This is a genomic window from Candidatus Omnitrophota bacterium (assembly GCA_040755155.1).
GTDB lineage: Bacteria > Hinthialibacterota > Hinthialibacteria > Hinthialibacterales > Hinthialibacteraceae > JBFMBP01.
Genome location: JBFMBP010000136.1, coordinates 1 through 57,671, shown reverse-complemented (window position 1 = coordinate 57,671; position 57,671 = coordinate 1). Strand labels below are relative to the sequence as shown.

Sequence of the window (57,671 nt, the reverse complement as noted above, 5' to 3'; positions counted from 1 at the left end):
ACGTCGGCGCCCGATGAGGTTTTCGTTTTTTCGATCAAACGGGATAAAAGCCGCTGCGCTCCGCCGCGCAGCAGCGGCATGGCCAGGCAAGATCGGCAATCCTCATCGGAAGGGCCATGACAGTGCGACAAATCCCGCTTCAAAAGCTGGCCTCTCTGGCAAAGCAGCCAGTAATCGTGAAGCGTGAATATCCGCACGGCGCCATAGGCCTTGGCTTCTTTGACAAACGATAACGATAAGTTGGTTAAATGATTGAAATGGACGACATCGGGTTGAAATTCGCGCAAAAAATAGCCGAATTTCGCCGCGATGGCGTTATTCAGATAAATATCTTGAAAGGTTCGGGAGTATCGATAAGTATGGTTGATTTTGAAGGTAGGAATTCCATCGTAATTCGAATATTGCAGGGAATATTCATCATCTTTCGCGTCGCTATAACGATAAAAAACGCCGACTTCGCATCTGCGCCGTTGCAGTTCCTTCGCAAGATTGTAGACGTAAATTTCCGAACCGGCGAAACTTTCCGGCGGGAAAGCGTGATTGACGAACAGGATTTTCATAACGGGGAAATCCGGCGATTAATTTCAGCGCAAGTAGAATCGAATACCATTTCCAATCGAGTATATTCATTCACCGAGGAAGAAAAAAGCCCGATGACGCGAATCACCGGGCTATTAAAGTTATATGGAAAATAAAGGAATTTTTTAGAGATTAGCGACTTTTTGCTGATCGTACATCTGCAACTTGCGGTGAAGCGTGGCGCGGTTGATATCGAGAATTTGCGCTGCTTTCACCTTATTGCCTCGCGTAGCGTCCATGACGCGAAGAATATACCGCCGTTCGATTTCATCGATGGTGGGCAATTCGTCTACGGAAGCGCCGATGAAAATGCTGCCGACTTCATCGTGGAATTGCTTGGGCAGATGCTTGGGTTCGATCGGATTGCCGCCGGAGACGAGGGCGGAAAATTCCAAGCAATTCTCCAATTCGCGGATATTGCCGGGCCAATGATATTCCATTAACAGCTTCAGCGCCTCTTCCGTAATCTTCATACCTTCCTCGCCCCTCTCCTGGGACATCGTTAAAAGGATGGTTTTGGTTAAAACGGGGATATCCTCCACCCGGCGGCGCAACGGTGGGATATGCAGCGTAAAGCGATTCAAGCGGAAATAAAGGTCTTCCGAAAATTCGCCTTTGGCTACCGCTTCGTCGAGCGGAACGCTGGTAGAAGCGAAAATGCGAACGTCCGCTTTGCAAACCGTACGCGAATTCACTCGCGTGAACGTGTTGTCTTCCAGAAAACGCTGCAATTTGCCTTGCACATTGGGAGAGATCACGCCGATCTCGTCCAGAAGCAGCGTACCGGATTCGCACATATCCAGAAGCGTTTGTTCTTCTTCCGTTTCCCCGTTAGTTGGTTCGCCCCGTCCGAAAAGTTCAACGGCGAGATCCTCGCTGGAGAAAGAACGGCAATTGATGGAATAAAAGGGACCGTGGCGGCGGGCGCTGTTTTCATGAATCGTTTTCGCCAGCAATTCTTTTCCCGTACCGATCGCGCCGACGAAAAGAATGCTATCCTCGCGCGTGGAGAGGATATTGGCCAAACGAACGACGTCCTTCATTTCCGGCGATTTGACGATGATCGGCCCGAAACGTTCCATAGAAGAATCCGGACTTTCGTACCGAGCCAGACGCTTCTTCAGAAGCTGAGAATCCATAGCCCGTTCCAAAAGGATCGTAATCTCCTCGGCGGATGTTGGCGTAGTAATAAAATACCCGCTGACCTTCTTGGCCCATGCGAAAGCTTCTTCCGATTTTCCTTCGGCCGCGACGATGATGATTTCCGATCCTGCGTTTTCCAACTCCGGGTCGTTATTTGCGAATTTTTGATAATACGCTTCGCAAAACGACAAATCCAGCAACAATGCTTTCGCCGGGGCTTTCGATGTGATCTTCAGTAACTTTTCGAGGTCGTCGGCGCATACGACTTTACATCCTGCTTTCATGAGCGCATCGGTCAAATTATTCGCCGTTTTTCCTTTTGGCGATAATATTGCGATGCACACGCCTTTGAGGTTTTCTTTTGATTGCGTTTTATTCTTCATGCTATTAACTCTCCCAAAAATATTTATACTGCTTTATATCAATGAAAAAATACTTTTTTAGCCGCTAATTTCTTTGGTTATATTCATTATACCAAATACAAATAAATAAGGAAATAGATACGGCTCTTTTTTTCTCATTAATTTTTTCAATAAAGAAAAAAATACTTTCAGATGTTGCTATATATTATTATATTTGAAACCATTTCTTAAACAAACTATTTTTTTTCCATTTAAATTTCGTAAATATTATCAACAATCATCTGTTTATGCGAATTTTAAGCCATAACCCAAATATTTTCAATATCTTAAAAATAATAAAATTTCAAGGCGATTCGATTCGAATTCAAATCATATTGTCTCATTCCATTATATAGTAAAAATTCCATGATTACAAAAAAACACCTTTCTTCTCCTATTTTCCCCCGAAATCATCAAATAAATCCAAAATCTCCAAGTAAAGAATTGTTTTCCCATCTAGCCGCTTGCAGAATGAATCAATACAATTTAATCGGAAATCCTTTTTATTCATTTTCACGATCTTAACATAATATTACTTCGATTTTCTAGGACGATTCAATGAATGTAATAAATAAAGTTTCTTTTTTTAGCGTGGTTATTCCAACTTTAAATGCGGGTGACGATTTTTTTTATTTGCTCCGTCAATTGAGACGACAAGTTAACGGGGATAAGTTGGATATTTTAATTGTCGATTCGGGATCGACGGATCGAACGAAAAACATCGCCGCGCAATTCGGCGTTCGCATAATTGAAATCGATCCCGCTTCCTTTAACCACGGTCTTACGAGAAATTTGGGCATTCAAGAAGCCAAAAGTGATTTTGTTTGTCTTTTGACGCAGGACGCCATTCCTGTGAATGAATTCTTCCTTCCATTATTAGGACAAACGTTGGAAAAGGAGGGGGCCGCCGGCGTATGCGCCCGGCAAATCCCCCGTGATGACGCCTCGCCGTTAGTCCGGCGCGACCTGGAAGAGTGGTTGAATGGTTCGCCGCAAAAACGTTTGGCCGATTTGCGTTCTTGTCCCGATTTTTTCTCTTCTTCCCCTATGAATCGTTTTTTCCTTAGCGTTTTCGATAATGTCGCCAGTCTCATCCGAAAGGAAGTATGGAAAAAAATTCCTTTTCCTGAAGCCGCTTTCGCGGAAGATTTGGAATGGGCTTTTCGCGTAATATGCAATGGTTATTCGATCGTTTACGAACCGGAAGCGATGGTCGTCCATTCGCACGAACGTTCTTCCGATTATTTATACAAGCGAACGTTTCAAGACCATTATCGGTTATACGAGATTTTTGGAGTAAGAACGATCCCAAGCCGAATCAAGGTGATGCGTTCGATTATCCTCTCCACGGCGAAAGATTGGGGATGGCTGATGAAATCCTTCCATCCTCATCCGATTTGGCTAAAAAGGATGTTTAATGTTCCTCGTTTCGCTTGGGCTTCCGCCTGGGGGCAATATCGGGGCGCCAAGACGGCGGCCTCTGGGCTTCCAATCCATCAACTTCGCGATGTATAACATATACATATTATTATATATAAATCTGGGAATGTCGTATCTCGATGACAAAATACCGACTTGATTACCTGCTTGTCCAACGCGAAGCGGCGCGCAGCCGAGAAGAAGCGCAAAGGCTGATCCGAGCCGGAAAAGTGTTAGTGGATGAGACCGTGGCCGATAAGCCCGGCGTCAAATATGCGGAAGATAGCCTTATTCGAGTCGTCGAGCGCGAAAGTTCTTACGCGGGACGAGGCGGATTGAAATTGGAAGGGGCCTTGAAGCGTTTCTCCATCGATCCTTCCCATCGAGTGGCGGCGGATTTGGGCGCTTCAACCGGCGGATTTACCGAATGCCTGCTCCGTTTAGGAGCCAAAAAAGTATTCGCCATCGATGTAGGAAGGGGACAACTGGCTTATCATTTGCAAATCGATCCCCGCGTCGTGGTTCTCGACCGGACCAATTGCCGCTATCTGCAAGAAGAAATTCTAGGGGAAAGGGTGGATATTATTGCGGCGGACCTCTCCTTCATCAGCGTTCGCACCGTTTTTCCGGCGATGGAGCGAATCTTAAAAAAGGAAGGAGAAGCTGTAGTATTAATCAAGCCGCAATTCGAAATCGGCAAGGGGAGAGTGGGGAAAAGAGGAATCGTGCGCAGCCAGACGGATCATCTCGAAGTATTGGAATCCTGCCGCGCCTTTTTCATCGAATCCGGATGGCAAGTAAAAAACGCAGCCCCTTCGCCCATTGCCGGGAAATCGGGTAATATAGAATTTTTCCTGCATCTCGTTCCGGGAAAAGCCGCCGATTCCATCTCCTACGAAGCGATTCGCAAGGCGGTGGAAGAAGCGCATGAAAGGGAAAACCCGTCTCATGCCAGAGAAAAACCATTCCCCAGTGAATTCCATCCTGATTCTTTATAACGCCGCTAAATCCCTTTCGCGGGAAGCGCTGGATATCGCCAAAAAATATCTCTTCGCTTCGGGGATAAAATTTCATATCGCCGAGCACCTGCAAATGAATCATGACGGAACGAAAGACGACGCCCATATCCCGGAATTGACGCAAAATTGCGACGCCGTCCTGGTTCTTGGCGGCGATGGAACCATTCTCGGCGCCGCCCGGCGGATTGTGGATTCGCCCCGCCCTTTGCTGGGAATCAATCTCGGCGGCTTTGGTTTTTTAACCGCCTGCGGCTTCGATGAAATCGGCTGGGGATTGGAATGCCTTCTTTCGGGGAAATACAACCTCGTCAAACGGCATTTGCTCGAAGCGAAAGTCATCCGGCCATCGGCGAAGGATCATCAAGAGCGATTCCGTTCCTATGCGATGAACGAAGCGCTCGTAACTCTTTTGCATCCAGGCCGTCTCCTTGATATTTGGGTGGGAGAAGACGAAAAAAACGCTTTGGCTTACCGGGCCGACGGCTTAATCGTCGCTACGCCAACCGGCTCCACCGGCCATTCTCTTTCCGCCGGAGGGCCAATTTTGGAACCGCATCTCCCCGCGCTAGTGATTACTCCCGTCTCTCCTCATTCGCTTTTCAACCGCCCTCTCGTATTTGATGGCGAACAGGAATTCCGCATCTGGTTCCGTGAAGGCGCGGAGAAAGTGGGTTTAATTCTGGACGGGCAGGTGCAAACGACGCTTCTTTCCACCGACCGCATCCAAATCCGCCGCCTGAAACGCACCATCCCCACCGTATCGCTTCCCGATCGCAGTTTTTCGCAAATTCTGCGCGTCAAATTCAATTTAGGAGAAGGTTCGCAAGGGCATTAATCGGCTGGGAAGCGGAATCGTTCGGAATATTTCCGCAGGAATCCACCGCTCCGGTTCGATCCCGACCCACGCCAATTCATCGGCGCCGGATTCCATAATTCGCTGCATGAGCAGCGTTTTGGAAATATAATCCTCCGAACGAACGGGAATAAGCGCCGCCGATTCGTCCAATAACGCTCTTTGCGAAAGGGCGGCGTTTTCGTTTTTCTCTTCGTAGATCAAGGCGATTTTCTTGGTTGTCCTAATTTTCTTGTTAACGATCCATTCTCTCCAACATTGAACGAAACGGCTTTGTTCTTCCGCCATAAATCGAACCGTCTCTTGAGCGAGAAGGCCATAGGGAGGCTGACAGGCGGAATCGTCGACTTGATATCCCCAAAAAAAGGCGCTGCCTGCGGCTCCGAACCATGATTGCTGGACAATGGTTTTCCAAAATTCTTCTTTGATAGGAGAATGGCATATCCATTCGCAGCGCGGCGAGAGAAAGAGGCGGCGAAGGTCGCTGGTGCGGCAGGCGGCGTGAAGCATGGCGGGCGATTCTTCCAACACGACAATATGACCGCTTTGATAACATTCCAGCGTTTCCCAGGCGGCAATCAGGCGATAGCCCAGACCGATTCCTAAAAGAAAAAACAAGTCTGCCCCCTTTTGTACGGCTTTTTGAATTTCGTTGCGGAAAGCATATAAATCTTCGGCGACGGCTTCGCTGCGCGATAGATGATAATAGCCGTTTCCATATTGGCGGCGCGCGTAGAAATACCCATCGCTGCGAGGGAATAGTTCCGCCTCGTCCCCGCTCTCTTTTATGCAATCCGCCAATGCCGTATGGTGATGGCGGAGAGCGGCGAGGTTGGCTTCGTATAAATCGCGATGGATTTCAGGCATGATTTTAAAAACGGCGGTTGAGTATTTGTATTCGACGAACCGGGGACTTTTCTCGGATTTTTAGGATTCATAGACCACTTTCCCTTTGGTCCGAATTTCCCGGTAAATCAAACCGGGCTGGTCTTTAAGAAGTTCCCACTGAGATTTGGGTACCACAAGAATATCCATCGGCATAGGGATGCCGCGCAACTCCCGGCGGATGCGTATGCTTTCTTTTCGCGGATTTTGAATATCATCGCAAGTGACAACAAGGAAATCTACGTCGCTATCGATATTCATATTGCCCTGAACATACGAACCGAACAGAATTAAATTCAGCGGCTTGCCGACCTCGATAATTTTTCGAATCGCCGCCGTTACTTTGTCTGGAGTCGCAATCCAGGGTTGGATATCATGAATCGCCGCCATTATTTTTTACCTTAGAGTCCCATCGAAAGATGCGCCTTCATCGTCAGAAAAATGCTGTTCGACATGAGTTCGCCAGTCGCGATTAGTCCCTTGAACGCCGTCTATCGAGAAGAAAAATCCCGATAAGTTTGCAATCAATGGTCATAATATGCTAGCCTTATTTCTACGATAATTCCGGCAATCGCCATATCGCTGTCGCCTGGTTGGCAAGCCATTGTTGACGGGAAGCGATGCGTTCAGGATTCCATTCCAAGTGCTCGTTCGCCACTCGTTGGGTTATATGGAAATTGCATTGTTCGAAGAATGCTCGTTTCTCTTGATAGGATTTATTTCCAATATCGCGGTTCGCTGCGGCTTCCAAAGGCGTCAAGTTTCCGATTCGATAAACATATCGGTCAACTTGCTCATCGGTGAATGATGTCCAATCTTCATCGGGATGTTCCGGCAATATATGTTCGATAGTGTACTTATCGCTTGTATAGTCAAATGCCCGATTCGCAACATGCCGCTCGATTTCGAAGAGAATATAACGAATGACTTGGCGATTGCGGGCGGATGTAGTTCGGACCTGCTTTTCCGAAAAGGCTCCGCGAAATTGTTCATCCGTAGGATAGATTGGTCGTAAGGCTCGGATAATATCGGTTGCGTTCGTCCGTTGTTTCTTCGCGATTCTTTCCGCAATAGAATTGTAGACTCGTTCCTGTTCGTTCGCGGCAAGATTGCCAATGACATTATACCGGAAAGAGATTACGGAACAGGCTCTTAAGACGCGCGTAAATTCCTCATCGTCCAAAACGCGCTTCGCGGCGAGCAATAAGGCGTAAGGTTGCCTGATATTGAACATAACCAACTCGGTTATATGATCCCTTTGTTTGGCATTCCACATAGCGTCATGCGCGTCGCCTAATGCCGCGTAAATATCCGCGTCTCTGTCCATGTCGCGGAGCAATGCAAAGACATCCGCTTTACCTTTTATGCTGCTGCGAATGGTTTTGAACAAGTCAGCATGACGCGTTAGAGGATTCTGGCTGTTCCAGAAAACGCGCAGGAAATCAGGCACGCTTTCACTGCCGAGTTTGCCGATGACTGCTTCCCAACGATCTTCGAGCGAACGAATATCATGTTCATGAGCGCCAGCGCCGTGCACAACTGAGAAAAGAAAATTTTTAAGCAGATCGGTTGAAGAAAGACGAACTCCTCGAGCGTTCAGCGTTTCGAAAACTTTGAAGGCATTCAATTCATCGGTAACCGAAATAACCGTGAAGAAAAGACGATCGGCGACTGCATCGACAAATCTGGCCATCTCCGCCCCGCTGCGCGTCTCGCCTAAGCGCTCGCGCACGCGAGTCTCAAACCATTCGAAGCCTTTCCGCAAAAGGTGTTCCGATGCCTTCAAATTGCGTTTTGGCAACTGCGCAAGCGGTACAAGATAGTTTTGATAAAACTGGTCGTTATGGCGATTCAACGACAATTTCGACCTGGCAATAAGCGTAACGGGATCGAGATAGCCGATGTAGGTTTTGCGCAATTCCTCAGCGCGGCGCGCGTTGTCGTCTGCATCGACCTTAAATTCCACTAAACGATGGAGATTGCGCAATACGGAAAGAACGAGCAAACTCAATGTGGTCATTCGTTGCTGACCGTCAATAATGTCATAGTTACGCTCGTCGCTGGACTGTAAAACTAGATATCCCATATAGTGACCTTGTTCGCCGCCGGGTTCCAGCATCGCTGTAATATCCTGCCAAAGGTCATCCCATTCCTCTTCAGTCCATGAGTAATCTCTCTGAAACATTGGAACGCGGTACACAAGGCCGTTACCCATCAGCTTTCGGAAAGTCTGATTCGATGTATTGAAATTTGATATGGCCATATCATTCTCCTTGCTTTCCGCTATCCATTGTTCCTGGATAAAGAATCTTCAACCACTCGCGCGCCCGGTTGTCAAGCATATGACGAGCTTCCACCCATTCGCAGCCTGTTTCAGCGAGTTGGCGCCGTTCGTCGTCATGAGCAAGATAATACTCCGCTTTTTCCAATAAATCTTCCGCATCTTTGAAAACGCTGCAATGAACGCCATCGCGCAAGAAGCCTTTTTCCATATCTTCCACCCAATCGGTAAGCAGAAAGCCTTTCGCCCGGGGAACGTCGAAATCGCGCGCATTCAGACACGTGGGACATTGCAGGCTGTGCAGGTTGAGGTTGATCCGAGCCGAGGCGTAACAATCCGGCAACCGTTCGCTATCGATCAGGCCATGCAGGCGATGTTTGTATTCATCCCCCAATAAAGGAATCCAATCGTCGGGGCCGAACAGATGCAATCCCAACGGCAAGAGAGCCTTGACGGCGGCCAGGCGGGCGCGATGCGTCGCCAGAACATACAAGAAATAATCCAATGACAATTGTGGGGAAGGGAACTGTTTTTTCATTCTTTCCGCATTGAATGCGCAGGCGCATTGCGTCAATTCGTTCCATGCCGAAGCGTTGGCTTGTCCGTTTATCGGCGGAGCAAAAATCGATGCCGGTTGAGATTTTTTTAAAGATAAAAGGGATTCAAGCAACTTGCGGGCTTTGGCGCTTAACGGCTGGAGATAGATGTCCGTATGGATAATGCTGCCCACATAAACAATAGGAAAAGCGAACTCTTCCTTATACTGGCCGCGCCGCCGAATCGAGGCTGCGACCGGAAGATGAAATAACGAACGCGGCGCGCAGGAAGAAAAACAGGAAAGGAAAGAACGGTCGCATACTGCCGCCTCGTCCCGGGCGCATTCGTGGAGGCGGATGAAACTCTGCGGGAAATAATGGGGATGATCCAAAAACCAGGTTAAGCGTCTGGCGGGGATATGCTGATGGATGGCGGAAGCAATTCCCAGACTTTCGAAAACGCAGGAGGAGGGACCGGAGAGAAAAAGGCATAGATCGGGAGCGAAGCGAATCAATTCCGTCATGGTTTTTTCGCTCGATCCCCACCCCCGGCGGAATTCCGAGCAATAGACTTCGCAGCCTAAATCGGAAAACGCATCGAGTATGGATCGGGTTATATTGCGATAGATGGAGGCGGACGATTCCACGTGCGCCCAAATTCGCGGGAGAGCGGAGGATGGCTTCTTTCCTTCCTGCAAATAAACGCGCTTAGCCTCAGAGAAGCAAGCCTGTTCCCGCAAAATCGTTTCCTTTAACAGGGATTGGACTTCTTGGATCGTTAAAAGCGGATTTTCTTGGGGCGCGGCTGGACAAAACAAAAAGTGAGATGGCGGGAAATGAAATAATCCTTGGCTGCGAATCAAAGAGGCGAAATCCTTGCGCCACTCCTCCCCCAAAATCCAAAAAACTTGCGGGGAGAGAATCGTTTCCCGGCAATCGCGGACAAAAAACGCGCGCCGGATGGCATCCCATTGCGGTTCGAAAAGGATAAACGCCGATTGCGGATCCCCAGCGGCGCGAATATATACGGTGGACAGAGCTCGCAAGCCGAGAACAATCGCCGCCCGCAAGCGCCCGGCGCCTATATTGATGAAGGATGAAATATCGTCAATCGATGCGGAAGATTCCAGAGTGGATTGGAAGGAGGATCCAATCTGATCGGCGTAATGAGGAAAACGATAACGCAGAGCGTTAAGATTGAGTTCAAAGAGATCGTGGCCTGGCTCGATAGCCGTCATAATCGAAGCCGCATAAGGCGAAGTGAATCGTTTTTACGAACGCCATCAACTCAACAGGCGAAACGCCGCCGCACTCGATTTTCGTCAAACCGCGCTTTCGCCTTCCTCGCCGGTGCGGATGCGATACACATCATCCAAGGTCGATACGAAAATTTTCCCGTCGCCGATATTTCCCGTTCTCGCCGAATTCATAATAACGTCGATCACCTGGCGGGCCAGTTCATCTTTGACGACAACTTCGATTTTGACTTTGGGCAAGAGATCGACGACGTATTCGCTGCCCCGAAAGAGTTCCTTATGCCCCTTCTGCCGTCCGAATCCTCGGACTTCCAGAATCGTCATGCCCACGATGCCGATATCGTTCAAGGCGTCTTTGACTTCGTCGAGTTTGAAAGGTTTGATGATGGCTTCGATTTTCTTCATGATGTCTAGTTCGTCCGCCGTTCCCGAAAACCGTTAATTTCCAGGCAACAAATATAGTATTGTACAAGCCTTCGGTAAATCTTCTTGATGGATAATCACTTCGCTGCCGTTAGCGCGGCGAATTCCCTTTTTCCCCACCAAAAACGATTCCGCCGGCTGCATGGGGAAGCCGCATTTTTCGTTTCGGAAGTGCATGGGGATAACGATCTTGGGTTGGAGGCTTTCGATGACCCGATCAGCTTCCTCCGGTCCGATAGTATATGTTCCTCCAATGGGAAGGAAAAGGATATCGACGGCGCCCACTACCTTCGCTTGTTCCGGGGAAAGCGTATGGCCTAGGTCGCCCAAATGGCAAATGCGGATATCGTCCATAACGAAGCAAGTAATGCGGTTCGGCCCTCTTTTTGCGCCGCATTGATCGTCATGCCAGACATTCGCGACATCGAACTCCAAACCCATCGCCCGGCAGGCGGCGCGAACCATGAGAGGCTGGTTGGGAAGGCTTTTCGCATCGAAGTGATCTTCGTGTTCGTGGCTGATTACGGCGATGTCCGCTTCCTCCGATATAGGGCCAAAGGCGATAGCGCCGCCGTAAGCGCCGGGCTTATAAGGATCCGTCAAAACCGAAATTCCCTTATCCGATTTCAAATAAAAGCATGAATGTCCGAGATATTTAATCAGCATTAAAAAACTTTCCAAATACGAAGGACGATTCGTTTCGCCGTCGAAGTGAGAACGAGCCGCGCACGGAAAAGAAAGGCGAAATTACCATCCCGGACGCGGCAATCCTCTTTCCTCTTCGCCAACGATTATACCAAAACCTCTGAATTTTCAGCTTTTTAAAATTCCTCTCCCAAGATTGGGAGAGGTTAGGTGAGGGTTGATATTGCTGGATCGATTAACCCCTCACCCTAACCCTCTCCCAGAGGGCGAGGGAACTTTAAGTGATATTCTTAATGAGGAATGAGTATTATATCCCCAATTCGGCGATGCTCTTCTTATAGATTTCCGCCGAATTGAGCAGGGCTTGTTGTTCGGCGGGATCGAGTTTCAGTTCGACGACGTCCGTCACGCCATTCTTTCCCAGTTTGGCCGGAACGCCGACATAGACGCCGGAGATGCCGTATTGTCCCGTGAGAAACACGGAGCAAGGCAATACGTGATTGGAATCGTTCACGATCGATTCCACCATCTTGACCGTGGCCGCCGCCGGGGCGTAATAGGCGCTGCCGCTGCCCAGCAACTTGACGATTTCGCCGCCGCCCACGCGGGCGCGGTCGCTGATTTCTTTGATCCGGTTGGGCGGAATTAGCTCGGTGATGGGAATGCCCGCCACGGTGCTGAAGCGCGGAAGCGGCACCATCGAGTCGCCGTGGCCGCCCAGGATCATGGCGTTGACTTCCTTGGGCGAAACGCCGAGTTCCATGGAAATGAAAGTGGAGTAGCGTGCGCAATCGAGGATGCCCGCCTGGCCGAAAACACGGTTGCTGGGGAAGCCGGATTTCTTGTAGGTCAAATACACCATCACATCGATGGGATTGGTGACGACGATGATGATGCAATTCGGAGAATGTTGGACGACGTTATCGACGATGCCGCTGACGATATCCGCATTCTTCTTGAGTAAATCCAGGCGATCCATGCCCGGTTTGCGCGCCAATCCGGCGGTGATGAGAACGATGTCCGATTCTTTCGTATCGGCGTAATCGTTCGTCCCCAAGACTTTGCTGTCGAATCCGAGAATAGGACCGGCTTGGAGAATATCCAATCCTTTGCCCTGAGGCACCCCATCCAGGATATCGATCAGGACGACATCGCCTAATTCCTGCTGCGCGAGAAACAGGGCGCAAGTTGCGCCGACATTGCCCGCCCCGACGACGGTGATTTTTTTCTGCATGATTCCCATCTCCTTTTTTCATTCGAGCGGCCAGCGTTTTTCCTTCTTCCACAAGTGGAGCGAAAACCATCCGGCCTTTCCCCATCGTTTTTCATGCGGTTGAACCTTCTCAACCATTCATCTCAATGAATAACCGGCATTGAGCATTCTCGTTAATTGAAATTGAAATACGTCCAAAAGCAATAAATAAGCGAACAAAGGGTAGTTTATTGGGAAATGGCGCATGAAACCATGTCTCCAACATAACGCTTCTCTTTTTAATAAAGCCACTTATGAACCGGCCATCCCATCACGCCATATTTTCCGCAATGGCTTTCCCGAATTCGGAACATTTCAGAATTGCAGCGCCTTCCATTTGCCGTTCGAGATCGTACGTTACTTTCTTTTGTTTGATAGTTTCCTCGATGCCGCGATTCACGAGTTTGGAAGCCTCTCCCCAGCCCAGATGATCGAGCATCATCACGCCGGAAAGGATTATCGAGCCGGGATTGACTTTGTCCATGCCCGCATATTTGGGCGCAGTGCCGTGGGTAGCTTCGAAAATCGCCGTTTCGTCGCCGATGTTGGCTCCAGGCGCCATGCCTAATCCGCCGACCTGAGCGGCGCATGCGTCGGATAGATAATCGCCGTTTAAGTTGGGCGTCGCCAGCACGCTGTATTCGTCGGGGCGCAGCAATACCTGTTGAAACATGGAATCGGCGATGCGGTCTTTTAGCAAAATTTTGCCATTGGGCATAATCCCCGCATGTTTATCCCATAATTCGCTTTCGGTTACGATATCGTCTGCGAACTCTTCCTTGGCTAACTCGTAGCCCCAATCGCGGAACGCTCCTTCAGTAAATTTCATGATATTGCCCTTGTGCACCAGGGTGACAGAAGGAAGTTTTTGAGCGATGGCGTAGCGGATGGCGGCGCGGACCAAACGCTTGCTGCCGAATACGCTGATCGGTTTGATGCCGATGCCGGAATCTTCCCGGATGTTCCGCCCCATCTCTTCGTTGAGGAAGCGGATCACTTTTAGAACATCGGGCGTCCCTTCCTTCCATTCGATCCCCGCGTAAAGGTCTTCCGAATTTTCGCGGTAGATGACAACGTTCAACTTTTGCGGCTCTTTGACGGGACTGGGAACGCCTTCGAAATAACGGACGGGACGCACGCAAGAATACAAATCCAATTTTTGGCGAATGGTTACGTTCAGCGAACGGAAGCCGCCGCCGATCGGCGTCGTCAACGGCCCCTTGATCGCCACATGAAAATCCACAAACGCATCCAACGTTTCCTGGGGCAGATAATCGCCGTAGATTTCGTTGGCCTTCTCCCCCGCAAAAACCTCCATCCATACGATGCGCTTGACGCCATTATAGGCTTTTGCCACCGCCGCATCCAAAACCAATTTCATGGCGCGAGTGATGTCCGGCCCGATGCCGTCGCCTTCGACGAACGGGATAATGGGATTATCCGGGACATTGAGTTTTCCATTGATAATTTCGATTTTTCGGCCATCCGACGGTACAGTAATTTTTTGGTACATATTCCACACTCCTGATTTCGCGAAAAATTGCCAATCTTTGGCTCACTGAGCAACGCATTGGAATCTTGCGATTTTCAGCCAAACCCGGAGAAGAATTCAACCTTGATGAGAATGGTCTGAAAATCAATTTAATTTATCACAAAACTTCTCTAAATTATAAGGGTGAGCGAACGATCCATATCTTCCTTATAAAATCCGGCTTCCGATTTGATTTGCGTTGGGACTAAAATACTCCTTCCTTCTGCCATTCCCAAGATTTCATACTGCATAAAAATGATTCGAATTAATTGCTTTACTTTCATTTCGAAATTCATTACGATAGATTTATCCGCTTTACTCATTTTGATTATGGCAACAGGAGGAAAAATCATGAAAAAAGCGTTGTTCGTAATGATGGTCTTAAGTTTGGCGCCTCTATCTGGTTGGACGCAGTTTTTCACGCCGGGCAATGTGATTTTCGCCGATCCGGTCGACGATCGCGTCGTCGAGTTGAAACTTTCCGGCGGCTTTGCGGAGATCGTGCAGATCGTTACCTGGCCTTTGGGCGATATGTCCCGGCGCCGTCCGTTGGGTTTGGACATTTCTCCGGATGGAACCGTCTGGGTCGCCGTTACCGGCGTTCCGAAATCCGCTACGGAAGCGGTAGAATTCCCGACGGGAAGAGCGGAAGTTTTGCGCATTACGGGCGACGGAAAACAAACGTTTTTTGGCACGCCCGCGAATAAGGGGACTTTTCTTTCCACTTCTAACTCCGGCGAAGTCTTTATCATGAGCAACGCTATCGAAACTACGCCGAGCATTCAATACCGAATCCAAGTTCAAGGCGACGAGATTTCCGAAATCACGGAATTCATCCTTTCTCAAAGTTTGAATTTTTACGGCGAAGCCTTGGAATTGCCCGATGGACGCATCCTCATGGGCAGCAACGGCGAGGACGGCATCCTTGTCTTCAGCCAGGATGGCGGCGCTCCAACGGGGAAATTCGTTCAAACCAATCGCTATCGCTCCCTTACTTATATACCGGAGAATCAAAAGATCATCGCTTTGCGCACGGATCAGAGCACGATCGACCGCTTTGATTTGAATGGGACATTGGAAGATACCATCAACGCCGCCGATTACCTCTATCCCAGTCTTTGGGGAACGGCGCGCATTCCCGGAACCACGAAATTTCTCGTCGGCAGCCATAACGGCCCAGCGGCGACGAAGAATTACATCGGCGTATTCGACGCCGCGAATTTCGACAATCCGCCGGAAGAATACGTAATTACCGGCTTCGAAAAAGTCGGCCTGGCCGCCGATCATCAATTCGGTTCGCTCTTCAATATGGCTTCCGTCGTTCAGTTCACACCTGTTGCATCTTGGGAATTGTATTGATTGAAATATTGCGAGCGGGGATTCTCTTCCGGTGGAGAGTCCCCGCATCGCCTATTCAGCCAACGGAGACCATCGAGCTATGAAAGTGGAAAATTCTGCTTTTACTTTGATTGAACTGCTGATTGTCGTCGCTATCATCGGGATTTTGGCGGCTATCGCCGTCCCCAATTTCATCAACGCTCAAATTCGCGCCAAAGTCGCCACAACGCAAGCCGACGAACGCGCTCTGGCCGTGGCGATCGAAACTTATCGCATGGATAACAACATGTATCCTCCCACGCCCAACACCGCCGGTAATATGCGCTTCGCCCGTCTGGCAAAATTGACCAGCCCAACGCCCTACATGAGTTCCGTGCCGCTGGATCCTTTCCGCGATGGAGTCGATCCCAATAATTCCGGAACCTTATTCCAGCCGGAAGACAGCGCTTACCCGTTATGGGATCCGGAATACGCCGACGCGCAAAAAAACAGCGCGACCTTTAGTCTGCTTAAAGATCAACAGAATCGGAAAGGCGGTTGGCTGTTGCACGGCGCCGCGCCGGATACGGACTACGAAGCCGCCCAAGGAATGCCGCTGCATTATTACGACGCCAGCAATGGAACGCGCAGCAGCGGCGATATTTACCGCTTTGGCCCTTGATCCGGCGGAATCTTAATCCCTTTGCAAAATTTTATTATTCCTCCCCCAAGCTTGGGGGAGGTCAGGAGAGGGTTGTTCTATGTCTAATAAAATCAACCCCCCTCTAACTTCCCCCAAACTTGGGGGGAGAATTTATAGCATACTTTATCCATTTTACAATAGCCTCTCTTGTTATTTCGCATTACCCGCAAACGGCCAATTCAACCAGCGATGAAGGAAAGCGAATGTCCCCACGCCATGAATGGTATGGGGGCCGTTGAAGAATTCGATTTCCGTCCGATCTCCCAATCCCATTTTGTCATAAAAACGGCGCGTTCGGGCGTATTCATAGGCCACCCACTCGTCGATCGATACGCCGTCGTCATGGCCGCGCTCCACCATAAAAGGACGGGGAAATATCAACCAACTCATTTCCGCATAGTTGTAAGTATTTCCCAAGTCGAATTCCGCCATGTCGTATTCGCCGGTGAACAAATAACTGAAGGAATGGCGAGCGGAAACATTTTTCCATATCCACTCGTTATAATCCGCCGAGCAGATCGATATGCAATAGCCGTCCAACAAGGCGGGAATGCGCATGGCGGTTTTGCCGCCGTAACTTAATCCATAAAAGGCGATGCGTTGAGGATCGGCGAACGGCTGCTCTCCCAACCATTGCACAATGCTTTCATGCTGGCGGACGATGAAAGAATAGAGCGTCTTCTTGATCGGCTGTCCCTTGCGCAGCAAAACGCGGAAGCGATCTTCGCCGATATAGGGATTTTGCGGAGCGAAAACCACAAAGCCGCGTTCCGCCAGGCGGCAGGCGTAAGCATGATAGGCGGGATGATCTATGCGGGGATCGGCAAGGTCTTCAGGACGTCCCTCCAATCCATGCTGGCATACGACGACGGGGCGGCGCTCGCCGGGTAGGATATCCTTAGGAACCAGCAGAATGCCGTAAGCGAAAACGCCGGGATAAACGTCGAGCATAACCTGATAGCCTTTATAAAGCGGCTCATCGTAAATTAAACGAGTATGGGGATTAGTGGGAACCGTCGCGGCGGGAAGGCGGCCAATGATTTCGTCCCAAAAATACTCGCGATACTCCTCGCTGCTCTTCTTCCACCCTTCCAAGCTGGAAACATCAGCCCGCGACCAGAATTTTTTCCGCGTAAATTCGCTTTCCCGCATCAGCCATTGCGTATCTTCCAATATCCCGTCAAACTGGCGCTTGAACCGCTCTTCCGCAACCATTGGCTCGCCAACCAGCGTTGGCCGATTCTCGGTAGAGACGAAATTTTTCCCCTCCACCAAATCCTTCATAAAATAAGCGAAAAATTGTCCGGCGCCGGGCGCGGCGTCTTGGGAATGAACCAGCGTAATCGACGCGCCTGGTAGAGCAGGCGTCTGGCCTGCATTCGCTAATAAAGCGCGGGCGCGTTCGACCTCGCGCTCCACTTCGGAAAACGGCGGCGTAGATATAATTCCCGGCGCGCCGCCGCTGCGCTTGGGCGTTTGCGGTGGACCATCTATCTCCGGCATCCGGCAGGCTTCGATAGCCATCGGCCGGGGAGCGATCAATCCCGCGATTTCGGCGTCGCCGAATTCCTGCAGCAGCGACCAGACGTTGCGGTAGATCGGCTCGCTCCATAATTTCTCTCGCGGTTGAAAATAGCCGCTGACCGCCGCTGCCTTAAACCTAGCATCCACAGCGGCGGAATAAAAGGCGATCAATCCGCCCTCTCCGTAACCTATGACGCCCAGCGGAATATCCGCATATTGCCTTTCGAACCAATCGACCGCCGCTAATACTTTTTGGATTTCGTAGCCAATGATATGACGTCCCATCTCATAGGCGGCGCGCCAGAGAAATTCCCGATGCGGCTGGTTGGTCATGCGCACGCCCGGCAGGCCGGAATAATCGTCGCGGCGATTTATCAAAACAGGAACCAGAACGCGGCAGCCGTTTTCCGCCAGGCGGCGGGCGAATTGCGAAGCGGGGGAGAGATCGCCGGATACGCCAATAAACATTTCCGGCGTCCAATCGCAATCGGGCAGCGCGATGACATTGGCGGCGGCTTCGCCCGCCGGTTCCAATAGCAATCCCTCGCCTTCGACGCCGCGAAAAACATTCCAGCGCACGGCATAGACGGCGTAACTCTCTCCTTGAGCAATAAGCGCGGGATGGCGGCTGTCCGGCGGGAACGAGGCTTTCGCGGTAAACTGCATTGCCACGGGATCGCGGGAATCCACTATGCCGAGAATTTTTCGCAAGCGTTCGCGATTCGGTTCTATGGATTTCGCGTAATTCTCAGGAGACGAAAAATCGCGCTTCCAATATTGTTCGCGCCCAGCCGCGGCGTTTTCATTCTCGCGCATAAGATAGGCGTCGATCCCCTCCACCATCATCGCGGCATAATCGCCTTGCAATTGCAGCGGCTGCGTTCCCGGCAGAGGTTCGGCGGCGTAAGAAAAATGATTGGTAAATATTAGAATGAAAAATATTCTTAGTACTTTATTCATGATCTTTTCCATTCGGATGAGAATTTATATCATGACTATTCCACGAAGCCGGTTTTACTTTATCATGGATCGGATTCATGATTCCAGGAGACTATCGAAATGAACAAACTTGAAGAAATCTCCCAAAAGCGCAAAGAAGCCCACGCCAAACTGCTGTCGCTGCGATCGAAGGTTTACGAAGCCTTTTTAGAGATGGAAAAAGCCGCCTTCTGCGACGGCGCTCTGACCAAGAAACAAAAGGAACTGATCGCCGTGGGTATCTCGGTCGCCATCCATTGCGAATCCTGCATGCAATGGCATATCGAACAGGCGGCATTGTCGGGAGCCTCCATGCGGGAAGCGTTGGAAGCCGTGGAAGTGGGCATCGAAATGGGAGGCGGCCCGGCGACGGTTTCCGCCCGTTTCGCGTTGGATGTCATCGAAGACGCATATAGGGAAAAATAGTATTCAAAAAAAAAATTCCATTTCGTTTACAATCCCTATTCTTTTGTGATACACATTCCATCAGGGGATTGCTATGAAGCGAATAGGGATACTTTATCTTTTCATGGCAGGTGTTCTTTTATGCCTATGCCTTTCCTCCGGCCAAGCCGCTGAGGAAACGCAGCCGTTTGCGGAAATCGAGATCATTCCTCTTTCCACTCCTTCGCCTTTTTCCTACCTTCCAGAACCAAAATTTGGCGAAAGAGAAAATCCTACTTCCATCCCTTCGTGGTTTATTGCAAATTCGTATTGGAATTATTTGTATTATCAACAAAAATCCAACAACGCAACGACGCCGACGCCGCGTAGGTTGGATTCCTTTCCAGCGAGCGATCCATTCTCCAATAATCCTTTTTTATCCCCCCCTCCACAAACGCCAAAACCGCCAAAACGATGGCGCGACCGTTTGGCGCCGCCGGATAACGGCGCTATTCGCGAATCGCCCTTGGCGCCTTTCGCGATTCCGGATAGCTGGGTCCCGCCGCCGACGCCGTTTGCTCCCGATGATGCGTGGGCTACTCCGTCTTTTAGATATCTCCCAGGCGGCGGCGTGAGATATATACCGATGTGGATTCCTATTCCGATTTTACCCCCGCCGATGTTCATTCCAACGCCTGCCCCATACAATCTAATGGATCAGCCGCGAATTCCACTTCCTGCGAATCAATACTTACCCAATCCACCGGAACCCGATCCTGTGGATGTATCCCTTGCGCCTCAGCCCGTTTTCCCCAAGAGAGAACCTGCGCCCAAGATGGTGCGCTATGTAGGCGTAAACAAACCTATTATTACCCAACCAATATTCGCTGCAAGGCCCGAATATTTAGATCCTTTAGGCGCCTGTTCCAAGACTCAAGGATTGATTAAAGAATTTAAAAAAAATAGAAGAAAACCCAAGTCTGCCGCCGAAATCGCATTGCATAATCAAGCGTCTATGATTCCCTATCCTACGCCCATTCCCCTCGCCGATCGTCTGCCTAAAGTTAATCCTTATTCCGATCTCCTCCTCAATCCGCCGCCTATGTTTCCGTTAGAAGGCTTCGTTAATTCCACTCCCGAAATGGAAGTGGAAACGCCGACGCCCATCGAGCCGAAGAGCCTGCATCCTTTACGAATACTCGATGGCGTCGCGCCATCATCTACGCCGGTTACGCCGCCGATAGCGCTGCGGAGAGAAGATAGTGTTCCGCTTTCCTATCAAGCCACGCCTACGCCCCCGGCGCCAGCGGCTATGACGCCTTTGGAGATTCTATACAATCAGGGCTTGCAAGCTTTCGCACAGCGCAATTACGCTAAAGCCAATCGTTTATTTCAAAACGCGGCGGCGCTCGATCCTAATTCCAGCCGCATCCAATGCGCTTACGGTTTCACGCTTTTATTCCAAGGAGATTACGGCAAAGCGGCGGCGGCGCTGCTACGCGGCGGCGAACTTGCCCGCAAGGAACAAACGGCTCCGTTGTGGGCGCTGTTCATTTCTTCCAAGGATTTCGCCTATCACCAGTTGAAACTGACGCAATTCCTAAAGCGCAATCCTGACGATCCTGACGCCAAAACGCTTATGCTTCTGCTCGCGGCGGAGAAAACGCCCGCTCCTAATAAACTCCTTATCCCTACACCCGCCCCATTAATGAAGATTCGTTGATTAATATAAAGCATTGTATCGCCAATTCGGCTTGACATCGCTTCTTCCTTTCGGCTTGATAGGAGAAATCCGTCTTTTCTCAAATTATCAAATGGGAGGTTTTTTTATGTTTAACGGCATCTTTCGCGTTCCTGCTCCAGAAAACGAACCGATTCATGAGTACCGGCCCAATTCGCCGGAAAGACAAAAACTGCAAGCTAAACTGGAGGAAATGCTAACCCATCCCGTGGATGTTCCTCTCATTATCGGAGGAAAGGAAGTTAGAAATGGAAAGTTAGTCGAGATGCGCTGCCCCCACGATCATGGGGCCATCTTGGGACATTACCACCAAGGCGACGCCGAGCATACGCACCAGGCTATCGCGGCGGCTAACGCGGCGAAGAAGGAATGGTCGGAAATGCCTTGGGATGCGCGGGCGATCATCCTGCTGAAAGCGTCCGAACTGCTCACTACCAAATACCGCGATACGTTAAACGCGGCAACCATGCTCAACATGAGCAAGACCTGCCACCAGGCGGAGATCGATTCCGCATGCGAATTGATCGACTTTTGGCGCTTCAATCCCCATTTTATGGAAGAAGTTTACGGCGATCAGCCGCGCTCCAATAAAGGAATGCTCAATTATATGGAGCATCGTCCTCTAGAAGGCTTCGTCCTGGCGCTGACGCCATTCAATTTCACCTCCATCGCCGGAAACCTGCCCACGGCGCCGGCCTTGATGGGCAATACCATCGTCTGGAAGCCCGCGTCGAGCGCTGTGCTGCCCGCCTATTACATCATGAAGATTCTGCAAGAAGCGGGAATGCCGGACGGCGTCATCAATATGATCCCCGGCCCCGGCCCTCTTATCGCGCCCCCGGCGCTGGATCACTTGGATCTGGGCGGCATTCACTTCACCGGCAGCACCTACGTTTTCTCTACGATCTGGCTGGCGGTAGGTTCCGATATCCGAAAATACTATTCCTACCCCCGCATCGTCGGAGAAACAGGCGGAAAGGATTTTATCTTCGCACACGCTTCCTGCGATCTCGATGCGCTAACGACGGCGCTGATCCGCGGCGCGTTCGAATATCAGGGACAAAAATGCTCGGCGGCCAGCCGCGCCTATATTCCCGATTCGATCTGGCCCGCTATCAAGGAAAAACTATTGGACGAAGCGGCGCAGATCAAAATGGGGGATATTTGCGATTTTAAAAACTTCATGGGCGCCGTAATCGATAAAAAATCATTTCAAACCATATCGGAATATATTGAATTCGCTAAAAACGACATGACCATGGAAATTCTCTGCGGCGGAGGCTGCGACTCTTCGCAAGGCCATTTCATCGAACCCACTATCGTTTTAAGTAAAGATCCCAAGTCCAAATTGATGATGGAAGAGATATTCGGCCCCGTGCTAACCCTTTACGTCTATCCCGCCAAAGAATACGAAGAGACGCTGCATCTCTGCGATCAGACCAGCCCCTACGCCTTGACGGGATCGATCTTCGCCCAGGACCGCTCGGCGATCGTCAAGGCCAGTTCCATGCTGCGCCACGCCGCCGGGAATTTTTACGTCAACGACAAACCCACGGGCGCCGTAGTGGGACAGCAGCCGTTCGGAGGCAGCCGCGCTTCGGGCACGAACGACAAGGCGGGGTCATGGCTGAATTTGGAACGCTGGGTATCGCCGCGGACGATTAAAGAGACGTTTATCCCGCCGAAAAATTGGCGTTATCCCTATATGGATTGATTTTTGAAACTATTTAGCCGTATGAAGAGAAGAAATACGAATTTATTGTTTCGCCCTTTCAGGGCTTAGGTTTTTTTTGATCCTGTTCCCAGGCCGTTGGCCTGGGCTATCATATTTCGCCCTTTCAGGGCTAAAAAACAAGGATTTCTCTTCAATCGGGTAAACTGTTACGTTTTTTTTTATTGGATGATGGAGACGAAAGGCGCGGAAAACTGCGCCTTTCTCTTTGACATTAATTCTAATTTTTATGACGCGTCTGGGAGCGTGGAGTTACTCCCGCAAAAGCAAAACGGTTCTGAAAGCGTTGAGGTGTGATTATGGCGGGACTTGCTTCGCTCGATCCGCCCTACGATTTTCAAGGCGTTTAAGAAGTGGAACCCAGCGAAAAAGGATATTATCAAACTTCCGGGAGTCTTGTCATCTGAATAGTACGGAACAAAACTATGGTCTCGAAGGATTATTCCGAACATTTAAGCGGTTCATCTACTATTTGAATTATTATTTTTTTAGAAGAATGGGTTTCCATGACGAAAACGGATATACCCACTAACGAATACTCGCCCATGATGCAGCAGTATCTGGCCATGAAGGAACAATGCGGCGACGCCATACTTCTGTTCCGCTGCGGCGACTTTTACGAGATGTTCATGGACGACGCCGTGAAAGCCTCGGAGATGCTGGACATCGCCCTGACCAAGAAGAGCGTGGGCCAAGGCCGCACCGTTCCCCTGGCGGGCGTTCCCTATCACGCCGTGCAGAATTACGTCTACCGCCTTACGCGCAAGGGCTGCCGCGTGGCGGTGTGCGAACAGACGGAATTGCCGCAAAAAGGCAAGAAGATCATCAACCGCGAGCTAATGCGCACCATCTCCCCCGGCGCCATCATCGACGCCGACGTCATCGATCAGAAGGAGAATAATTTTCTCGCCGCGCTCTACGACGGCGGCATGATCGGCTGGGGATTGGCCGTAGTGGACGTTACCACCAGCGAATTCCGCACCACGTGGGAAAGCGGGGCGGCGGGATGGGCGGGAATTCTGGCGGAATTGGGGACGATCAATCCCAGCGAAATTTTGGTAGATGAAGCCTGCGCTTCCAATCCCGAATTGAACAAGCAACTGCGGAGCCAGGCCGATTGCCTGCTCACCGGCGTTCCCGCCAGTTCATTCTCCAGCGAACTTTTCGAACGCTTCGGCGTGAAAGAGACGCTCGAATCCGGCGTCAAACTGCCCGCCGTAGAGCGAGACCTGCCGCTGGCCGCCGCCGCCGCCATACTTTCTTACCTCCAGGAAAACCAGAAAGAGACGCTGGGCTATATCCAATCGTTGGACATATACCGCCGATCCAATTTTCTGGTCATCGATAAAAACACGGAACGCAACCTGGAACTGCTGCAAAGCGCCGGAGAAGGGGGCAAGAAATTTTCGCTGTTGGGCGTCTTGGACTGCACGGCTACGGCGATGGGAGGGCGTCTGTTTAAGCAATGGTTTTTGCGGCCGCTCATCCAGGCGGAGTCCATCCGCGCCCGCCAGGCTATAGTGCGCTGGCTCTTCGATTCGCCCAACCTGCGGTCGGAGTTGCGAAAGATACTGCGATCCGTGCATGATCTGGAACGCCTGTTGGGCCGCGTTACCTTCGGCAACGCCAACGCGCGCGATCTCGTCTCCTTGCGCCTCTCTCTCGAACAATTGCCTGGAATCAACGATCTTTTGCGGAAGGCGGATGAATCCGCTGGAACGCGCCGAGCGTTGCAGCGGGAAGAAAATGGGGATCATCAAGCAGACCATGTACCTCCAGGAAGCGAGCCGATCGATCCGGTAATGGAAGTCCGCGAGTTGCTGGCGGCTGCGTTGGTGGACGAACCGCCGCTTTCCGTGCGCGACGGCGGGATGATCCGCGACGGTTATGAAACGGAATTAGATGAACTGCGCGCCATTCGTAAAGACGGTCGCGGCTATATCGCCCGCTTGCAGGAGCGAGAGCGGGAACAGACGGGCATTCCCTCGTTGCGGGTTTCCTATAATCGCGTCTTCGGCTATTACATCGAAATTACCCACCTGCATAAAGATAAAGTTCCCGAACATTACATCCGTAAACAAACACTCGCCAACGCCGAGCGTTTTATCACTTCCGAGTTGAAAGAATTCGAAGCCAAAGTGCTTCACGCAGAAGACCGCATCCACGAATTGGAATACAACCTTCTGCAAAAACTGCTGGAAGCGGTGAGAGGCTATAGCGGACGCTTGAAATCGGCGGCGCGGGTGATTGCGCGATTGGACGCTTTTCAAAGCCTGGCGGAAAGCGCCTCTCGCCACCATTACGTTTGCCCGGAGATTAACGAAAGCGGTGAAATTACGATCCGCGAGGGACGACATCCCGTCTTGGAACAAGCGCCGGTAGTGGAACAATTCGTTCCCAACGATTGCCTGCTTAATCAAGAGAAAGAACAAATTCTCATCATCACCGGCCCCAACATGGCGGGTAAATCTACCTATATCCGGCAAGTGGCGCTCATTGTTCTCATGGCGCAGATTGGCTCGTTCGTCCCCGCCCAATCCGCCGCCATCGGAATTGTCGATCGCCTCTTCAGCCGCGTGGGCGCGTCCGACGATTTGGCGCGCGGGCGTTCCACCTTCATGGTGGAGATGTGCGAGACGGCCCATATTCTGCGCCATGCCACTCCGCGCAGCCTGGTGATTCTTGACGAAATCGGACGCGGCACCAGCACTTTCGATGGCGTCTCATTGGCGTGGGCTATCGTGGAATATTTGCACGGCTTGCGCGGCAAGGGAGTCAAAACGCTTTTCGCCACCCACTATCACGAACTCGCCGCTTTAGAGGAAACCCATCGCCGCGTGGTGAATTATCACGTTCAGGTCGCCGAAGAGGGCAACACGGTTTCTTTCTTATATCGCATAGGACGGGGCTATACCGATCATTCGTATGGAATTCACGTAGCCGATCTGGCGGGCGTTCCTCCGCGCGTTACCGACCGCGCTCGAAAAATTCTCAAACGTTTGGAAAGAGGCGAACATCTGGCGTTTCAGAATAAGGAAACGCGCTCTGATCCCTATCAGGCAACCCTCTTTTCCATGCTGGAAGAACCCCTGCGCGCCCGGCTCGTCGATTTGGATGTCAATACGCTATCCCCCATCGAAGCGCATCATCTTCTGACGGAATTAGTGGATGAGGCGAAACGAATTTAGAAGAAGAGCGCGTGGCTATTATGTACTCGCGTAAATTCAGAATCATTCCAAGGACAATTCGTAATGAAAATACAGTTTTTATTTTGTTTTCTATCCATAGGAATATTTGGATTCAGCTGCGGCGGCGAGCAAACGCCTCCCGCCTCGGCGCCGTCTTCCCAGACGGAAATCAAGGCGCGTCCGGACGGATACTATGACGACATCCAATCCTCCGGCGTTAAATTCGTCCATACCGACGGCAGCAGCGGGCGCCATTATATCGTCGAAACCGTTACCGCCGGTTTGGGACTTTTCGACTATGACAACGACGGCGACCTGGATATTTATTTCGTTAACGGCGCCGCCTTGCCGGGACAAACTTTCGAGTCGCCGCCTCGCAATGCGCTCTACCGCAACGACGGCGGCAATAAGTTCGCAGACGCGACGGATCAAGCGGGCGTAGGCGACGAGCATTACGGCATGGGCTGCGTCATGGGCGATATCGATAATGACGGCTGGATGGATATTTACGTTTCCAATTACGGTCCCGATGTTCTCTACCATAATAATGGCGATGGAACCTTCACTAACATCACCGCCAAGGCGAAGTTAGGCGATCCCCGGTTGGGGGCGGGCGCCTGCATGGCCGATTACAACGCCGACGGTTGGCTCGATATTTTCGCGGCGAATTACTTGCAGTTTCCCATCGATGTTCCCTCTCCTTGCTCGCGTTTGGGGGTGCCTCTTTATTGCGATCCCAGCACTTTCGATATGTACGAACCGGAACAGGCCAGCTTATATCTCAACAATCACGATGGAACATTCACCGATTATACGGAAGCGTCCGGCATCGCCGCTTTTCGCGGACGCGGCATGGGCGCCGCTTGCACCGATTACGATAACGACGGCGATACGGATATTTACATCGCCAATGACGTCGACCTGAATTTTCTCTACGCCAATAAAGGTAATGGAATATTCGACGAGGTGGGGCTATTTGCGGGAATTGCTTACGATCAGCATGGCCAGGAGCAGGGAAGCATGGGCTGCGATTTCGGCGATTACAACGGTGATGGATGGTACGATTTAATCGTTACCAGCTACCAGCGGCAGCAGAACACGCTCTACCGCAATCGCGGCGATGGAACTTTTGAAGACGTCACCATCCCGGCGGGCTTATTGCCGGGAAGCATGGAATACGTCAGTTGGGCGACATTTTTCTTCGATTATGACAACGATGCGGACAAGGACATCTTCATCGCCAACGGTCACTTGCAGGACAACATCGAAAAACTGGAAGAACACACGAAATATTTGGAGCCGAATCAATTGTTCCGCAATAACGGCGATGGAACGTTTACGGACATTTCGAAAGAGGCGGGACCGGGATTTCAAGTCTTGCAAAGTACGCGCGGCGGCGCTTTCGGCGATCTGGACAATGACGGCGACCTAGATATCGTTCTCTCCAATTCGCGCGCCGAGGCGACGCTGCTCATTAATGAACTGCATAACTCCAATCATTGGATCAATATCAAACTGCAAGGAACGAAAAGCAATCGCAACGGCGTAGGGGCGCAAGTTTTCGTAACGGCGGGAGGCAAGACGCAAAAGAACGAAGTGCGCGCCGGAAGCAGTTACCAGAGCCACTACGATCTGCGGCTGCATTTCGGCTTGGGAAAAGCGAAGAAGATCGACGAAATCAAGGTGCAATGGGTCGGCAGAGGCGAGGACATCTACCGCGGCATCTCCGCCGACCGCTTTATTCTTCTCAAAGAAGGCGCTTCGGATATCGACGATCAGAAGATTTAATATGATATCGCTTAAATCAAATTCTCATCCTCGCCGTTGAAAAACGCCTTCTTTACCGTTGCCATCCTTATTGTTTGTTAATCGTCTCGATAAAGCGATCGCCTTCCTCCTTCGAGTAAGCGCCTTTTATAACCAACCGCTCGCCTGCGATCGGCGCCCAGACGATGGGGATGGAAAGCGCTTTGCCGTCGAGGAGAATAGCCAGCGGCTTATTGAGATTCTTTTGCATCAAGTTAGCGAATCGATCTTTTCCCACTACCGTAAAAACAGCCTCGATTTGCGGAGAGGGGGCGTCAAGCCAGCGGGCGTTTTCCAAGTCCACGTTGGAGAGTTCCACTTTATCGTAAAGATACGCTTTACGATCCGTTCCTGAGATTGTGGTTTCCGTCAGACCAGCGATGGGTTCCAATTCGGCGAGGCGGAATTCGATTTTCGCCACAGGCCGGGGACCAGCGAATTGCAGATTGATTGGTTGGAAACCCAATTTGAGGGCTGGGGAATCCGGTTTCAGCGTGAAATCGCCGGATACGGGATCGGCAAGGAGGGGATCTGCGATTTGGCTGTCCACGTCGTGGCCGCGCGCTTTCCATTGTTCGAACGTTCCGCCGGGAAATTCGATATCGGGCTTGTTTGGATTCCAATAGAGGTTCTTATTCATGAAATATCGATTATTGTCCCAATTCGATCCCAATAGCGGACCTTCGGTGAAATAAACAATATTATTAATGAAATCGAAGGATTTGTGCTCCTCGTTGCGGCTGCGGATGATCTGTCCGATTTGCGCGAGGGCGAAAATGTTATTGCGGATGACGTTTTCTTTTCCGTAATGAAGATGGAAGCCGCCGGTTTTGGTGTTGTAGACGATGTTATTTTCGACAAGCATGTGCGTCGTGCCTTCGTCGAGGTAAATGCCCCATCCGCCGTAGCTGTAAGCCTGAATGTCGTGAATCAAATTGTGATGGATGCGCGAGCCGTCGGAAAGGCCGAGGGTGTAAATGGCGCCCAAATCGCTAAGGACGCCCTTGCCGATTTGATAGATAAGGTTGTAAGCGATTTCGTTATTTTGGGTATGCGTGGGATTGTAGCCCCAGGACCAGCCGACGGAGATTCCGGTATAGAAGAAATCGTAAATGCGATTGTGAAGAATTTTGTTTTCACCGCTGTCGCCAACCCATACTCCAATAGCGCTGTGATAGATTCTGCCGCCCTGGGCGATCTCGTTGTCTTCGACGACCGAAGCGCTGGAGCCGTGTCCCACTTTAATGCCGCCGCCGCCAAGATCGTGGATGGAACAATGATGAATCCATGTATTCTTGCAACCTGAGCCTAATTCCAGGCCGTAGGTTCCTACTTGTTCGATGACGCAATTGGAGATAACGCAGTTTTGCGTTTGCTCGAAATAGAGAGCGCCGGGAACTTCCATAGCGGCTTGTACGGAACCCGCCCGGTCGGCGGGATATTCCCACTCGGCGCAACGGAAGCGCAGGTTGCGGAATTCCAGGTTGCGGCTGCCTGATGCGCGGAGAAGCTGGGTAACGGCGGGCGCCTCCGCTTGAATGGTTTCGATCGTTTCGCCTTCTTTGGGGAGGTAATAAAGAACGCCTTCTTGACGGTCAAGATGCCACTGACCCGGCTGGTTCAGCGCTTCGAAAACGTTTTCTATATAATATTGGGCGAAATGTCCGCTTTCTTTGGTGTTTTCCAAGCGGAAAGTGCTCTGCTTGGCGAAGGTAACGATTTTTTTCTCTATGTCGACGCCCGCGATGGGCGAACGCGATTCGATCCAGCGCGTCAGAGCGACAATCTCGACGTCTTGCAGGTTTTTCCAAGGCTTAATCTCTTCATCGGCGAAAAAGGCGGCTCGGTTGCCGTCGCTCCAAGATGGCTTTGACTTCATATCGATGAGACCGGTAAATTCATAGTAATCCGTTTCCGGCAGGCGAGTTCGCGGACGGCGTTCTCCATTGACGAACAGTTCGCGGAACCACCACTTGCCGCGTTTGACGATGGGCAAATCGGCGCGCCAGACGGTTTTGCCGTCCAACTCCGCGGCTGTCCAACCAGTAATGCGGCGGCCGCCGGTGATAACGGGTTTCTCGCCGGGATACGCAGCGAAGACGATGGGAGCGCCGTCGATACCGGAATCTTCCGCCGTGAATTGGATGGGTTCGCTCAGGCGGTAGGTTCCTTCGCGCAGGTAGACGGTGATTTTTCCTTCCGCCAATCCTTTGGCTTTCAAAGCCCGTATGGCGTTGCGCGCGCCCAGCGGCGTGGCAACAGGGCCGTCATTATCGCCGGGCATAGGCAAGGTTCCCGACCAGCCGTCGTAACCGAGAGGAGATATATAGATCGTAACGTCCGCAAGCGCTGGAACGGAGAAAACCGCTGCGAAACCTAAAAATAAGACCATTCCTAATGGGAAAAATCTATGTTGGCATGGAAACATTGTCGACGCCTCCCTGATTTTTGATGATCGTTAGCGTCTTCATCATACATAAAAAAAAGGCGCATAACTATATGCGCCCAAATCTTCAACCTATTTTTTTTGCTTTTATTGCAGCGGCCATTCCCCAATGGCGGTGGCGCCGAATTCCTGGGCGCCGATATCCGCCTTGCCGTTGGCTATACGCGCCGAGCCATCCAAATCTTTGCTGCCCGGATCGGGAGCGGCGGCGATGGCTTTGTCGATGGCTGGCGAACCTGCGGTAAGTTCATAGGGTTTGTCGCCGAAGATATCTCGATTCGTGAGTTTGGGGTCGACTTTCTGAACGTCTACCAGGTTGACTGTCCCGGCGTTCAGGGCGGTTCCATCGGGATCGACGCCCTTTTCCCAAGTGGTTTCGTCGGCGATATCAAAGACGAGGCAGTTCGAGGCGTTCAATTGGCCGTTGCCGCTATCGGTATAATTGTTGAAGACGGCGGACACTTTGGATGCGGCGTCGAAGTTGGGCATGAACCATAAAATATAAGGTTCAGCGTTGGGATCAAGCGTAAATCCCGCTTCGTCGAGAGCGGGCGCCGAGTTGTAGCCGATGCGCGTAAAGAGGCAGTTGCCGACGTTGAGGACGCTTTCCGGTTTGGGATTGTTCAACGTAACGCCGGATAGGCAGAGATCGAAAGTGCAATGATTGACGTTGACCGTTCCCGCATTGTGGTTGTTGACGCCGCCATAGTAGGCTTTCTTGCCGAATGCGCCGCCGCAGTTGACGAAGAGGCTATTGGAAATATTAGCGTCGGGGATGCGGCCATTTTGTTCCTGGATGCGGATGGCGGAGTTTTCGCCGTCGCCGTGATTGCCCTGGCAGGCGCGGCTGAAGCGGCAGCGGTCCACGTTCAGCCAGCATCCGCGCACCCCGACTTGAAATTTGCCGAAGGCGTCGAAGAAGCTGTCGTTGACATTCAGCGTCAATTTTCCTTTGCCGCCCGAACGGTTGGAGAAGAAGATGCCAGCGTCGTAACTATACTTAAAAGTGCAATTTTCTACAGTAATCACGACGTTTTGATCGTCGCTATTGGTGTAGTGATCCGTGCGCAGAAACGTGGCAAATTGGCCGTTATCGACGGATTTCAACCAGGAGAAGCCGGTTTCGTCGGGTTCCGTCACGCCATCCGTCGCGACGCCGAGAAATTCGCAGTTACGCGCGATGAAACCGTTGCAATTGCGTCCGCCCGCCTCCGCAGACTCGCCTGCGCCTTCTTGCGCTAAGAATACCGCCGAGTTAGGAAAATCGGTGCAGCCCGACGTTCCCGCACGAGGACGAATGAGAACATTGTCCATCACGACGTTATCGGCCATGATAAAGGCGGCGCAAGGACCTGTGCTGCCTTTTCCTTCCGCTTCGGGATTGGATTCCAGGACGATGTTGGAAATGAAGCTGCCATCGATGAATACGGCTAAACCCGTCTTGCGTTCCGATTTGTTGGCTTCAACATAAGGGCCAAGGCATTTCAATGGCGAAATCACGGGACGTTCTGCTCCCTTTTTGGTGGAAGTGAGCGTAATCGGCTGTCCCGCCCGCTGCATGTCGCTGCCGATTTCCACCGTCTCTTCGTAAACGCCGCTGTCGGTGATGGTGATGGTTCCCCCTTGGTTGCCGATCTTATTGACGGCATCCTGAATCGTTTTTACCGCGCCGCTTTTATTGACTTCAACATCGACCGCCCAGCCGGACGCGCAGATTACGACAGTTATTCCTAACCAAAGAACATAAGTCATTCTTCTCATTTTTCTAACCTCCAAAATTTTTGTTTGATTATGCATTCTCCTTGCGAAATTCATAAACTCGATACGTTCGATCGCATCCCCCCTTTCTTTATTTTATAGATATCTATTTATCATGGATGAAACGCAAAAAATAGGGAACCTTGAGATTTAGTCCCCCAAAAATATTTGCGAGAATTTTGAGAGAAACAAGGGTTTACTAATCTACTTTTTTTGCGTATACCTATCGGGACGGCGTATTATCATAAAATTTTCAAATTAACGCAATTTTAATCGTTTTTTAACTTGACTTGTTTGATTTTCTGGGTTATTGTTATATGCGGCTAATGAAATTTTATGTATGGAAGGAGGGATATATATAAATTATAAAATTATAATGATTATTTATATACTCATCGAAATTACGTATATGAAATTCACGAACGATTTAATAGGATTAAGGGAGAATTAAGGCTAATGAAAAAAATAATGATAACGCTTTTCAAAAGTACTCACATTCTAATTCTTATCGCGATTTGCAGCCCCTCGTCTTTTTCGCAAAAAAGTTCCATCGATCAAGAAATCATAGCCGCCGCGCAAAATACGTTGAATGAAATCACGGATCCTGATAATAAACCTTTTTCCGAATCGTCGAAGATGACGTTTCTCAACGCAGTAAAAAAAGAATTGGCGAAAAAAAGCCGAACCGCCACAGCGGAGCAAAAAGAAGCTATCCTCAAGCGAATCCCGACGTATATTCATAGCCGAGTGGGAGGAGAGGGAACCCTTACCACATACACAATGGATAAAGGAATCGTAAAAAAGGAAATAGTGAAAGGCGCAGCATTTAAAGAAAAATTGAAAAACTCGAACGTATCGTTTTCCGCGGGCAACGCCGATTCTCCAGAAGAGAATATGAAGAATAATGCTATGGATTTAATGTATGGCATAGATATCGCTTTATCTCAAGAACATCCCATACCTATCGGGGAAGAGAGAAAAGCCATAGAAATGCAATGCAATCAATTGATTGCGGAAGCGACGGCGATCGTTAAGAAAAAATTTCCCGATTTATCCGACGAGAATATCAATGAAGCGGCTCAATTTGTGTTGGGTAGGATTACAAGAAAAATCGACGATCCATTTTCCAAAAGTACAAAACAACTATTGAAAGAAGAACAAGTAGCGAAATTAATGGAAAAATGGAACGATCCTGAGATTTTTTTTAAATGGCCAATGCCTTATCAGCGTAATATAATGGATGCGACCCGCAAATTTCAATGGCATAAAGCGCAGGCTGAAAGAAGTATGAATCCATTATTTGATGAATGGAGAAAATTATATAAAGAGGAGGAAATTCGATGAAAACTACATATTCAATATTTATTATGATGATGGCGTTATGCAGTATATGCGTTAATGCAAATGCTGAAATATGGGACGATCAATATATACAACCAGATTCAATGGATCAATATATAAATTTTGATTATGATGAATTTCATGGTCATATTGCAGGATATTTAAATCCAGGAAATCTGTGGGCATTTGTTGAATGTGAATTTTATATGCATTATGACGGTATTTTAACTCAATATCATATTGAATATTCAACATGGTTATCTGTAAAACGATGGACAATTAATAGTGAATATGAAGGACAAAGTCCAACGCCATATTCAGATATTGGAGCTAGTTCAGGGGGAGGTTGTGAATGTATTGCTTCAATTAATGATTGGTATATTTACGATGATCAATCAATGGCATATGCAGAACTATATGCCTGGAGCAAGTGTACAGGAGATTATGGAGAGGTAATTGATAAAAGACGAGCTGTTAAAGTTGATGATGGCGCTATATCATTAAGTACAACAGTTCATGATTGTTTTAGTTGGAATCCTGGTGGATCGGGAGATTCAGGATGGCAAGTTGGTGCTTTGGGGTATTCAGGCGCATTTAATTCTGGAAATTTTACTAAATTTTTTGTTGAAAATTATGTAGATACTATAAAAGTCTCTGTAAAATTGGATGGGCATTATGAATATGGTTATGCTTTAGCAGATTTTAGCGGAAATCTAACTCTAGGACATTAATCGATTCAAATCCAATCCTATCTATCGGCCCGGCGGATATTAGTTTTCCGCTAGGCCGTTCGCTTATGGAAAAGTTATTTCAATCCCAATCCAAGGACGTTCTTGCAGTATTGCAGGCTGCGCTCCAGGTCGAATTTTTGCTGCTTTTGCGCGAGTTCTTTGGAATCAGGGCCTTCGGGGCGTCCAGGGGGCGGCGTGTAGGGTTTGCCTTTTTTGGCGAAGCGGACGAATTTGGCGAACTCGCTGGCGCGCGCTTTGGGGTAAACGTCCCAAAAAGAGTCTTCGAGGTAATTCATGGTTCGGGGATAGACCTGGGAGATGATTTCCAGGACGAAGGGAACGCCGGGGCAGAGTTGGGCGAAGCGGTTGACATACGCTTCCCAATCGATATTGCCTTCGCCGATATTGGCCCATACGACGTTGGCGCCGTTCTCCGATTCCCAAACGGCGTTGTCGCGCAGGCCGGTGGAGGCGGCGTAAGGACCAAGAATTTCCAGGTTGAGCATAGGGTCTTCAATGATCCAGGCGGCGTTGCCGCAATCCATCGTTACTCCCACGAAATCTTTTCCCGCCGTTTCCACGAGTCCCGCCAGTTCCCACGCCTGCATGTCGCCCGCGTGATTTTCGATGGCGATTTTGACGTTGGCGTCGACGGCGAGATTCTTCACTTTTTTGAAGACGGCGGCGGTGCTGTCGATGTGGGGATAAATGCCGCCTTCGCCCTTTCGGTCTTCCATGGAACCGAGATAGCAACGGATGACGGGCGAGCCTAAAATCTTCGCCGTCTTGATGGCCAGGGCGAGATGCTCTTCCGAGGAGCCGAACTTCGTAATCGCCCTTTTGGACGTAGGGCAAACGCCGCCAGTTCCGGCATGAATGAGAATGCCAAGGTTATCGGCTTTTTTCTTGATCCCCTTTAGGTAGTCTTCTTCAAGACTCTCGTAGACGTCGAGATCGGACAACATCAAAACGTCCACCTTGAGCGAGGCGGCGTAGTCCAACAGTTGCGGAGCTTTCCACCCCATCGCCCGCACGGAAAAATTGTCAAAACCCAGCGGAATATTGCGTTTTTTCGCCTTCTCCGCGCCGAACGCAGTTCCGGATCGCAGAACCGCCGCGCCCGCCGCCGCCGATTTGAGAAACACTCGCCGATCATGCAAAAAATTCATCGCGTTCTTCCCTCCATAAAAAGACGACTATGAGACAAGGAGACTATGCGACAAGGGGACAAGGGGACTATGTGACAAAGAGACTATGCGACAAGGGGAAAAGGCAAATTTTCTCCTAGTTTTCCAGTCTCAAAGTCTCAAAGTCTCCCAGTCTCAAAGTCTCTCAGTCTCAAAATCCCAAAGTCTCCCAGTCCCAAAGTCTCAAAATCCTATTTCACTGTCCAAGTTTCGCCGGAATGGAAGAACGCATCAAGGTCTGGCTTTTGGGCGGCGGCGGCTTTTGCGATTTGATCGTGAATCAGTTCGTCGTAGGTTGGCGATTCCACGCTGCGGAATATGCCGATCGGTTCGGGAAACTTGGGGTAGTGCATCCGGCTGAGGAGATAGGCGAGCGTGGGAGTAGCAGCTTTTTCGTCATGAACGAGAAGTTCGCTTTCCGAAACTCCGTCATCGCCGACGTTGACGATTTCTACGTCGAGGCCGCGCAGCCGGATTCCCTTTTCGCCGTTTTTGCCGAAGCGCAGAGGCTTTCCGTGTTCCAATTCGAGGATATTGTCGAATTTCTGCTGGCGGTCGGTAGCGTAGAGATATGCGCCGTCGTTGAAGATGTTGCAGTTCTGGTAAACTTCGACAAAAGAGGTTCCCTTATGGCGCGCCGCCGCTTCCAGCGTGGCCGCCAGATGCTTGACGTGAACGTCGATGGAACGGGCGACGAAGGCGGCTTCGGCGCCGATGGCCGCCGTGCAGGGATGAATGGGAAAATCGATGGAGCCAAGCGGAGTGGATTTCGTCTTCTTGCCGAATTCGGACGTAGGGGAGCATTGGCCTTTGGTGAGGCCGTAAATGCGATTGTTGAAAAGAACGATATTGATGTCGATGTTGCGGCGGATGGTATGGATGAAATGATTGCCGCCAATGCTGAGTCCGTCGCCGTCGCCGGTGATGACCCAAACCGTTAGATCGGGACGAATCATCTTCAATCCGCCGGCGATGGCGCAGGCGCGGCCATGAATACCGTGCATGCCGTAAGTATTCGTGTAATACGGAAAACGGCTGGAGCAGCCAATGCCGGAAATGAAGACGTTCTTCTCGCGTTCGACTTGCAGCGAAGCTAACGCCTTCTTCATTTGCGCCAGGATGGAATAGTCGCCGCAACCGGGGCACCAGCGTACGGTTTGATCGCTGGCGTAATCTTTTGCCGTCAGTTCGGCGGGATTTTGCGGAGTAACAACCATTATTCAGCCTCCAATGCTCTATCGATCGCTTCCACGATTTCGTCGACGCGGAACGGCTTGCCTTGCGTTTTATTTAATCCGATGGCGTCGATGAGAAAGTGGGCGCGGATGATATACCGCAATTGTCCCAGGTTTAATTCGGGTATAAGAATTTTCTTGAAATTGGGCAAGATTTTTTTGAGATTTTTGGGGAAGGGATTCAAATATTTCAAGTGGACGCTGGAGACGGATTTCCCGGATTCGCGAACAAATTCGACGGCGGTTTGCGCCGCGCCATAGACGCCGCCCCAACTCAAAACCAACAATTTCCCGGAGGGATCGCCGAAGATTTCTGCGTTGGGGATGTCTTCTTCGACGCCGTCGATCTTGGCTTGGCGCAATTTCACCATGTACTCATGGTTCTCGCCATCGTAGCTGACGGCGCCGGTGATATGCTGCTTCTCCAACCCGCCTATGCGGTGCATCAGGTCCGGCGTTCCGGGAATAGCCCAGGGACGGGAGAGGCGCTCGTTGCGGGCGTAGGGTTGGAAGCGTTCGATGTCCACGTAGTATTCAACGTTGATTTTGGGCAGAGAATTCAAATCGGGAATCTTCCAAGGCTCTGAGCCGTTGGCGATATATCCATCGGTAAGCAAAATCACTGGCGTCATAAATTCCATGGCGATGCGCGCCGCTTCGATGGTCATGGTAAAACAATCGGCGGGAGTGGAAGCGGCTAGGACGGGAAGGGGGCATTCTCCATGCCGGCCAAATAAGGCTTGGAAAAGATCGGCTTGTTCGGTTTTGGTAGGCAAGCCAGTGCTGGGGCCGCCGCGCTGGACGTTGACAATCACCAACGGCAGTTCGGTCATTACAGCCAGGCCGATGGCCTCGCTTTTAAGAGATACGCCGGGGCCGCTGGTGCCGGTGGCGGCTAATGATCCGCCGAAAGCGGCGCCGATGGCGGAGCATACGGCGGCGATTTCATCCTCGGCTTGAAAGGTTACAACGCCGAATTGTTTCAGTCCAGCAAGTTGGTGCAGAATGTCGCTAGCGGGGGTTATGGGATAACTGCCGTAGAACAATGGCTTGTTCGATAGATGAGAAGCCGCCAGTAGGCCGTAGACGACGGCTTCGTTACCTGTGATCTTAGCGTAGGTTCCCGGCGCGATGGGCGCTTTGCGCACTTGATAGCTGCTGTCGAAGAGTTCGGCGGTTTCGCCGAAGTGAAATCCCGCCTCCAAGGTGCGGCGGTTGGCGTCGCGCAGGGCGGGATTTTTGGTGAATTTCCGGTCGATCCAGGCCAGAGTATTGTCGAGGGGGCGGTTATAGATCCAATAAGCCAGTCCCAGGACGAAAAAGTTCTTGCAACGGTCGGCCGCTTTGCGGTCCAGGCCCAATCCTTCCACGGCGCCGCGATTCATGCTGGTTATGGGAATGGATACGATGCGATAATCTTCGAGGCTGCCGTCCTCCAGCGGATTGTCAGAATAATCCGCTTTCTCCAAATCGTCCTGGGAAAAAGATTCCGAGTTGACGATCAATAGGCCGCCGCGCTTCAAATCGGCAAGATTCACTTTCAAGGCGGCGGGATTCATGGCGAATAGAGCATCGATTACGTCGCCGGGCGTATGAATTTTATGGCTGCTGAAATTGATCTGAAAGCCGCTGACTCCGGCGAGAACTCCTGCGGGAGCGCGGATTTCGGCGGGATAATCGGGCAGGGTTGAAATATCATTGCCGGAAAAGACGGAGGCTGTCGTAAACTGGCCGCCAACTAACTGCATTCCATCGCCGGAATCTCCGGCAAAGCGCACGGTAGCGCTATCAATCTCCTGAATCCTTCGTTCGCTCTGGTTTCCTTCCTCGGTTGTCGACATGAACGTTTTCCATCCGTAGTTTGTATAAATACGCGAATGACGTTTGGATTTCTCCGTCCTTCACGCACAATGCGAACCCTTCCGCTCCATTTGAAATGCGGAGCGGATCGAAGAATGGTTTAATGGCTTACTGCGTTGTGCATGAAACGAAGTTTTCCGCGGAATTCGCTTTCGATCTTTTTTTATTATACAGACGGAAAACGAACATGCCATGTAAAAGCTGAAAAAAACTGTGCGGGAAAAATCTCAAGGGTAAAAAGACTCTTGCTCTTGCCACCCCGTCTATTCTGGGACTTGGGGATTAGTCTCAATGGTGGGCTACGCTTCGCTTTGAGCCCACCCTACGATTCTGATAAAATAAACGTCATATCCCCCAGTCCCCCAGTCTCCGTTATGCGCCATCGTAAGCGCATCCCCGTTCGAAGGCGAGCAGGTTGACATCCACTGTTTTAGGAGGAACGGAGTCGCGGATCGCTTCTTGGATCGCTCCTTGAGTGAGGGCGGAACAGACTTTGGAAAAATAGCCCAGCATCACCATATTCAACACGACCTTGCTGCCCAATTCCTCCGCGATGCGGGTGCAGGGGATGCCCAGGAGTTTCGCGCCGGGCGGCGTATGTTGGGGCTTCACGAGATCGACGTCATAAAGAAGATAGCCGTTATCGGCGAGGGTGGCGGCGTACTTGGCGCAAACCTCCTGCGACAGGGCGATCAAAAGATCGGGTTTGATGACGTAAGGGTAATTGATGGGTTCATCGGAAACGATGACTTGCGAACTGCAAGCGCCGCCGCGGGCTTCTGGACCGTAACTGCGGCTCATGGTGGCGTATTTATTGTCAAAAATGGCGCCCGCTTTGCCCAGGATCGTTCCGGCCAGGATAACCCCTTGTCCGCCGAAGCCGCCGACTCGAATTTGCGTCAGGCTCATATCATTGCTCCCGTGTATGGATGGTAGGCATCCTTCAATACTTCCCGGTAATGTTCGTCCATCGCGTCCAGGAACGAGGGGCGTTCGCGGTCGATGAACTTGCCGACGACGATCTTTTCGCCGGGAATCATGACGGCGTCGCGCACGTCGGCGTCCTTTTTGATCTCGCTCTTCTCTTTGAACATTTTCATTTCGTCCAGTCCGGCGCGGTAATTGTTGCGGCGTCCGTAAAGGGTAGGGCAGGGCGAAATGATTTCGAGGAACGTGAAGCCTTTTTTGTTAAGGCATTCGACCATGGCTTTGCGCATCTGCCGCACGTGGAAAGTGGTCCAACGAGCGACATAGACCGCGCCGCAGGCTTCGACGAATTGGGGAAGGTTGAGTTGGTTTTCGAAGAATCCATAAGGCGTGGTGCTGGCGATCGTTCCTTTGGGCGTCGTAGGAGCGGCCTGTCCGCCGGTCATCGAGTAGATAAAATTGTTGACGCAGATCACCTTCAAATCGATATTGCGCCTAGCGGCGTGTACCAAATGGTTGCCGCCGATAGCCGTCAAATCGCCGTCGCCGCTGAAGACGACGACGTTCAATTGGGGATTGGCCAATTTCAATCCAGTAGCGAAGGGGATGGCGCGTCCGTGGGTGGTATGGAACGAGTCCAACTTCAAATATCCCGCCACGCGGCCCGTGCAGCCAATGCCGGAGACGACGCACAATTTCTTCCATTCGATCTTCGAATCGATGACCGCGCGCACGAAAGCGTTGACGGCGGTTCCAATGCCGCAGCCAGAGCACCAGATATGCGGGATGCGGTCCATGCGAAGATAGGGTTCCAATTCATTAGTCAGCCGAGCGTCCTCGGCGGCGGCGCAGACTTCTCCAGCGATTTTTTCTTCTACTACGGCGCTGTCTGTCATGAGGCGACTCCCATAATCGTATTCAAAATTTCTTCCGGCTTATGAACCGCGCCGCCCGCGTTGAGAGCGCCGGCGGTAGGAACGCGGCCTCCCGCGCATCGTTCCACTTCGCGGACGATTTGTCCTTTGTTCATCTCTACGACGACGAAAGCTTTGACGCGCTGGGCGAGTTCGCGGATTTTCTTTTCCGGGAAAGGCCAAACGGAAATCAGGCGCAATTGGCCGGCTTTAACGCCCTTTTCACGTGCGAGACGTACGCCCCGCGAAGCGACGCGCGAGCTGATGCCGTAGGAAATGACTGCCACCTCGGCGTCATCCATACCGTCCTCTTCCAAGAGGACGATGTCGTCGACATGATCGCGGATTTTATCGATGAGGCGGTTGACGAGTTTTTGATGGGCGTCGGCGTTCATAGCGGGATAGCCGCGCTCGTCGTGAGTAAGACCGGTGATGTGAACGAAATATCCGTCTCCGGCCTTAATCATTTTGGGAACTTGGTTTTCCAAATCTTTATAGGGGTAATAATCTTCCGGTTTTAGATCCGTATAATGCCGGGGTTCGACTTCGATTTCGTCCGCCGGGGGAATGACGACCTTTTCCGTCATGTGGCCGACGCATTCGTCCATCATCAAGAAGACGGGAACGCGGTAGCGTTCGGCCAGGTTGAAGCATTGAATGGTGAGATCGAAACATTCCTGAGGCGAGTTGGGCGCGAGGGCGATGACTTCGTAATCGCCGTGGGAGCCCCAGCGGGCTTGCATCATGTCCTGCTGGCCCGGCATGGTGGGCAAGCCGGTAGATGGACCGCCCCGTTGCACGTTGACGAAGACGCAGGGCGTTTCCGTCATGACGGCGTAGCCGATATGCTCCATCATCAGAGAAAAGCCGGGACCGGAAGTGACGGTCATGGTTTTGGCGCCTCCCCAGGCGGCTCCGGAAATGGCGATGGAGGATGCGATTTCATCCTCCATCTGTATAAAGACGCCCCCGATCTTTGGAAACCGGCGGGCAATCAATTCGACCACTTCCGTCGATGGCGTGATTGGATACCCCGCAACAAACCGGCATCCCGCCGCCAGCGCGCCTTCGCAACAGGCGCTGTCCCCATCCATGAAATACGTACCAGAGTTGACGCCTATGGGATCTGCTTTCATTGTTATTTGTTTATCACCTTTTCTCTTTCTTAACGGGAACGGATTTCCAACGACAATTGAATGGGAAGCCGTACACCGTTTGCGGTCCTATTTCTTGTTCAAGCGGGTTCCGAAAATGGCGAAATCGGGACAGAAAGCGCCGCATTGATCGCAGCCCGAACAGCCGTTTTCTTCCAGAAGGACGGGATAATGGTAGCCGTGACTGTTGAATTCCGGCGAGAATTGGAGGACATGAGTAGGACAAAATTCTATGCAAAAGCCGCAACCTTTACAACGTTCTTGATCGATCGTAACCGTTCCACGCGCTTTCTTTTCTTCTTTGGCGTCCACCATAACCATTGTTTGCACCTCGTATTTATATAACCGTCTTTCTTATCGCTTGATGCGGTGAAAATAGCGGCTTTGTTTTATATCCCCGATCGGATGTTGGCGGATTCTTCGAACATGTCTTGAATGCGGCGCCAGAAATCGACGATGTTTTGGGACATAATCAAAAGGTTATGCTTGTTGCCCCGGATGTCGATGACTTGCTCTTTCAGCAAGGCTTCCTCAGCGAATCCCAAACGGGTGAAGACCTGGACGGCCGACTTCTGTTCTTCCAACATTTGAGCGACGACTTTGTCCAGTTTCAATTTCAACGCCAGAAAGAAGATTTCCCTCGCGAGGAGCGTACCCAATCCTTTGCGGCGGAAAGATGGGTGCGTAACGATGCGGATTTCGCCGACATGGCGCGACCAGCCGAATTTGTTGCGGTGAAGGGTGGCGTCGCCGACGATCTTGCCGTTGGATACGGCGAGGATGGGGATGACGTGGTCGTAATCGAGCGTTTCCGCCCAACGATGAATCACTTTGGGATCGGTTACGTCTTCTTTCAGATAGGGGGCTTCTTCGGGGCCGATGGCGCGGAAGAATTCGTACAATTCTTTTTCGTCTTCCTTGACCATTTGTCGAATAACGACTTTTTGATTGTCCCGAAGGACAGCGTTTTTAGGATAGTCCGAGAACATACTCTAGCATCCTCCCCAGGTTACTATTGATGAAATCTCTTTTCCACAAACATATTTTCTCCCCCTCGACGAAACGATTCGGTTCGTCAACGAGAGGGAAGAATCGAACAAATAACGCTCCCGCTTATAGTATAACTGTTGGTTATAATCATGAGACTGAAAATCGAAGGAATATCGGAAATCCCATTCGAGCGGCAACTAATCCCCATAAAATACGATAACAAAAAATACACAATATAAAAACAAATAATTAAGAAACCATCCTAAAACTTATTATAATCGGAGAAACTCCGGGTAGTAAAGCTCTATGAGTCATGCGCCCCTCTATTGTTGTTAAACGGCAATCCATTGGCTATCGGTCAATTCGATCACGCGATCTTCTAATGAGGCCGCCGCATAGGCGAGAGACTGTTGAATATCTTCCTCTTCCAACTCTAGGTATTCGCGCCGCAGTTCCTCGCGATTGGGATACAACGCCACTAGCTCCACTACGCGACGAACCGTCAAGCGGAGGTTGCGTACGCACGGTTGCCCATTCATCCGCGCCGGATTGCTTGTGATATGGTCCAATTTCATGGTTTTTCCTTTTTGATTATGTTTAGCTTTTCACGGGAAGCAATTTAGGTAAAATCTTGTCGTTATTATACATCTTTTTCTTCATTCCCGCTTAAACTCTTTTTACATCGATAAAACCAGCAACGCCGATGCCTTGGCCTTTTCGCCAAGGGCAGGGCGAGAGCGCGTTGCGCGTGGCTTCACCCAGGGCGCGGAATACGCTTTCCCATAGGTGGTGCGGGTCGTCCGCCGCCAGGAGATTGACTTGAATCGTCGCCCTTGCGCCTTGAGCGAGTCCGCCGAGGAAATTCCATAAATCGGCGCAGAGCATATCTTCCACCCGTTCGGGAACTTTTACGGAACCCTTATTGACATACAGTCCGGCGCGGAATTCGAAGGAGATTCTAACGCGCGCCGCCGCTTCGTCGATAAAACCATCCGCAACGCCGGAGCCGTTGATTCCTTGCTCTTTCATCATCTGAGTGACTACGGGCAACAAAGCTTCGCCGAAGCATTGTCCCGAATCTTCGGCGATGACGTGCTGCAGGACGAATTCGTGGAGCTTTACATCTACCGACAAGTTCAAGCAGGAGCGCCAGGCCCATTGTTCGATCATGTGGCTGAGAAAGTGAATCGACGTGTTGATGTTCTTTTTTAAATCGGGATTGAGTGGTCCGCCCTGAATCGTAGTTTTGATGACGGATTCCCTGGTTTTTCGTTCGACGGCGATGGGATCGAATGCGAACATAGTCAACTCTTCCTTTCTTTTCTTACGGCGGCCGCATGGGCGGGAAAGCCCTCGAAATCGGCGAAGGCGGCGACGCGATGGCGTAGAGAATCGTATCCTTCCCGTGTGGCGTAACTGATCGACGTTCTTTTCATGAAATCGAATACCGTTACGACGGAAGCGGTTTTCGCCCGTCCGCCGGTAGGGAGAATAGCGTTGACGCCCAGCGAATAATTGCACAAGGAAATCGGCGTGAACGGTCCTAGCATGATTTCTCCCGCATTTTTTAATTGCGGCAAAAGGCTCAAAGGATCTTTCGTCAATACCTCCAGATGTTCCGGGGCGTAATCGTTAACGAAGGCTACGGCTTCGTCTAACGAGGATGTAAGAACAATGCCGCCATAATTGCGAAAGACGGTAGTTATATATTCCTGCTGTTTGGGAGGCAGAGCCTTCACTTTTGCCGGGATCAATTTCTGAACTTTGCGGGCGAGATTTTCGGACGGCGTCGCTAGCAGCGCCGCGGAATAGGGGCCGTGTTCCGCTTCGATAAGCAAGTCGGTCGCGGCCAGTTCGGGATCGGCGGATTCGTCGGCAAGGATGATGGATTCGCTGGGTCCGGCAGGCGTTCCCACATCGATGGTTCCGTACAGTATTTTCTTAGCCGCCGTGGCGTAAATGTTGCTAGGGCCGATGATTTTGAGTACGGGTTTGATCGATTCCGTTCCCAAGGCGAAAGCGGCGACAGCCTGAACGCCGCCGAAGCGATACACTTCGTCGAGACCTATCAAACTGGCGGCGTAGAGCGAGGCGTCGTCAATGCGCCCGTCCGGCTGGGGCGGCGTTGCGACGGCGATGCGCCGTACTCCGGCGGCTTTGGCGGGGATGCCGAGCATGAGCAGTACGGAGGGATAAGCCGCCGTGCCGCGCGGGACGTAGAGGACGCAGCTTTCGATGGGAGTGATTTTCTCGCCGCCCATGAGGCCCGGCGCAATTTCCGTCAGCCAGATTTCTTCCGGCAATTGGCGTTCATGAAATGTTTTGATATTTTTATAGGAAATATCGATAGCTTCTTTCACAGCGGGATCGAGGTTCTTCTTCGCCGCTTCGAATTCTTCCGGCGCCGCCTGTAATCCCAAGGAAGTGAGGTCGGCGCCGTCGAATTCCTTAGTGAGAGCGATGATGGCCTTGTCGCCTTCACTCTTGATGCGGTCGATGATCTTTTGGGCTTGGGGAAGAAAAGCGTCGATATCCTGGTTGGATCGAGCCAGGATTTTATTTTTGACATCGTTGGGAGTATCCTCCCATCGGTAAAGAGTAATCATAAATATTGCTCCTTGGACGCAACGGAAGGCGATGGCTCTATTCCTGCGCCGCATCGCCGAATACGTTGTAAGGAATAGATTTTATTCGTTTTCGGCTATTAAGGGCATTTTAGCACTTCATTGCGGCAAGATGAGGGGCTTGGATAGGCTTGAATGAAATGAGCGATAAATGAAAGATCGGCTATTGAATAGATTATGGCGCTCCTGATAGAGTAAAAGGAAACATATAGCGCAAGACAGACAATAGGCGAGGCGAAATGATGCGAAATAAGATTCTCTATGGAGCGATTAGCGGTTTAGCGGTTTTTTGTTTGGCGTTATGGGCTAGCGGCGGCGCCTTAAGCGAGCCGCAAGGGACAACAGCGGCGGCCAATGAGGATACAGCGAGTTCCGACGTTGGGAGAAATATCAAGATATTGACGAAGATTACAACGAAAGCCGATTTATTGGCCTATATGAAAAACCTGAAGGAATGGCTGGGAACCACTTGCAAATCTTGCCATGTTTTAACCGATTTTGCGCGGGATGAAAAAACGCTGAATAAAGAAACGGCGCGCGAAATGATGCGGATGGTGGCTTCGATCAACGAACGGTTGCAATCGATCAATAAGAAATTGTTCCCTGACGGCAGCCGTAATATCCGGGAAGAGGTTACATGCTTCACCTGTCATCGAGGCCATGAAAAACCTCCCATTAACCTTCAAGAATGGGAACAAGCGCAACAAAAAGAAGAGATATGATTCATTTGAAGAGTTAAACGATGCAGCCTATCCTACGTTTTAATATGATTTCTTAAGAGTTTTTTGATTTCGTCGCGGATAATGGCGGCGGTTTCGTAATCTTCTCGTTCGACGGCGTCTTTCATCTTTTTTCGCAATTCGCCGACGGGATCGGATTTCCAATTGGCATGGATATCCTGAGCAAACTTTTTCAGAAAAAGCACTTCTCCACATTTATCGGCCAGGTCGATCCGTCCCAACTCCCGGAAAAATTCGCGGATTTTTTCGATGGAATCTTCGATTCGCCGAACGGCTTCTTCGCAGCGATTCAATTCCAGGAGGCGTTGCGCGGCGGAGCGGGCGTTCATCATGTGTACGTAGGGACGGTATTGTTCGAGGGATAATTTATCCTCTTGGCGTTCGGCGTATTTCTTGAGGAAGTCGAAAAGACGCAGATTGCGGGCGGTGTCCCTTTCCACCGCTTCGTATTCCTGCAAGTGAAAGAGACTAAGGTAGCGATAGTAGTATTGCAGCGATTCGCGCCGGAGGGCTTCGCAATCGTCGGGATCGAGAAAAAAGTCGCCTTTTCCCGAGGCGCGGGCGTGTTCTTCTTGTTGATGTTGGAAATACTCCAGCAAAGACTCGAAGCCATAAGGCTGTTTGCCGTCAGGACGTCCGGTATATTCCATTTGCAGCAAGCCGAGATCGAGGCGCATTTGTACTTTCAAACGCTTATCGGCGCCTTCGATGAGGCGAACCGTGATATCTTCGGAGGAATACTCCCAATTTTTCAGGATATGAGAAATATCCAGCATGTTTTTCTTCTCGAATTCATTCGTTGGGTATATAAGAACAATGGCGCATCCATGAGAGGAAACAAAATGAATCTGTGCGAATCGAGTCTTCTCGAAATTAAATTTTATCCAATCTCTATCCTTCACCCTAGGGCATTTGCCGATTACGCCAGATAGGCCGCTGCGACGCCGATTTGTCCAACTAGCATGATTAAATACATATGTTTCCAGGAGACATGATTCGCTTCCGTAGCCAATTCGGCTGGCCTTCGCAGAATAAGATAAGCCACGTAGATTCCCCATAGGGTTAGGATCGAAGCCAGAAGCATCAGAATCGTTTGATGGCCATGCAGAATCTGGAACGCCGCACCCAAAAACATGAGGACGAAGGGTATAACGAAGAAAGGCGAAATGATCTTGGCGCTGCGTTCGACGCCGAAGCGTATGGGCATGGTAAAACAGCCGCCGGCGCGGTCGCCTTCGATATCGGCGAAGTCCTTTGTCGTAGCGGCGCCAAGGATGTATAGGCCAAAAATGCTTCCTAACAGCCACGGTTCCCATTCCCGCAAGTCGCGCACGGCGGTCCAACCGGCGACGACCAACAAGCAGCCGCGCGGGATGGCGATGGTAACGTTAGCCAGCCACCAGGAACGTTTGGTTCGGAAAGGGGGGCCGGAATAGGCGTAGGTGACGAAGGCGGTGAACAGAACGATTACAAAGAACTGCCGTCCAACCAAGTAGGCGGTGGAGAAGGAACAGATATAGAGAATGATGCAGAAAACCCAGGCGTTGAAGATGGAAATCTTGCTGGATGGGAGCGGCCGGTAAGGTTTGTTGATCCGGTCGATTTCCAGATCGAAATATTGATTGATTATGTTGGAGGCGGCGTTGAGAAGCGCCGCGGATAACGCTCCAAGAAGCGTAGGAGCAATATAGAGGAAAAGGGAATCGGTTTGCCGGCTCCAAGCGACCAGAGCGAAAGAAACGAAGCCGATAAACGGCGCCAGCAAGGTAAAGGGACGGCATAATTCCCAATAGTCGAAGAAAGCGGCGTTTTGTTTTCCATTGGTTGCACTGACGTTCATTGTGATGCCCTTCCTTTTAAAATAATATAGAAAAAAGTACATGGATTGTTTTCACCTCATGAGCCGTTTCACAAGCCGCGCAATTCCAGCTGTTCGACTGAACGCCGGAGAACGCGAGGCGCAACGCTTCGATTTCCCTAATCGCAAGATATAGGACGAAGCTTATCCTCCACTATAATCCCGTATATAAAAATGAAAGACAAGCGAAAGCAGGGGGAAAGCATCAAAGGATTTATTGTCCAATATCGGCGTTTGTCGCATCTTTAATCCATCCTCTCTAAAACGGGTGGGAGGCGTTTCCGGTAAATGAATATCGTTGCGTAGGCAATTTCAAAGCGAACCTAATGTTTTGTTTCTTTTGAAATTGTTCCCTCGCCCTCTGGGAGAGGGTAAGGGTGAGGGCGCTTTCTTAAGAAAGCAACTATTAAAATCAATTGAAACAGACTACTAGCGTTGTCTACGATTATTTAAGCAATTAAGTGTGGTTATTTTACCTCAAGTTTGGTTGTAATGCCACAGTCATTCTTGAATAATTAAATTGAACCTCATAAGATCGAATTTAGATAATTGAGAAAAACATATTAAAAGGAATAATATTCTTAATATATTGATATTTATAATCTTATTATTATTAATTTAATGTTGATTATAGAATACGGAATGACAAGAGCATGTTTTTCTCACCCATAAATAACCTAAAATGTTTCAAACCCAAAAGAGGGATTAAATCAATGAATAAAGCGATGTTGGCTTTTTCTATATTATTAGCAGGGAGTTATTCTTCCGCCGGGATAAAGTTCAACGATTCGCTATGTTTTGGCGGAGATATTTTGGGCGAGTATTTTCACAGCGAAAATCTTTGGGATTTGAGCAACGGCGGCGGCGATGTCAATAATTTACTCCGAGCGGAAGCCCATCTCTATTTGCAGGTGGAACTTGATTACAACATTCTGCTGCGCGCTTCCGGCGAAATCGACCGCGAATTGGAAAGGGTCGTCATTGATCCAACTTCGGCAAGTCATGGATTGCGCGGCGTGGAGGCGGACGGCGTGGAAGCCTATTTGGAAGAAGCGTTTTTTCAGATCAAGAATATCGCCGGAGGAGGCTTTTCGTTTATCGCCGGGCGGCAGTTTCTCAATTACGGCGACAATCTAGCGGCGAACGATTACAACCAATGGTGGGGGCCGGGATTTATTATCGCCGATTCTTTATCCAATGATCCATTGCTCATTACGCAGCTGGGCAGTTACGAAATCGATCCCTTCGACGCCGTCGTGATCCGGCATGAATCGGAGTTTACCCAGATCGACGCTTTCTACGCCCGCAGCGTGGAGAATGTATGGCAGCCGAAAGGCATCGGAGTCAATACGGAACTTGCCGGTTTCTACGCTTCCTATTTCGGGATCGAGAATCACCAATTGGATTTATATTTCACGTTCAACGGCGAAAACGCGCCGCAGGCGGTAACGGGCATGGGCGGCGAGAAATATATCGTTGGCGGACGCGCCGCCGGGGATGCCGCGGATTCGCTCGCTTATAAAATCGAACTCGCCTATCAACTGAATCATGCGGACAACGCCCAATTGGCCTGGAAGCAGGACGCTGACGCGCTGGGAGCGCAGGCGGGTTTGAATTACCATCCCGTTTGCAAGTTATCGCCGAATGCGGGATTCATCTATACCTTCTTGCAGCAGGATGGCGCCGAAGGGACGATGAACGGCTTCGCTTCGCCTTTCGAAGGCAAGACCTACGGAATCATCGCCGAGGGATTGATGAAAACATTCGACGGGATCAATCCTTTTACGAATATGCACGTGTTCAATCTCAACGGCGGAGTGAAGCCTGCCGAGGATTTGGCGTTGAGCGTGGATTTGTACTATTTCCTGCTCGACGAGGCGATTCAAAGGAGCGGAAAAAAGAGAGACGATGGCGGATTGGAATTGGACGCGCAGGCGGATTATTTAATTACGGATAACGTCAGATCCTTCGTAGGCGGCGGCGTCTATTTCCCCGGCAAGGCGGCGGAAGAAATCTACGCTGGGAATGACGACGACGCTTATTTCTTGCGGGCGGGGATCAAGGTAAGGTTTTGAACAGCAGTGATGAATGATGAATGATGAGAAACGTAGGATGGATCACGCCGTTTGACCCATCGATATTTATGAAATGGAGCAATTGATGGGTCAAAAAACGCGACCCATCCTTCATTTCTATCTGAAAGCGCATTTGCAGAAACCTTAGCAAGAAAATAGGTGTATTTTATATGGATTTGACTTGGTTGCTTAAGAAAAAATGGCATAAAATATAGAAACTATTGAATATATTGTTATGGCGCTCGTAGGCTGCCGCAACGCAGTCTGACAAGACCGAGCGGAGGATCAGGATGAGAGAGTACGAGGTCGTCGACACCAATGCCGACAACATCGGCGGTTGTATCATCTGCCGCTACAAGAGCGGCAAGAACGAAGGACGTCGTCGCAAGTTGGATTGGCTTAAGAAGCGTTACGCGGAAGGCTTGAGGTTCAAGGTGCTCCGCTCACGCGAATTCGGCGATATCGGGATGATCGAGTATGCCCCTGGCAGTCATGCGTGGAGACCCGTCGAGGCGGAGGGTTACCTTGTCATCCATTGCTTGATGGTCAATAGCAAGCACACGGGGAAAGGACTCGGCGCTCTCTTGCTGGATAGTTGTCTGAGGGACGCGAAGAAGAGCAAGTGTCGAGGGGTCGCAGTTGTCGCAAGTTCAGATAGCTTCATGGCGCGAAGTGATTTTTTCATCAAGGCGGGTTTTGTCTCGGTGGAGAGCAGCCCTCCGTACGAGCTGCTCGTCAAGAAGTTCAAGGCAACAGCGCCTGATCCTCGTTTCATCGTTGAAAGAGAGCGAGTATTGAAGAAGTACAAAAAGGGTCTCACGATCCTGGCTGCCGATCAGTGCCCTATGATCCCAAAGTGTGTGGAGGATATTTCGCAAGCGGCCCGAGTCCTGGGGCTGAAGCCGAAAGTGGTTCGAATCAAGAGCGCCAAGGCATCAAGGGAACTTCCGACGCCCTATGGCGTGTTCAGCATTATCTACGATGGAAGGCAGATTGTGGAGCGTCCGGTCAGTGGAACGAGATTCAAGAACATCATGAGTAAGCTGACATAAGGATTACATGGACATCGAGATGCTCGGATGACATCTGCCATAACAAGCCAGTGCACCGGCGACGTTGGCTGGACATGACAGAGCGAGGCAGTGCAACCCATGCCGGGTGGCAAGGGCAAAGTTGTTTTTGCCCTTGAGAATTTCTGCTTGAAGGGAAATCAGGAAGCGATTTCGGCGAGGGCGTATTTGGAAGCGGCACCGTTGTTGGCTAGCAGCCGCCAGGAATCGTCATTGCGGACGCCGAGGGGAACGCGAATTCCCTGATAAGCGTTGCGGCGTTCGAGTTCTTCGTCGATTTTGTGGTAAATCGTCTGCCGTTCAAGGCACCATAATGGAGCGACGAGGACGTCAGGGGGCGCGTCGGCGGTCAGACGTTGGACGCTGATGTCGGCGGGCAGGCGCTCCACGAAATCGCAGACGGTTTGGATGTATTCCTCCATCGTAAATATTTCAAACTCGCCGCGCAGGTATTGCTTTTCCATCTCCGTATTTTTCATGACGTGCAAGAGATGGATTTTGATGCTATGGAAGGGAAGCGGAGCGAGGCGTTCGGCGGTTTGCAACATCTCTTCGCGGCTCTCGCCCGGCAATCCCAGAATTACGTGGACGCAGATTTTTAGATTGCGGCCCGCCGTTTTATCGATAGCCCACAGAAAATTTTCGTAGTCGTGGAGGCGGTTGATGCGCTCCAACGTGCGGTTGTGGCTGCTTTGCAGGCCGTATTCCACCCAGATTTCTCTTTGATCGGAATAGGATTCCAACAGGTCCAGCGAACGGGGCGAAATGCAATCGGGGCGGGTGCCGACGGCCATGGAGACGATGTCCTCGAAGGGAAGAATTTCATCGTAAAAGCTTTTCAATTGGTTTACCGGCGCGTAGGTGTTGCTGTAGGCCTGCCAATAAGCCATGAATTTCGTCGCTTTAAAACGCCCTCGCATAAAGGCGATTCCGTCTTCGATTTGTTCGCGGATGGGGCGGGAATGAACGCGGCTGTTGAAACTGAAGCCCTTGTTGTTGCAGTAGGTGCATCCGCCCACGCCTTTGGTTCCGTCGATGTTAGGACAGGTGAAGCCCGCATCGATAGCCACCTTGTGCACGCGGCAGCCGAAGCGCTCCTTTAAATATTTTCCGAAAGAATAATACCGTTTATCGTCCATCAGCGTCCTGCAACCGTTCGAAATAGGAAATATATCCGTATGTTGTTTCTTCCGTATTGTAACCGTAAGTTTCGTGAAAAAGAGGGTGATGCCAGAGGTCTTGCTGCGCTGGGTAATAAAGCAGCCGTTCCAACCGGTTTTCAGGATAGGGATAGGCGTTGAAAAAAAGAAGAGGAAAAAGTTGGATGAAGCGCGGCTGGCGGCTGAGAACGTAATTGACGTTGCTTTTTTCGTGTCCGGCGAAGTGGCGGGAGAGGTCGCTAGCGGGCGTATGGGCGATGGTTACGTCGTTGATGCCCGCCATATCGATGCAATTCAATTCGCTGTAATAGGGGATAGCGCCCGCCGTCATGACGGCGATTACGGTTCCCGGCGGATATTTCTCTTTCAGCCATTTTCCCATTTGCGACCAATTCTTAGCCCAAGCGGCTTCGTCGAGCATCCAGCGCGCTCTTTTAGAGAAATGGTATTCGTCATCGGCGCGATATTCGAAGATTCGGATCAGGTTGGAAATGAGGAGAATCATGACGAATATAACGGCGGCAGATTGCGCAAGACGTAGACGAGACGGCTTCATTTTATTCATAAAAAGCCGTTCGAAGCATAATTGCACTCCGCGAATGAAAAGGATGGACAATAGAGGCAAGGCGGGAACCATGAAACGATGCAATGCGAAATGGTCGCCGCCTTCGGCGATGACGAGAAAGATATGAGTTAGGACGAACATCAATACGATGTTGCATGAACGCCGGTTATCGCGTCCCTTCCAGGCGAAACAAAGAAGAACAAAGCCGAAAATCGGGCGGGGTTGGAAATATGTAATAATGTAATTGATTCCCCTATCGATTATCGCCAATCCCCCATAATCGTGCTTGGCGTAGAAAGAATTAGGAAAAGCGTAGCCGAAATAAGCGAGGCGGAAAATGAAGAGAGCGGCTAGCGGCAAAAGAAAATAGAGCGAATAGGAGCGGATTATCGATCGAAAGGAATTTCTGCGCGATAGATGGATTATGACGGCGGGAAGCAGAAACGCCGGGCCTTCCGGACGGATCAGCGAGAGTGCCAACAGCATGAGCGCTGAGATTCGAATATTCCATCCTTTGTATAAAGAAGCGATCAGCATTAGCAATAACAAAGTATAAAGCGCAGTTTCCATGCCGGAGGCGGACCAAGCAGGAAAGGCGGCGTCGGAAACGACGGCCATCGCCGCCGCCATCGGCCAAAACCAGGCGTTGAATACGGGTGCATTTTCTTGCGGTTCGAATATCCAGCGATAGAGAAGAACAGTGAAAAAAAGAACGCCCAAGCCGCAGACGATTCCCGACGCATAAGCCATCGACGGGAGCGGAAAACCAAGCGATTGGAACAGAGCCAGCAGCGTCGTCCAAGCGGGACTGGTGAAGCCTTCCACCCGCTCGCCGCCGGGATAAAAGACGAGGCCGTGTCCTTGTACTAAATTGCGAGCGTAAACCATCGGGATAAAGGCGTCGTCCACAAGGCCGAAAGGAAGCGCCAGGAGCCAGGCGCCGAAGAGCAGAATGGGGAAGAGACACTGTATCCCCAACCCGAACCAGCCATGAAGCCAAGAGGATGGCGCACTCTCTTCCACAGGCGGGGATGCCATTGGAGTTTCTGCGGCCGCGGATTCGCAAATTGGATTTTCGTTCATGGCCTATTATCATATCGACAAGGCGGCGTTTTCAGGAGCGGAGTAAAACAGGACTGTGGGACGGCGGGACTGGGAGACAGGGAGAATTGGAGACGGAGCGCCTAGATGTGTAGGGTGGGCTCAAAGCGAAGCGTAGCCCACCCTAGCGAATTTGAATTGTAGAGTTAGCTCGCAGCTCGCCATTACGACTTAGATGTCGCATGAAATAGGACTAAAATAAGAAAACATTTATCGAGAAAGGATTGCGGATATGCGAAGCGATGTCATGAAAACGGGAGTCGAAAAAGGCCCCCATCGCAGTTTATGGTACGCAACCGGCCTCTCCAAAGAGGATTTGGACAAGCCGATTATAGGAATCGCCAATTCCTATAACGAAATCGTGCCGGGGCATGTGGAATTGAACAAAATCAGCAACGCCGTCAAACGCGGCATTCTCATGTCGGGGGGCACGCCGGTGGAATTCGGCACGATCGCCGTCGACGACGGCATCGCCATGAATCACGTGGGGATGCGCTATTCCCTCGTGAGCCGCGAAACCATCGCCGATAGCGTGGAAATCATGGCGATGGCGCATCCTTTCGACGGTCTCGTTCTCGTCTCCAACTGCGATAAAATCACTCCCGGAATGCTGATGGCTGCGGCGCGCTTGAATATTCCCGCGATTCTCATCACCGGCGGGCCGATGCTGGCGGGTTACGAACGCGGCGAGGCCATCGACTTGAACACATTGTTCGTCCGCATCGCCGCCGCCAAACAGGGGCAAATCTCTCCAACCGATTACGAAGAATCCTGCGCCACCGCTTGTCCCGGAACCGGCGCCTGCTCCGGCATGTTCACCGCCAATTCCATGAGCTGCATCTCGGAAGCGCTGGGCATTGCATTGCCCGGCAACGGCACGATTCCAGCGGTTTTCGCTGACCGGCTGCGCCTGGCGCAAAGGGCGGGCGTTCAGATTATGGATTTAGTGCGCCGGGGCGTCAAAGCCAGGGATATCCTTACTAAGGAGGCGTTCGAGAACGCCATCGCGCTGGATATGGCTTTCGGCGGCTCGACGAACACGTCGCTGCACATTCCCGCTATTGCCTATGAAGCGGACGTGGATATCACACTAGCCGATTTCAACCGCATCGGAGCGAAGACACCGCATATTTGCAGCATGTCACCCGCCGGGCCTTTCCACATGGAAGACCTCGACCGCGCCGGCGGCGTTTCTTCTATTTTGAAGACCCTGTCGAAAAAGGATATCATTCATGAAAAAGCGATTTCTGTTACCGGCAAGACGCTGGGAGAGAACATCGCCAAATCCAAGCCGGGCAGCAGCGACGTCATCCGTCCCTTGGAAAATCCTTATCACGAGACGGGCGGCCTTTGCTGTCTCTACGGCAACCTCGCTCCCGACGGCAGCGTGGTGAAAGCGGCGGCGGTTTCGCCGGAAATGATGAAGCATAGCGGCCCGGCGCGCATCTACAATTCGGAAAGCGAAGCGGTACGGGCGATTTTCGCCAAGGAGATCAAGGAAGGCGACGTCGTCGTCCTGCGCTATGAGGGTCCCAAAGGGGGGCCGGGAATGCCGGAAATGCTGACGCCCACATCCGCCGTCCGAGGGATGGGTATGGACTCGAAAGTGGCGTTGATTACCGACGGACGCTTTTCCGGCGCTACATCGGGGGCGTCCATCGGCCATATTTCTCCCGAAGCCATGGAAGGCGGACCGATTGGACTGCTGGAAGAAGGCGATATTATCGAGATCGATATCGCCAACCATGCCATCCACGTAAAACTATCCGACGAAGAGTTGCAAAAGCGGCGGCTAAAGTGGACGCGTCCGGAACCGAAGATCAAGACCGGCGTCATTGCCCGTTATGCGCGGGGCGTGTTATCCGCAGCACAGGGAGCTGTTTTCCCAAAATAACCAGTAGATGCAAATGGCCGGGGGACGCGCTCTAGCGTCCCCCTTTTCATGCAGGGTTGGAATAGGCTTATGAGATTGGCGGCGATTCCAGATATGACGCAAATGGGTTGGATCGGGCGGCGCAGGCGATGGATGAAGATCATCGATCGCGCCATTCTCTTGGAATTGCTTGCCGCCATCACCGAGGGCGCTGTTCTGTTTTCGTTCGTATTTCTATTGAAGCCCGTATTCAATTTGACCGGCCTTCTCGTGGCGGGAGCGAGTTTTTCATCGACCGTAACGATTCTTTTTTCCATGCTGCCCTCGATTATGATGATGACCCTTCCTATGGCCGTATTATTGTCGTGCCTGCTAGTCTATGGACGCTTGGCGCTCGACAACGAATTGACCGCTTTGCAGGCGGCGGGGTATTCCGCCTTGCAGTTATTGACGCCCGCATTGATTATAGGCTGCCTGCTGACATTGACGCTCTTTTGGTGGGGGCAGCGCATCGCGCCGAAAGGATTGCGCATCATGAGGGATGTGGCGGCGGATGTTTTGCAGAATACGGCAACGGGAAGTTTGCAGCCGGGAAAGTATAATGATCTGAGAAAATACGTAATTTTTTGCAGCGACATTGCGCCGGGAGAGATGAGAAATTTGCGCGTATTCGAAAAGCGCGAAGATCCGGAAAAACCTTCGGAGGGATATTCCATCGCCGGCGTCATTTCAGCGCCCACCGGCTCCATCCATTATTCGCCTGAAAACAAGTCGCTTCAATTCGATATGGAAGCAGGCGTGCTGCACCAGATGCCATCGCCCGATACGGATGTAGCGATCCGATTTCGAAAAATGCTCTTTTCCGTCAGCATTCCCGATTTGCTCCGAACCCTGATGAAATTCGGCAGAATGGAATCGCATCAAAGCAACAAGCAACTCCATGAAATCGTCGCCTTCAACAAGAAAGCCTATATCAAGGAAAACAAGCCCAATCCCACGGAGATGGAGAGGCAAATGCTTCGTTATTACTTGAGCTTAATCCGTTCCGCCCAAGTCGAATTGACGACGAGAAGCAGTTTGCCTTCAGCCGCTCTCATCATGGCGTTCATCGGAGCGTTGTTGGGGATGCAAACCGGCGCCGGAAAACGATCTTCCAGCTATGCCGCAACGATTGGGGTGATCTTCGTTTATCACTTGCTGATGAATTTCGGTAAGGCGAATGCGATGGAAGGAACCGTATCCGTCTGGTTCGGCTTATGGATTCCGAACTTCGTCAGTCTATTGTTGGCAGTTCATCTTTACCTGAGAACGCGGCGGGTTTGAACCATGCGAACGATTCCGATGTTAAGAACCGCCGACGTCTTGATCCTGAAGGAATTATGGCGGACGCTCGCCTTCAACCTTGGCCTCTTCGCCGCGCTTTCCTTTACCCTGGTGTTGTTTACCGACCTGGGGAAGATGATGGAATATAACGCCTCCTTCGGTCCTTGCGTCTCCTACATCGTACTCAGTTTTCCCCACGAATGGGTGAAATCCATCCCTATCGTCGTCGTCCTATCCGTCGTCGCCGCGATGGTTTCTCTGATACGGCATAACGAATTGCTGATGTTGTTCATCGCCGGATACAGTCCGTTGCGCCTGGCCGTTCCCATTGGAGCGGCTCTGGCGGCGACGATTCTGACGTTTTTTTTCGTCAACGAAGATATAGCCGGTCCGTTTGCGGCCCAAGCCCGCGCCATTATGCAGATTCGGATCAAGGGCGGCGGTTTGGGAGTATCCGGAGGTCCCGAATTATGGCTTCATGGAGAAGGCGATCAGATTTATTACGCGAGGGAATATTCGCCCTACGCCAAGGAGATCAAAGGCTTGACCATCTTTCGATTTCAAGGCCCCAATAAAACTCTTTCCGCCCGGTACGACGCCGAACGGGCAGTATGGAATGAGGCGAAAGGCGCCTGGAGAGTAAAAGATATGGTCGCCCGCGAGATCAACGAGGACGGATCGATCTCCAGGGACATCGTTACGGAAGACGAACGATGGATCGACAGGACGCCGGCGGATTTCGACCGCATAACCCAAGATATCGAACAAATGTCGCGAAAAGATTTGGCCCGGATCGTGAAATCCGTACGTGGAGCGGGGCAAGACCCGCGCGCATTCTTGCCGCATCTGCGCATCAAGGAGGCATTTCCTTTTGCGGCGTTTTTTCTGGGAATGCTGGCCTACGCCGTTTGCTTGCGCATGAGATCAAAAGGGAAGACATTCGGCATCGGACTGGGATTATTGGCGGTGATCGCTTATTACATGTCGCTTTCCTTCGGCAGAAGCTTGGCCGAAAACGGCGCAATGCCCGCTTGGCTCAGCGCATGGGCGCCGAATCTCGTTTGTTTTTCTCTAACGATTTATTTCTTTTATCAACTACGGGAAGAGATTTAAGACTGGGAGACTGGGAGTCTCCCAGTCACT

The 57,671-nt window shown here is 50.9% G+C and carries 46 protein-coding genes (1 of these 46 running past the window's edge); 18 read left to right on the top strand and 28 right to left on the bottom strand.

The annotated features are described in order from the left end of the window. Both AB1656_20465 and AB1656_20460 read right to left on the bottom strand, forming a co-directional pair. A protein-coding gene (locus tag AB1656_20465) for a glycosyltransferase (protein MEW6237767.1) crosses the window boundary here: on the bottom strand, nt 1-560 show its 5' portion. It extends 1,270 nt beyond the left edge of the window; only the first 560 of its 1,830 coding nucleotides appear in the window; the start codon lies at nt 558-560; its stop codon lies off the left edge, out of view. A 144-nt stretch (nt 561-704) separates the two neighbouring features. Next, a complete protein-coding gene (locus tag AB1656_20460; GenBank protein ID MEW6237766.1) occupies nt 705-2,105 on the bottom strand; it encodes a sigma-54 dependent transcriptional regulator in 1,401 nt (466 codons plus the stop codon). Between the two features lie 576 nt (nt 2,106-2,681). Between AB1656_20460 and AB1656_20455 the strand changes: the two genes are divergently transcribed. From AB1656_20455 to AB1656_20445, 3 genes are read left to right on the top strand one after another with little or no spacing between them, the layout of a single operon-like run. Then, complete coding sequence (locus AB1656_20455; protein ID MEW6237765.1) at nt 2,682-3,638, top strand: glycosyltransferase; 957 nt, start codon at nt 2,682-2,684, stop codon at nt 3,636-3,638. A gap of 44 nt (nt 3,639-3,682) precedes the next feature. Then, nucleotides 3,683-4,540, top strand: coding sequence for a TlyA family RNA methyltransferase (locus tag AB1656_20450; GenBank protein ID MEW6237764.1), 858 nt, complete (start codon nt 3,683-3,685; stop codon nt 4,538-4,540). Next, entirely contained in the window at nt 4,491-5,396 is a 906-nt protein-coding gene (locus tag AB1656_20445; GenBank protein MEW6237763.1) for an NAD(+)/NADH kinase, read from the top strand. The genes AB1656_20450 and AB1656_20445 overlap by 50 nt, the downstream gene beginning before the upstream one ends. Here the strand turns inward: AB1656_20445 and AB1656_20440 are convergent. From AB1656_20440 to icd, 8 genes are all read right to left on the bottom strand, one after another. Beyond that, nucleotides 5,370-6,281, bottom strand: coding sequence for a hypothetical protein (locus tag AB1656_20440; GenBank protein MEW6237762.1), 912 nt, complete (start codon nt 6,279-6,281; stop codon nt 5,370-5,372). The two genes, AB1656_20445 and AB1656_20440, sit on opposite strands and share 27 nt — an antisense overlap. A gap of 60 nt (nt 6,282-6,341) precedes the next feature. Continuing rightward, a complete protein-coding gene (locus tag AB1656_20435; protein MEW6237761.1) occupies nt 6,342-6,689 on the bottom strand; it encodes a nucleotidyltransferase domain-containing protein in 348 nt (115 codons plus the stop codon). 163 nt (nt 6,690-6,852) lie between these two features. After that, on the bottom strand, nt 6,853-8,562 hold the full coding sequence (locus AB1656_20430; protein MEW6237760.1) for a DUF262 domain-containing HNH endonuclease family protein: 1,710 nt from the start codon (nt 8,560-8,562) through the stop codon (nt 6,853-6,855). 1 nt (nt 8,563) lies between these two features. Further along, complete coding sequence (locus AB1656_20425) at nt 8,564-10,354, bottom strand: glycosyltransferase (GenBank protein MEW6237759.1); 1,791 nt, start codon at nt 10,352-10,354, stop codon at nt 8,564-8,566. An 84-nt stretch (nt 10,355-10,438) separates the two neighbouring features. Beyond that, nucleotides 10,439-10,777 carry a P-II family nitrogen regulator gene (locus tag AB1656_20420; protein MEW6237758.1) on the bottom strand — a complete coding sequence of 113 codons (339 nt, stop codon included), beginning with the start codon at nt 10,775-10,777 and terminating at the stop codon, nt 10,439-10,441. 33 nt (nt 10,778-10,810) lie between these two features. Continuing rightward, entirely contained in the window at nt 10,811-11,461 is a 651-nt protein-coding gene (locus tag AB1656_20415; GenBank protein MEW6237757.1) for an MBL fold metallo-hydrolase, read from the bottom strand. A gap of 286 nt (nt 11,462-11,747) precedes the next feature. Continuing rightward, nucleotides 11,748-12,674 (bottom strand): malate dehydrogenase, encoded by a 927-nt coding sequence (gene mdh, locus AB1656_20410; GenBank protein ID MEW6237756.1) that lies wholly within the window; start codon nt 12,672-12,674, stop codon nt 11,748-11,750. Nucleotides 12,675-12,963: 289 nt separating this feature from the next. Beyond that, nucleotides 12,964-14,205 carry an isocitrate dehydrogenase (NADP(+)) gene (gene icd / locus AB1656_20405; protein ID MEW6237755.1) on the bottom strand — a complete coding sequence of 414 codons (1,242 nt, stop codon included), beginning with the start codon at nt 14,203-14,205 and terminating at the stop codon, nt 12,964-12,966. Nucleotides 14,206-14,574: 369 nt separating this feature from the next. On the opposite strand from icd, the gene AB1656_20400 reads away from it, so the two are divergent. After that, nucleotides 14,575-15,582, top strand: coding sequence for a hypothetical protein (locus tag AB1656_20400; protein MEW6237754.1), 1,008 nt, complete (start codon nt 14,575-14,577; stop codon nt 15,580-15,582). Between the two features lie 79 nt (nt 15,583-15,661). Next, nucleotides 15,662-16,222: a prepilin-type N-terminal cleavage/methylation domain-containing protein gene (locus AB1656_20395; GenBank protein MEW6237753.1), complete on the top strand. Its 561-nt coding sequence runs from the start codon at nt 15,662-15,664 to the stop codon at nt 16,220-16,222. A gap of 171 nt (nt 16,223-16,393) precedes the next feature. Here the strand turns inward: AB1656_20395 and AB1656_20390 are convergent, their stop codons facing one another. Then, nucleotides 16,394-18,727: a dienelactone hydrolase family protein gene (locus AB1656_20390; protein MEW6237752.1), complete on the bottom strand. Its 2,334-nt coding sequence runs from the start codon at nt 18,725-18,727 to the stop codon at nt 16,394-16,396. Between the two features lie 99 nt (nt 18,728-18,826). Here AB1656_20390 and AB1656_20385 point away from each other — a divergent pair, with 99 nt between their 5' ends. The 5 genes from AB1656_20385 to AB1656_20365 all read left to right on the top strand — a co-directional run bounded on the left by AB1656_20385 (nt 18,827) and on the right by AB1656_20365 (nt 27,578). Beyond that, a complete protein-coding gene (locus AB1656_20385) occupies nt 18,827-19,171 on the top strand; it encodes a carboxymuconolactone decarboxylase family protein (protein ID MEW6237751.1) in 345 nt (114 codons plus the stop codon). Between the two features lie 103 nt (nt 19,172-19,274). Beyond that, nucleotides 19,275-20,852, top strand: a complete 1,578-nt coding sequence (locus AB1656_20380; GenBank protein MEW6237750.1) for a tetratricopeptide repeat protein — start codon at nt 19,275-19,277, stop codon at nt 20,850-20,852. Between the two features lie 106 nt (nt 20,853-20,958). Next, nucleotides 20,959-22,584, top strand: a complete 1,626-nt coding sequence (pruA, locus tag AB1656_20375) for an L-glutamate gamma-semialdehyde dehydrogenase (GenBank protein MEW6237749.1) — start codon at nt 20,959-20,961, stop codon at nt 22,582-22,584. A gap of 524 nt (nt 22,585-23,108) precedes the next feature. Continuing rightward, on the top strand, nt 23,109-25,790 hold the full coding sequence (gene mutS / locus AB1656_20370) for a DNA mismatch repair protein MutS (GenBank protein ID MEW6237748.1): 2,682 nt from the start codon (nt 23,109-23,111) through the stop codon (nt 25,788-25,790). A 63-nt stretch (nt 25,791-25,853) separates the two neighbouring features. Continuing rightward, on the top strand, nt 25,854-27,578 hold the full coding sequence (locus tag AB1656_20365; GenBank protein MEW6237747.1) for a CRTAC1 family protein: 1,725 nt from the start codon (nt 25,854-25,856) through the stop codon (nt 27,576-27,578). 67 nt (nt 27,579-27,645) lie between these two features. Here the strand turns inward: AB1656_20365 and AB1656_20360 are convergent, their stop codons facing one another. Beyond that, nucleotides 27,646-30,024, bottom strand: coding sequence for a right-handed parallel beta-helix repeat-containing protein (locus AB1656_20360; protein ID MEW6237746.1), 2,379 nt, complete (start codon nt 30,022-30,024; stop codon nt 27,646-27,648). Between the two features lie 105 nt (nt 30,025-30,129). Then, on the bottom strand, nt 30,130-31,803 hold the full coding sequence (locus tag AB1656_20355; protein ID MEW6237745.1) for a choice-of-anchor Q domain-containing protein: 1,674 nt from the start codon (nt 31,801-31,803) through the stop codon (nt 30,130-30,132). Between the two features lie 582 nt (nt 31,804-32,385). Here AB1656_20355 and AB1656_20350 point away from each other — a divergent pair. Both AB1656_20350 and AB1656_20345 read left to right on the top strand, forming a co-directional pair. Continuing rightward, complete coding sequence (locus AB1656_20350; GenBank protein ID MEW6237744.1) at nt 32,386-33,144, top strand: hypothetical protein; 759 nt, start codon at nt 32,386-32,388, stop codon at nt 33,142-33,144. Next, complete coding sequence (locus tag AB1656_20345; protein MEW6237743.1) at nt 33,141-33,872, top strand: hypothetical protein; 732 nt, start codon at nt 33,141-33,143, stop codon at nt 33,870-33,872. Before AB1656_20350 ends, AB1656_20345 begins: the two co-directional genes overlap by 4 nt. Nucleotides 33,873-33,946: 74 nt before the next feature. On the opposite strand, the gene AB1656_20340 is transcribed toward AB1656_20345, so the two are convergent. The 11 genes from AB1656_20340 to hisD form a co-directional block, all read right to left on the bottom strand. After that, nucleotides 33,947-35,041, bottom strand: a complete 1,095-nt coding sequence (locus AB1656_20340) for a TIM barrel protein (protein ID MEW6237742.1) — start codon at nt 35,039-35,041, stop codon at nt 33,947-33,949. Between the two features lie 209 nt (nt 35,042-35,250). Next, nucleotides 35,251-36,276 carry a 2-oxoacid:ferredoxin oxidoreductase subunit beta gene (locus tag AB1656_20335; protein ID MEW6237741.1) on the bottom strand — a complete coding sequence of 342 codons (1,026 nt, stop codon included), beginning with the start codon at nt 36,274-36,276 and terminating at the stop codon, nt 35,251-35,253. Beyond that, nucleotides 36,276-38,135 carry a 2-oxoacid:acceptor oxidoreductase subunit alpha gene (locus AB1656_20330; protein ID MEW6237740.1) on the bottom strand — a complete coding sequence of 620 codons (1,860 nt, stop codon included), beginning with the start codon at nt 38,133-38,135 and terminating at the stop codon, nt 36,276-36,278. The genes AB1656_20335 and AB1656_20330 overlap by 1 nt, the downstream gene beginning before the upstream one ends. A gap of 391 nt (nt 38,136-38,526) precedes the next feature. Beyond that, nucleotides 38,527-39,063, bottom strand: a complete 537-nt coding sequence (locus AB1656_20325; protein ID MEW6237739.1) for a 2-oxoacid:acceptor oxidoreductase family protein — start codon at nt 39,061-39,063, stop codon at nt 38,527-38,529. After that, the gene (locus tag AB1656_20320) at nt 39,060-39,977 is read right to left on the bottom strand and encodes a 2-oxoacid:ferredoxin oxidoreductase subunit beta (GenBank protein ID MEW6237738.1); all 918 of its coding nucleotides are present in this window, start codon (nt 39,975-39,977) and stop codon (nt 39,060-39,062) included. The genes AB1656_20325 and AB1656_20320 overlap by 4 nt, the downstream gene beginning before the upstream one ends. Next, a complete protein-coding gene (locus AB1656_20315; protein ID MEW6237737.1) occupies nt 39,974-41,131 on the bottom strand; it encodes a 2-oxoacid:acceptor oxidoreductase subunit alpha in 1,158 nt (385 codons plus the stop codon). Before AB1656_20315 ends, AB1656_20320 begins: the two co-directional genes overlap by 4 nt. Nucleotides 41,132-41,218: 87 nt before the next feature. Beyond that, nucleotides 41,219-41,470, bottom strand: a complete 252-nt coding sequence (locus AB1656_20310; protein ID MEW6237736.1) for a ferredoxin family protein — start codon at nt 41,468-41,470, stop codon at nt 41,219-41,221. A 68-nt stretch (nt 41,471-41,538) separates the two neighbouring features. Next, entirely contained in the window at nt 41,539-42,138 is a 600-nt protein-coding gene (locus AB1656_20305) for a GNAT family N-acetyltransferase (protein ID MEW6237735.1), read from the bottom strand. Between the two features lie 333 nt (nt 42,139-42,471). Further along, the gene (locus AB1656_20300; GenBank protein ID MEW6237734.1) at nt 42,472-42,714 is read right to left on the bottom strand and encodes a DUF433 domain-containing protein; all 243 of its coding nucleotides are present in this window, start codon (nt 42,712-42,714) and stop codon (nt 42,472-42,474) included. Between the two features lie 91 nt (nt 42,715-42,805). Next, nucleotides 42,806-43,441 (bottom strand): hypothetical protein, encoded by a 636-nt coding sequence (locus AB1656_20295; GenBank protein ID MEW6237733.1) that lies wholly within the window; start codon nt 43,439-43,441, stop codon nt 42,806-42,808. A gap of 2 nt (nt 43,442-43,443) precedes the next feature. Next, nucleotides 43,444-44,745, bottom strand: coding sequence for a histidinol dehydrogenase (gene hisD, locus AB1656_20290; protein MEW6237732.1), 1,302 nt, complete (start codon nt 44,743-44,745; stop codon nt 43,444-43,446). 257 nt (nt 44,746-45,002) lie between these two features. Between hisD and AB1656_20285 the strand changes: the two genes are divergently transcribed. Continuing rightward, nucleotides 45,003-45,485 carry a c-type cytochrome gene (locus tag AB1656_20285; GenBank protein MEW6237731.1) on the top strand — a complete coding sequence of 161 codons (483 nt, stop codon included), beginning with the start codon at nt 45,003-45,005 and terminating at the stop codon, nt 45,483-45,485. A gap of 32 nt (nt 45,486-45,517) precedes the next feature. Here the strand turns inward: AB1656_20285 and AB1656_20280 are convergent, their stop codons facing one another. Next, on the bottom strand, nt 45,518-46,279 hold the full coding sequence (locus tag AB1656_20280) for a UvrB/UvrC motif-containing protein (GenBank protein ID MEW6237730.1): 762 nt from the start codon (nt 46,277-46,279) through the stop codon (nt 45,518-45,520). Between the two features lie 143 nt (nt 46,280-46,422). Then, on the bottom strand, nt 46,423-47,343 hold the full coding sequence (locus tag AB1656_20275; protein ID MEW6237729.1) for a UbiA family prenyltransferase: 921 nt from the start codon (nt 47,341-47,343) through the stop codon (nt 46,423-46,425). Between the two features lie 731 nt (nt 47,344-48,074). Between AB1656_20275 and AB1656_20270 the strand changes: the two genes are divergently transcribed. Next, on the top strand, nt 48,075-49,436 hold the full coding sequence (locus AB1656_20270; GenBank protein MEW6237728.1) for an alginate export family protein: 1,362 nt from the start codon (nt 48,075-48,077) through the stop codon (nt 49,434-49,436). A 290-nt stretch (nt 49,437-49,726) separates the two neighbouring features. Next, nucleotides 49,727-50,488 carry a GNAT family N-acetyltransferase gene (locus tag AB1656_20265; GenBank protein ID MEW6237727.1) on the top strand — a complete coding sequence of 254 codons (762 nt, stop codon included), beginning with the start codon at nt 49,727-49,729 and terminating at the stop codon, nt 50,486-50,488. Nucleotides 50,489-50,646: 158 nt separating this feature from the next. On the opposite strand, the gene AB1656_20260 is transcribed toward AB1656_20265, so the two are convergent. Further along, nucleotides 50,647-51,645, bottom strand: a complete 999-nt coding sequence (locus AB1656_20260) for a TIGR01212 family radical SAM protein (GenBank protein ID MEW6237726.1) — start codon at nt 51,643-51,645, stop codon at nt 50,647-50,649. Next, the gene (locus AB1656_20255; GenBank protein MEW6237725.1) at nt 51,635-53,314 is read right to left on the bottom strand and encodes a hypothetical protein; all 1,680 of its coding nucleotides are present in this window, start codon (nt 53,312-53,314) and stop codon (nt 51,635-51,637) included. The genes AB1656_20260 and AB1656_20255 overlap by 11 nt, the downstream gene beginning before the upstream one ends. Before the next feature lie 250 nt (nt 53,315-53,564). Here AB1656_20255 and ilvD point away from each other — a divergent pair, with 250 nt between their 5' ends. The 3 genes from ilvD (at nt 53,565) to AB1656_20240 (ending at nt 57,641) form a co-directional block, all read left to right on the top strand. Beyond that, nucleotides 53,565-55,226, top strand: a complete 1,662-nt coding sequence (ilvD, locus tag AB1656_20250; GenBank protein MEW6237724.1) for a dihydroxy-acid dehydratase — start codon at nt 53,565-53,567, stop codon at nt 55,224-55,226. 69 nt (nt 55,227-55,295) lie between these two features. Next, entirely contained in the window at nt 55,296-56,528 is a 1,233-nt protein-coding gene (locus tag AB1656_20245; GenBank protein ID MEW6237723.1) for an LptF/LptG family permease, read from the top strand. A 3-nt stretch (nt 56,529-56,531) separates the two neighbouring features. Next, nucleotides 56,532-57,641: an LptF/LptG family permease gene (locus AB1656_20240; GenBank protein ID MEW6237722.1), complete on the top strand. Its 1,110-nt coding sequence runs from the start codon at nt 56,532-56,534 to the stop codon at nt 57,639-57,641. Nucleotides 57,642-57,671: the final 30 nt, after the last annotated feature.

What these genes read in the sequence shown, in the direction of transcription:
- AB1656_20460 (MEW6237766.1), bottom strand. Translation starts at nt 2,105, where the DNA reads ATGAAGAATAAAACGCAATCAAAAGAAAACCTCAAAGGCGTGTGCATC.
- AB1656_20455 (MEW6237765.1), top strand. Translation starts at nt 2,682, where the DNA reads ATGAATGTAATAAATAAAGTTTCTTTTTTTAGCGTGGTTATTCCAACT.
- AB1656_20450 (MEW6237764.1), top strand. Translation starts at nt 3,683, where the DNA reads ATGACAAAATACCGACTTGATTACCTGCTTGTCCAACGCGAAGCGGCG.
- AB1656_20445 (MEW6237763.1), top strand. Translation starts at nt 4,491, where the DNA reads ATGCCAGAGAAAAACCATTCCCCAGTGAATTCCATCCTGATTCTTTAT.
- AB1656_20440 (MEW6237762.1), bottom strand. Translation starts at nt 6,281, where the DNA reads ATGCCTGAAATCCATCGCGATTTATACGAAGCCAACCTCGCCGCTCTC.
- AB1656_20435 (MEW6237761.1), bottom strand. Translation starts at nt 6,689, where the DNA reads ATGGCGGCGATTCATGATATCCAACCCTGGATTGCGACTCCAGACAAA.
- AB1656_20430 (MEW6237760.1), bottom strand. Translation starts at nt 8,562, where the DNA reads ATGGCCATATCAAATTTCAATACATCGAATCAGACTTTCCGAAAGCTG.
- AB1656_20425 (MEW6237759.1), bottom strand. Translation starts at nt 10,354, where the DNA reads ATGACGGCTATCGAGCCAGGCCACGATCTCTTTGAACTCAATCTTAAC.
- AB1656_20420 (MEW6237758.1), bottom strand. Translation starts at nt 10,777, where the DNA reads ATGAAGAAAATCGAAGCCATCATCAAACCTTTCAAACTCGACGAAGTC.
- AB1656_20415 (MEW6237757.1), bottom strand. Translation starts at nt 11,461, where the DNA reads ATGCTGATTAAATATCTCGGACATTCATGCTTTTATTTGAAATCGGAT.
- mdh (MEW6237756.1), bottom strand. Translation starts at nt 12,674, where the DNA reads ATGCAGAAAAAAATCACCGTCGTCGGGGCGGGCAATGTCGGCGCAACT.
- icd (MEW6237755.1), bottom strand. Translation starts at nt 14,205, where the DNA reads ATGTACCAAAAAATTACTGTACCGTCGGATGGCCGAAAAATCGAAATT.
- AB1656_20400 (MEW6237754.1), top strand. Translation starts at nt 14,575, where the DNA reads ATGAAAAAAGCGTTGTTCGTAATGATGGTCTTAAGTTTGGCGCCTCTA.
- AB1656_20395 (MEW6237753.1), top strand. Translation starts at nt 15,662, where the DNA reads ATGAAAGTGGAAAATTCTGCTTTTACTTTGATTGAACTGCTGATTGTC.
- AB1656_20390 (MEW6237752.1), bottom strand. Translation starts at nt 18,727, where the DNA reads ATGAATAAAGTACTAAGAATATTTTTCATTCTAATATTTACCAATCAT.
- AB1656_20385 (MEW6237751.1), top strand. Translation starts at nt 18,827, where the DNA reads ATGAACAAACTTGAAGAAATCTCCCAAAAGCGCAAAGAAGCCCACGCC.
- AB1656_20380 (MEW6237750.1), top strand. Translation starts at nt 19,275, where the DNA reads ATGGCAGGTGTTCTTTTATGCCTATGCCTTTCCTCCGGCCAAGCCGCT.
- pruA (MEW6237749.1), top strand. Translation starts at nt 20,959, where the DNA reads ATGTTTAACGGCATCTTTCGCGTTCCTGCTCCAGAAAACGAACCGATT.
- mutS (MEW6237748.1), top strand. Translation starts at nt 23,109, where the DNA reads ATGACGAAAACGGATATACCCACTAACGAATACTCGCCCATGATGCAG.
- AB1656_20365 (MEW6237747.1), top strand. Translation starts at nt 25,854, where the DNA reads ATGAAAATACAGTTTTTATTTTGTTTTCTATCCATAGGAATATTTGGA.
- AB1656_20360 (MEW6237746.1), bottom strand. Translation starts at nt 30,024, where the DNA reads ATGTTTCCATGCCAACATAGATTTTTCCCATTAGGAATGGTCTTATTT.
- AB1656_20355 (MEW6237745.1), bottom strand. Translation starts at nt 31,803, where the DNA reads ATGAGAAGAATGACTTATGTTCTTTGGTTAGGAATAACTGTCGTAATC.
- AB1656_20345 (MEW6237743.1), top strand. Translation starts at nt 33,141, where the DNA reads ATGAAAACTACATATTCAATATTTATTATGATGATGGCGTTATGCAGT.
- AB1656_20340 (MEW6237742.1), bottom strand. Translation starts at nt 35,041, where the DNA reads ATGAATTTTTTGCATGATCGGCGAGTGTTTCTCAAATCGGCGGCGGCG.
- AB1656_20335 (MEW6237741.1), bottom strand. Translation starts at nt 36,276, where the DNA reads ATGGTTGTTACTCCGCAAAATCCCGCCGAACTGACGGCAAAAGATTAC.
- AB1656_20330 (MEW6237740.1), bottom strand. Translation starts at nt 38,135, where the DNA reads ATGTCGACAACCGAGGAAGGAAACCAGAGCGAACGAAGGATTCAGGAG.
- AB1656_20325 (MEW6237739.1), bottom strand. Translation starts at nt 39,063, where the DNA reads ATGAGCCTGACGCAAATTCGAGTCGGCGGCTTCGGCGGACAAGGGGTT.
- AB1656_20320 (MEW6237738.1), bottom strand. Translation starts at nt 39,977, where the DNA reads ATGACAGACAGCGCCGTAGTAGAAGAAAAAATCGCTGGAGAAGTCTGC.
- AB1656_20315 (MEW6237737.1), bottom strand. Translation starts at nt 41,131, where the DNA reads ATGAAAGCAGATCCCATAGGCGTCAACTCTGGTACGTATTTCATGGAT.
- AB1656_20310 (MEW6237736.1), bottom strand. Translation starts at nt 41,470, where the DNA reads ATGGTTATGGTGGACGCCAAAGAAGAAAAGAAAGCGCGTGGAACGGTT.
- AB1656_20305 (MEW6237735.1), bottom strand. Translation starts at nt 42,138, where the DNA reads ATGTTCTCGGACTATCCTAAAAACGCTGTCCTTCGGGACAATCAAAAA.
- AB1656_20300 (MEW6237734.1), bottom strand. Translation starts at nt 42,714, where the DNA reads ATGAAATTGGACCATATCACAAGCAATCCGGCGCGGATGAATGGGCAA.
- AB1656_20295 (MEW6237733.1), bottom strand. Translation starts at nt 43,441, where the DNA reads ATGTTCGCATTCGATCCCATCGCCGTCGAACGAAAAACCAGGGAATCC.
- hisD (MEW6237732.1), bottom strand. Translation starts at nt 44,745, where the DNA reads ATGATTACTCTTTACCGATGGGAGGATACTCCCAACGATGTCAAAAAT.
- AB1656_20285 (MEW6237731.1), top strand. Translation starts at nt 45,003, where the DNA reads ATGATGCGAAATAAGATTCTCTATGGAGCGATTAGCGGTTTAGCGGTT.
- AB1656_20280 (MEW6237730.1), bottom strand. Translation starts at nt 46,279, where the DNA reads ATGCTGGATATTTCTCATATCCTGAAAAATTGGGAGTATTCCTCCGAA.
- AB1656_20275 (MEW6237729.1), bottom strand. Translation starts at nt 47,343, where the DNA reads ATGAACGTCAGTGCAACCAATGGAAAACAAAACGCCGCTTTCTTCGAC.
- AB1656_20270 (MEW6237728.1), top strand. Translation starts at nt 48,075, where the DNA reads ATGAATAAAGCGATGTTGGCTTTTTCTATATTATTAGCAGGGAGTTAT.
- AB1656_20265 (MEW6237727.1), top strand. Translation starts at nt 49,727, where the DNA reads ATGAGAGAGTACGAGGTCGTCGACACCAATGCCGACAACATCGGCGGT.
- AB1656_20260 (MEW6237726.1), bottom strand. Translation starts at nt 51,645, where the DNA reads ATGGACGATAAACGGTATTATTCTTTCGGAAAATATTTAAAGGAGCGC.
- AB1656_20255 (MEW6237725.1), bottom strand. Translation starts at nt 53,314, where the DNA reads ATGAACGAAAATCCAATTTGCGAATCCGCGGCCGCAGAAACTCCAATG.
- ilvD (MEW6237724.1), top strand. Translation starts at nt 53,565, where the DNA reads ATGCGAAGCGATGTCATGAAAACGGGAGTCGAAAAAGGCCCCCATCGC.
- AB1656_20245 (MEW6237723.1), top strand. Translation starts at nt 55,296, where the DNA reads ATGAGATTGGCGGCGATTCCAGATATGACGCAAATGGGTTGGATCGGG.
- AB1656_20240 (MEW6237722.1), top strand. Translation starts at nt 56,532, where the DNA reads ATGCGAACGATTCCGATGTTAAGAACCGCCGACGTCTTGATCCTGAAG.